The sequence below is a fragment of the Pseudomonas sp. A25(2017) genome, from assembly GCF_002001065.1.
Classification (GTDB): domain Bacteria; phylum Pseudomonadota; class Gammaproteobacteria; order Pseudomonadales; family Pseudomonadaceae; genus Aquipseudomonas; species Aquipseudomonas kilonensis.
The window spans coordinates 112,726-160,738 of the sequence record NZ_MUOA01000057.1 but is presented as its reverse complement, the minus strand read 5'-3'; the positions used below and the strand labels follow the sequence as shown (position 1 = coordinate 160,738).

The window sequence follows — 48,013 nt, the reverse complement described above, 5'->3', positions numbered from 1 at the left end:
TGGCTTGTTTGACGTCTACTTCTGCCATCACTTTCTACGGACCTTCGACGTGAATAACCCTGACTACGGCGCATAATGTGTCCACTATGTCCCCGCACAGGTGTCAACCATGTGTCCGGTCCGTACAGAAGAGCGCCAAAAGTAACCAAAAGCGCTTTGCCCCACCACTCGGCACCTCGCCCAGGCTCGGTGTGCCCTCACTCCGGCATTGCTCCGTGGGCCCGCCGCGAAGGGCCATCCATGGCCCAGCGCGGCTATCCCGGCATCCATGCCGGGATGCCCACTCCACAATGCCTGCGTTCGGCCAGCGTGGTTAACGGGGCGCCGAGATCAACGTCCACCGCGAGGCGGCCTAACAGCCGACCTGGTTCTTGCGGTCGTACACCCGTCAGCTCTGTGGGAGCAAAGCTTGCTCGCGAAGGCGGCCTTACGGCCGACCTGTTTCTCCCTGGTGAACCCAATCCCTTGTGGGAGCGAGCTTGCTCGCGAAGGGGCCGGTGCATACAACCTCAATTGAAACTGCACATCCGGGTCCCCAAACACATTTAGTTAGCCTGCTTTCTTTTATCCCCTCCTCGCGCCATGATGAAACTCTCTTACCGCTGCCCGCGAACGAGCCCTATGCCCACGCCCTCACCTGCCTCCAGCTCCCTGTCGATCACCCTGCAGATCGTCTCCATCGTTTTCTACACCTTCATCGCCTTTCTCTGCATCGGCCTGCCCATCGCCGTGCTGCCGGGTTATGTCCACGAACAACTGGGCTTCAGCGCGGTGGTGGCCGGGTTGACCATCGGTTCACAGTACCTGGCGACCCTGCTCAGCCGCCCCATGGCCGGGCGACTGTCGGACAGCGTTGGCACCAAGCGGGCAATCGTCTACGGGCTGTCGGGAATTGTGCTCAGCGGCGTGCTGACGTTGATCTCGACCTTGCTGCAAAGCTTTCCCCTGCCCAGCCTGCTGATCCTGATTGCCGGCCGTCTGCTGCTCGGCGTGGCCCAAGGGCTGATTGGCGTGGGTACCATCAGTTGGTGCATGGGCCAGGTGGGTGTGGAGCACACGGCCCGCTCGATTTCCTGGAATGGCATCGCCTCGTACGGGGCCATTGCCATTGGCGCCCCATTGGGGGTGGTGATGGTCGGTGAACTGGGTTTCGCCAGCCTGGGCGTTGCCTTGTCGTTGCTGGCGGGCGCTGCGCTGTTGATGATTCGCAACAAGCCGTCGGTGCCGGTCATTCGCGGCGAGCGCTTGCCTTTCTGGGCGGTGTTTGGGCGCATTGCGCCGTACGGAGCGGGCCTGAGCCTGGCGTCGATCGGCTACGGCACGCTCACCACGTTCATCACCTTGTTTTATGTCAGTCGCGGCTGGACCGGCGCGGCCTGGTGCCTGACGGTCTTCGGTATCTGCTTCATCCTGGCGCGGTTGTTGTTCATTTCCAGCATCGCCCGCTTCGGTGGCTTCAACTCGGCCATTGCCTGCATGAGCATCGAAACCCTCGGTCTGGTATTGCTGTGGCTGGCACCGTCCACCCCGTTCGCCCTGGTCGGTGCCGGGCTGGCCGGCTTCGGGCTGTCGCTGGTATACCCGGCGCTGGGGGTGGAGGCCATCAAGCAGGTGCCGAACACCAGTCGGGGTGCTGGTTTGAGCGCTTATGCGGTGTTCTTTGACCTGGCGCTGGCGATTGCCGGTCCGCTGATGGGGGTGGTGGCGTTGAACATGGGCTATTCGTCGATCTTCTTCTGTGCTGCCTTGTTGTCCCTCACCGGGTTGGGCCTGACTCTGCTGCTGCGTGGCCGAGCCATAAGCGCACCTTATTGATCGTAATACTGCTCACTGCCGTTTTTGTTTTGAGAAGGTCCGGTATTTACTTGTTCTGGTGTGTATATCCGTTTCTGCGGTAACGGCCGCTTAGGGTTCCGCCCTGACGGCGGGTCACTTTTGGAAGAGCGCCAAAAGTAACCAAAAGCGCTTTGCCCCACCACTTGGCACCTCGCCTAGGCTCGGTGTGCCCGAACGAAGGCATTGCTCCGTGGGCCGCCGCGAAGGGCCATCCATGGCCCAGCGCGGCTACCTCGGCATCCATGCCGAGGTGCCCACTACGCAATGCCTGCGTTCGGCCAGCGTGGTTTAACGGGGCGTTCAGATCAAGATCCAAAGCAACAGCAAGAGCAGGAGCAGGAGCAGGAGCAGGAGCAGGACATATGCCCACATTTATTTAGCTGACCCACCGCTATCGCGAGCTGGCTCGCTCCCACATGGGGTTGCGGGTGCTCACCGCATCTGCGCACGACACAAAAACCTGTGGGAGCGAGCTTGCTCGCGAAGACGTCGGCACATCCAACATTACCGTAAACTGAACCACCGCTTTCGCGAGCAAGCTCGCTCCCACAGGAGAAACGCGATCACCCAGAACCAGGTCGGCTATCAGGCCGCCTCGCGGTGGACGTTGATCTCGGGCGCCCCGTTAACCACGATGGCTGAACGCAGGCATTGGTTCGTGGGTAACCCGGCATGGATGCCGGGTTAGCCGCGCTGGGCCATGGATGGCCCTTCGCGGCGGCCCACGAACCAATGCCGGAGTGAAGGCATGCCGAGCCTAAGCGAGGCACCGAGTGGTGGGGCAGAAGCGCTTTGGTTACTTTCGCGCTTTTCGAAAGTGACCCGCCGTCAGGGCGGAACCCTAAGCAGCCCTTACCGCAGAAACGGATATACACACCATCCTTACGTAAAACCATGCCTCTCTATTGATCAGCCGTCCTCATCCCCGCCCGGGTCGGCTTGCCCAAGGCCTCGCCAAAGAAGCGACTGGCCTCGGAAATCATGGTGCGGTGGATGTCCTTGCGGTCGACCCCGTCAGCATCCGTGCAAAGCGCCGGCATCGCAGCGACCTGCTCGTCGGTACACGGCGCCATGAAGACAAAATGTCCCGCGCCGGCCAGGGTCTTGAAATCCGGTGCGGTGGGCAGCTTGCGGGCCAGAGCGGCGGCGTTCTTGTCGAAGGCAACGAGTTTGTCGCCATCGCCGCTGTACAGCAGCACCGGCACATGAACATCAGCCAGGGTATGACGGCCGAACTTCAGGCTCAATGGCGCCATCAGCAGCAACGCCCGGACCCTGGGGTCGGCCACGGGTTGCAGGTCATCGCGGTCGGCGATCAGTTCGCCTTGGGTATTGCAGGCGTCTCGGTCATCCGGTCGCTCCACGCAGTAACGGCGCAGGCGATTGAGGTCCGGCGTCGCACCCGACAGGATCAGCGCGGTTTCGCCGCCAGCCGAATAGCCGATCACCCCAACCTGCCCGGCGTTGACGAACGGCGAGAGCATCGGGTCATTGAGCGTGGCGGTGATGGCTTCGGAAATCTGGATCGGCCGCCCGTACAGGTTGCTCAGGGTGCCAAGCCGACTGTGATCCTGGTTGTTGTCGCCGGGATGAATTACCGCCACCACGACAAACCCCTTGCGCGCCAGCGAGGTGGCCAGGTCATGCAGGGCCAGCGGCGTGCCGGTATTGCCATGGGACAGCATCAATAGCGGAAAGCGTCCGATGGCGATCTTGGCGTCCGGCGCGGCATCGATCTGGTAACCACCCAGCAGGCTGGACTGTTCCCGGTCGGTGGATGGATAAAAGGCGATGGCGTGCATCGGCTGCTGATCGAGCGGATCGAGAAAGCTCAGTTCATGGAAACCAGCGCTCCAATGCGGATGCGGCCCCGGTGCGGCCTGCACTGAACCGAGACTGGCAAACAAGCAAAGCAGCAGCGCTGCACCAAAACGTGTCATCGAATCTTCCACCTTCACCAGCGTACGGGAAGGCCCCGTCGCTCGCAGTCTTGGCCGTGCATAACCTGCGCCATAAAGCCCGGCGCCGAATGCAGCAAAACCCTGCATCCCGACCATCCAATGACGACGAGAATACAGGGTTTTACGAAGGTTGCCCGATTAGCTTGGCGCCTTTACGCAAGCCTTACGCAGCGGCGAACTGCTGGCCGATCTGCAACGTGGCTTCACTCATGGCTTTGGTGCGCATGTCGTCACCGTAGGCCAGGCCTTCGGCGCGGACGAATTCGATATCGGTGATGCCGATGAAGCCGAACAGTAGCTTCAGATAGTCCTCATGACCCACGCCGCTCGGTTGGCCGGCATGCAAGCCGCCCGCCGTGGAGACGATCACCAGTTTCTTGCCGCCGCACAGGCCTTCGGGACCGGCTTCGGTGTAACGGAACGTCTGGCCGGCCACGGCAATGCGGTCGATCCAGGCCTTGAGCTGGGTCGGCACGCTGAAGTTGTACATGGGGGCTGCGATAACGACCGCATCCGCCGCTTGGAATTCGGCCATCGTGGTAGCACTCAACTCTGCCTCGTGTTGTTGGGCAGCGTCACGCAGTTCAGCGCTGGTGCCCGCGGCGATCAAGGTCTGGGCGGAAAAATGGCTGATGGCATCGGCGGCCAGGTCGCGGTAGGTCACCGTGATGCCTGGCTCGGCAGCTTTCCAGGCGTCAACCACTTCACGGCTCAATTGGCGGGAAGCGGAGTTGTCGCCGAGGATGCTCGAATCGATGTGCAGCAGTTTCATGTGAGTGCTCTCCAAGTGAGGACCGCAACCAGGCGATCAATTGGAGACAATCCTATCGATGAAGCCAATATTCGATAAGTCAGCACAAATGCGATAGTTTGTCCCACTGACAGGACAATCGAGCTGAACATGCAAGACCTCAATGACTTGTACTACTTCGCCAAAGTCGTCGAAGCCGGCGGTTTCGCGGCGGCCGGGCGGTTGCTGGGCATTCCCAAGTCACGACTGTCGCGGCGTATCGCCGAGCTGGAAGAACGCCTCGGCGCCCGGTTGCTCCAGCGCACCACCCGCCAATTGAAATTGACCGCGGTCGGCGAACGTTATCTGCGCCACTGCCAGGCCATGTTGCTGGAGGCCGAAATGGCCGACGAAGCGGTGGCGAGCATGTCCAGCGAACCCCGCGGCCGATTGCGGGTATCGAGTCCGGTGGGCCTGGCCCACCAGTTCCTGCCGGTGATAATCGAAACCTTCCTGGTGAAATACCCTTTGGTGCAACTGGACATGACCCTGCTCAATCGGCGGGTGGACCTGATCGGCGAAGGCATCGACGTGGCGTTGCGCGTGCGCGACCTGGGGGACGAGGACCCCTTGCTGATGACCCGACGTCTGCGCCAGGCGCGACTGATGATGGTCGCCAGCCCGGCCTTTGTCGAAGGGCGGCGGATCGAAACCCCGGACGATCTCAAACAGTTGCCGGTGCTCGGGGCATTGGAAGCCGATCGCCAAGTGCACCTGCACTTGGTCAGCGCCGATGGGCAGCGTGTGGAACTGAGCCTGGAAGCCCGCCTGGGCATTGACGACTTCATTGTGCGCCGGGCCTGCACCCTCGCCGGCCTGGGCTTCACTTTATTGCCGAGCATGTATTGCGAGCAGGAATTGCAGGACGGCACACTGGTGGAACTGTTGCCTGGATGGTCGTCGCCCGATGGCTGGCTCCAGGCGGTCTACCCGCATCGGCGCGGCATGCTGCCGGCGGTGCGTGCATGGATCGATCATTTGGTGGAAGCCTTCGAGGGCTGTGGAGATAGAACGCTATGAGGTTGAGCGAAGAGGATGTCGCGCAGTTTTGCCTGGGCCTGCCCGGCGCCAGGGAGGACTACAAATGGGGCGGCGTGCGCGTATTTTCCATTGCCGGGAACAAGATGTTCGCCCTGCAGGGCCTGCGAGGCGACTCGTTGGCGTTCAAGGTCGACAAGGATCTGTTCCTGGGGCACTGCGACCGGCCGGGCATCCACCCGGCGCCTTACCTGGCGCGGGCCCAGTGGGTCATCATGCAAGTGCCCTACCCGCTGGGGGCCGAAGAGCTGCGAGGCCTGCTGCAACGCTCACACCAATTGGTGGTCAGCAAATTGCCCAAGCGCACGCAGGTGGGCTTGTTGCTCTAGCCATTCAGAACAGATAGCTGCCCAGGAACAACTGGTCGATCCAGAACACCTGGTGCAGCAGCACGATGAACCAGAACACCACCTGAAACGACACTTTGCGGGTCTTGTGGCGAAACAGCTGCTGGGCCAGCAAGGCTCCGGGCCAACCGCCGGCCAGTTCCACCGCATGCAACACGTTCTCCGGGGTGCGCCAGGTGTCGGCGCGTGCCTTGCGCTTGTCGCTCCAGTACAGCAGGAACGCCACCGCGCTGACGACGCCATAAGCCACCATCGGCACCCACGACACCGCCCGTAGCCCGAATAGCAGCGAACCGAACAGCGGCAAGGCACAGAGCAGCGCAAACACCATCAGTTTGAGCCGCAGGTGCTGCACGGTGCCTTCAGCATTGCGCCCGGCACGTTTGCGCTTGCCTGATTCGTTCATGGCTTGGCAGCGGTCCAGTCCACCCAGCCAAACTGCCAGGTTGCCAGGATCAACAGGCCGAAGGCGATTCGATACCAGGCGAACACGGCGTAGCTGTGGCTGGCGATAAACCGCAGCAGGCCCTTGACCGCAATCATGGCGAAAATGAACGCCGTGACGAAGCCAATGGCGAACACCGGGAAATCCGCCGGGACGAACAACTCACGGTATTTGTAGCCCGAGTAGACCGCCGCACCGACCATGGTCGGCATCGCCAGGAAGAACGAAAACTCGGTAGCGGTTTTACGCGACAGCCCGAACAGCAGGCCACCGATGATGGTCGCACCGGAACGGGAGGTACCCGGGATCATCGCAATGCATTGGGCCAGGCCGACCTTCAGTGCATCTTTCCAGGAGATCTCGTCCACCGTTTCGGCGTGCACCTGGTGCTGGCGCTTTTCGGCCCAGAGCATCACCAGGCCGCCCACCACCAGTGCGGCGGCCACCGTGATCGGGTTGAACAGGTAGTGATGGATCCAGTCGGCAAACAGCACGCCCAAGACCACCGCGGGCAGGAAGGCGATCAGCAGGTTGGCGGTAAACCGGCGGGCGCTGGGTTGCGTCGGCAGACCCAGCACCACGTCGAAAATCTTGCGCCGGAACTCCCAGACCACCGCGAGGATCGCGCCGAGCTGGATGATGATGTTGAATGCCATCGCACGTTCGCCACCGAACTCGAGCAAGTCGGCGACGATGATCTGGTGCCCCGTGCTGGAAATCGGCAGAAACTCCGTCAAGCCTTCCACTACGCCAAGAATCAGTGCCGAAAAGGCAGTCCACAAATCCATTCATCCCCCAAAAAAGACGCTGCTCATGCAGGTCTTATCAATATTCAAGTGTCATACAGGTCCACGCAGTGGCTGCACGATAGCTGCGATCTTTCAAAAAAAACCAATGAAAAAATCAGAACAGGCTCAGGTTTTGCGCTGCGGGGCCGAAATCCTATCAGACAAGCCCTGATAACGCTGCCGCGTTGTGACTCAGGTCAATGACCGATAGCGGCTGGGCGTTACAGTGCCGGCCGTCGATATGACAAGAATAAAAAACCGGAGTGACAGCGTATGAATAGCTTGCGCAGTGTGTCGATCAGCCGACGCTTGTGGCTCATCCTGGTGGTGGCCATCGTGATGTTGTTCACGCTCGGCGCGTTTATGCTCAAGCAGATCCACACGGATCTGTATCAGGCCAAGGTGCAGAAGACCCAGCATGTGGTGCAGACCGCCAGTGGCGTGCTGAGCTACTACCATGGGCTGGAAACCGCCGGGACCCTGACCCGTGAGGCGGCGCAGAAGCAAGCCCTCAGCGCGGTGCGAGGCCTGCGTTATGACCAGAGTGACTATTTCTGGATCAACGACCTGGCGCCGGTCATGGTCATGCACCCGACCAACCCGAAACTTGAAGGCCAGAACCTCTCGGCGATCCGTGACCCGAACGGTTATGCGCTGTTCAACGAGATGGTTGCCATCGCCAAGTCCAAGGGCGCCGGCATGATCAACTACCTCTGGCCGAAGCCGGGCGCCGAGGCGCCGGTGGGCAAGACCTCCTACGTCAAACTGTTCGAACCCTGGGGTTGGATCATCGGTTCGGGCGTCTACATCGATGACGTCCAGGCCGAGTTCCAGTCCCAAGTGATCAAGGCCACGGTGGTCGGCCTGATCATCACCCTGCTCATGGGCCTGCTGTTGACCCTGATTGTGCGCAGCATCGTCGGCCCGCTGCAGGAAACGGTCAACGCCATGGCCAACATCGCCAGCGGCGAAAGTGACCTGACCCGCACCCTCGACACCCACGGCCAGGACGAAGTCACCCAACTGGCGCGGCATTTCAACGCCTTTACCGCCAAGTTGCGGCAAGTAGTGACCCAACTGCAAGCTTCGGCCAGCGCGCTGGGGCAATCCTCCAGTGAATTGGGCAACGACGCCACCCAGGCCCAGCAACGCAGCCAGCAGCAATCGCAACAAATGGAGCTGGTGGCGACCGCGATCAATGAAGTGACCTATGGCGTGCAGGACGTGGCCAAGAACGCCGAGCACGCAGCCAGCGAGATGCGCGACGCCGAATCCCAGGCCCAGCAAGGCCAGGTCAACATCGATGGCAGCTTGCAGCAGATCGACCGCCTGTCCCAGACCATCGACCAGGCGGTGGAAGTGATCCGCACCCTGGCGAGTGAAAGCACCCAGATTGGCAGCGTGCTGGAGGTGATTCGCTCCATTGCCGAGCAGACCAACCTGCTGGCCCTCAATGCCGCGATCGAAGCCGCCCGCGCCGGCGAACAAGGCCGGGGCTTTGCGGTGGTCGCCGATGAAGTGCGGCTGCTGGCCCAGCGTACACAGAAGTCCACCGCAGAGATCCAGGCGATGATCGAGCGCCTGCAAACCCATTCCGAAGCCGCCGTGAAAGTCATCAGCGACAGCAGCCGCGCCTCGCAACTGACCATCGAACAGGCCGGCCTGGCCGGTGCCAGCCTCAACGCCATCGGCCAGGCCCTGCGCAACCTCAACAGCCTGAACGCCTCCATCGCCAGTGCCACCCTGCAACAGGCCCATGTGGTGGAAGACATCAATCAGAACGTCACCCAGGCCGCCGGACTGTCCCACAGCACCGCCATGGCCGCCGAACAATCCAGCCAGGCAAGCGGTCGCCTCAAGGCACTGAGTGAAGAATTGAACGGGTTGCTCAAGCAGTTCCGGGTCTGAAGATTGATGGGCTATTTGTGGGAGCGGGCTTGCTCGCGAATGCGGTGTATCAGTCAGCAAATACCTAACTGACAGATAGCATTCGCGAGCAAGCCCGCTCCCACATTGTTCTGTGCTGGCCCCAGATTGGGTGTCCACCGCAAATCCCTTGTGGGAGCGAGCCTGCTCGCGATAGCGGCGGCACATTCAACATTGGTATTGGAGCTGCCCACGCCATAGCGTTTACAATCGCCGCCCTCTCCTATCTCCCCAAGGAACCGCCATGTCCGGGCTTGAACTGTTTGCCGCAGCCCTCGGCGTGATCGCTGTCTGGTTGACCGTCAAGCAGAACCCCTGGTGCTGGCCGATCGGCCTGGTCATGGTGTTGCTGTACAGCTGGATTTTTTTCGAGGTGAAGTTGTACTCGGACATGCTGCTGCAGGTTGTCTACGCGGTGCTGCAACTCTACGGTTGGTGGCAATGGACCCGAGCCGGGCACAATCATGATGGACGCCAGGTCAGCCGCCTCGGCGGGCCGTCGGTGTTGCTCGGCCTGGCCATCGGCGCGGCAGGCAGCCTGCTGTTGGGCGCCGCCATGGCCCACTGGACCGATGCCGCCCAGCCCTGGCTCGATGCCGCGCTCACCGGTTTCAGCCTCGTCGCCCAGTGGTGGATGGCGCAAAAACGCGTGCAATGCTGGCCGCTGTGGATCGTCCTGGACGTGATCTTCGTCGGCCTGTTCATCTACAAGGGCCTGCACCTGACCGCCGCGCTCTACGCCCTGTTCACCCTGCTGGCCGTGCAAGGCTGGCGGGAATGGCGCGCCGACCCGGCCCTGCGCGCATGAAGGTGGTGGTCCTGACTGGCCCGGAATCCAGCGGCAAGAGTTGGCTGGCGGCGCAATTGCAGGAACACTTTGGCGGCGTGCGGGTGGATGAGTACGTGCGCCACTTCATGGAACAGACCCGGCGCGATACCTGCCTTGCCGACATCACCGACATCGCCTCCGGCCAACTGGCCTGGGAAGATCAGGCCCGTGCCCGCCGTCCCGCGCTGTTGATCCTCGACACGCACCTGCTGAGCAACATCCTCTGGAGCCAGACCCTGTTCGGCGACTGCCCGGACTGGCTCGAGCCGGCCCTGCTGGCCCGTCATTATGACCTTCACCTGCTGCTGAGCCCCGAGCAGGTCGAATGGACCGGCGACGGTTTGCGTTGCCAACCCGAACTGGCAGAACGGCTGGCGTTTTTCGAGACGATCGAGGCCTGGCTGAGCGTACATCGGCAACCGTTCCAGGTCATTGAAGGCGATTGGGCGCAACGCCAGCAGCAAGTGTTCGCCGCCGTTACCCGCCTGCTTGAAGCCTGACCACAAGGGTGATCTGTTCCATTGCTGAAACACCACGGTCGCTGCAAACCCGGATCCAACGTCGCTTCACCAAATTGCCATCAAGACTGTCAAGCTTCTGAAACACCCCCCCAAAAGCCTGGATCCATGGCCCTGGGACAGTGTGTGACCGCCTGGTCACCATGCCCCTTGTCTCAGCGCTGAAACAGGTCCCTTCCCCGGCATCCCCCCATAAATCCAACTCATTGAATCCAAAGGCATTCCAAAACTCGGCACGACACCTGCTCTCCACCTTCGTAACGCTGGCTAGGGCCGCGTACCTAAGAAGGAATCGATGCCATGGGGATTTTCGATAGGGGCATGACCTGTCTGCTGTTGATCGGCTGCGCCGCCAGCGCAACGCTCAGTCTGCCAGCTCAGGCCGAGGGCAACGGCGTCATTGTGCTCAACCGTGACGTGCAGCCCATCGCAATTGGTCGCAACGGTGGCAAAGACCCCTACCCGACCACCGTCAATGCCAACCCCTCCGAACGAATCAACCAGGCGACCGCCAGCACCGAACTGAGCGATGGCGAGTTCGCCAGCGTGGCCAGCGGCTCGTCGATCCGCAACACCCTCAACCCGAACACGGGCGTGCAGGGCCTGAACGTCGTGACCAACCCCAACGGCATGCCGGGCATGAATGCCGGTCACGGTGGCGGTAGCGGCGGCGCGATCTCCGGCACCATCAACCGCTCGTTGAGTTCTGGCCTGGCCCCGTTGGGTCGGCTGGCGGGAGGTCAGTGATATGAAGCCCGCGCTGTTCCTACTCACTCTGTTCATGCTTTCCCTGCTCAGCTCTTTCACCGTATTTGCCGATTCAGGTGTTGCGGTGGTCAGTAACGCCAACCTGCAGGATTCCGGCAGCCATTACACCGGCAACTTCAACGTCAACCAGGCGGCCGGTGACCAGATCCAGCAGACCAATGCCCGGGCCATCGCCATTGGCAGCCACGCCCAGGCCAGTACCCGCGTGCAACAACGGGTCGACACGCAGGCCAACCCCTCCATGAACGCCACCGCCCGCATCGGCGGCCAATCCTTTACCAACGGCAACGGTGTGCTGGGCGTCAACCAGTCCGCCGGGGCCAACAACCAGATGGCCAATGTCATGCGGGTGGGCATCAGTGCCCAGCCGCAGAGCATTGACGACAGCGCCCTGTCTCAACAGAACGTGGCGTTGCTACCGAACTCAGGAGCAACTGGCGCCCCAACCGGCAGTCGCCAGGTCGTTACCAGCGACCAGGCCTTCACCGGCAGCCGAGGGGTAATCCAGGTGAACCAGAGCGCCGGGGTGGGAAACCGTATGGCCAACACCCTGAGCATCCGAGTCGCTGATTGACCCGGAGGCTACATAAGAAAGTACTGACACTTAACCAACGACACGCAAGGAGAAACACCATGAAACCTACAATGGCACTCAAACCATTGGTTTTCGCTCTCGCCGCTGTCATGGCAATGGCTGCACAGGCTGGAGGAAACGGCAACGGGCACGGCGATGGTCACGGCCACCATGGTCCCAAAGGCCCAACGTGGCAAGAACAGCTGTCCATCAACGCCAGCGCGATGGCTACCGTGATCGATGAGCAGAACAGCGACGGCAACGAGGTGCTCAACCAGGGCACTAAAAACACCGCCGACGCTACCGATTCCCTCAATGGCAGTAACGGGAACATGGGGGCGAACATCGCCGCTGGCGATGGTAACCAACAAGACAACGCCGCCGCGCTGGCTACCGCTGACGAAAGCTTCATCTTCGGCTCGGCTGTCGCCGCCTCAAGTGCCACGCAAACCAATACCAACAACTATGTAAAAAACAACTCGACCCACAACAACGCCTCGCTCACCAATGCAGGCAACGACGGCTCCGGCAACATCGGCATCAACGTGACCGCCGGCAACTTCAACCAACAGAAAAACAACCTGGCCATTGCCGTATCGGGTGGCCGTGTCGCACAGGCCTCTGCCGAGGCCAATCAGTCCTCCACTGGCCTGGTGGTCGACAATAAGGGTGTACGGACCTACAAAACCGACACGCTCACCAGCACCTACGCCGCTTCTGGCACCTTCAAGGCCAAAGGCACCGGCACCGTCGAAGAGGACGATCATGGTGGCTGGGGCAACAGAGGCGGTAACGGCGGTCACGATGACGACAAGTTCAAGTTCTCCGCCGTGGGGACTTTCGAACTGGCCGGCAGCAACACCCAGCAGGTGCTGACCCGCGACGGTTGGAAAAACCCTGTGATCAACAACGCCACCATGACCAACTCCATGAACGGCTTCTCCGGTAACGGCGGCGCCAACGTATCGGCAGGCGTGGGCAACCAGCAAAGCAACTCGCTGTCCATCGCGGCCGGCTGCAGGGCTTGCATGTAAAAAAGTACCGCTGTAGGGGCGGGGCTGTGGGAGCAAAGCTTGCTCGCGATGAGGTCGTTACATAAAACGCCTCTGTTGGCTGTAAACCGCTATCGCGAGCAAGCTTTGCTCCCACGGACTCGCTCCCACAGTGGGCTTTTTTCCCGGATGTCCACTAGGCGTATTGATCATGCGTGTCACTGCCGTTTCCCTGCTGCTCTGCCTGGCTTGTATGGCCGAAGCGGCGCAGATACCGGTCGCCGCCCTGCCTGGCGGCATGCTGGTCTACAAACCGGTGCAAAGCGTACGCGAGCGTAAGTTCAGCGACATCGTCGAGCAGAAAACCGATTTCAGTTGCGGCGCCGCCGCACTGGCCACGGTGTTGCGCCAGGCCTATTGGCTTGACGTCGATGAAGAGCACGTCATCAAAGGCATGCTGGTCAATGCCGACCAGGACCTGGTTCGCACCCAGGGTTTTTCCATGCTGGACATGAAGCGCTACGTGGAAAGTATCGGCATGCGTGCCCGAGGCTACCGGATACCGCCAGAGAAACTCGAAGCGGTGACGATCCCGGTGGTGGTCCTGATGGATATACGCGGCTACAAGCATTTCGTGGTGTTGCAGCGGGCCGACAAGCAATGGGTCTACATCGGCGACCCGGTGCTGGGCCACAAGCGCTACGCCCATGATGAGTTCGTCAAAGGCTGGAACGGCATCGTCTTCGCGATCGTCGGCCCGGGCTATGACAAGACCAATGCGCTACGCAGCCCTCCTCAACCCCTGACAGCCCGTAACAAGCTGGACGGTTTCAACCCGGTCAGGGATGCGGAACTGATGGATTTCGGCTTCATACAGAGCGACTTTTTTTAATCGCCGACCTACTGCCAACAATAAGTACAAAAAGGAGCAGGAAGCTCCGGGAGCAACACATGAAAACCTCACACTGGCTGTCGCTGGCCTGCCTGCTCGCGACTGCCTCGGGCTATGCCCATGCCGGCTTCAAACCCATCGAAGTCAAGGACCAGGAGCTTGCCGAGCTGCGCGGTCGTTATGTCATGCCCGGCCGAGTCATCAGCTTTGGCATCGTCATGAGCAGTACCTGGCGCAACGCCAGCGGCGACTTGATCGGCGCCACCAGCACCATGCAGATCCAGGCTGCCACCGTCAAACCCGAGTTTTATGTCTCCACCGTCAAGCAGACCGGCAACGGCAGCGTCCCGGAACAGGGCAGCGGCAACATTACCGGTGGTGCGGGCCTTGGCACGAGCCAGGGCGTGACCCAGAGCGTACGTGCCGCCGGCGACGGCAACACGGCCTACAACAACGTCAACATCAATGTGAAGGAGAGCAACCGGGCGCCAGCGCTTGTGCCCTCCCAGGGCCAACTGCTGACCAAGGGCCAGACCATCAGCGGCAGCAACGCCGCCGGCAGCGTCGCGGTCACCGCCACCGGCAGTGGCGTGCAAATGGCGATCCAGGCCAGCCACAACCAGGGCAGCAGCCTGCAACAAGTGGCCCAAGGCGGTTTGCTGCAAAACACCCGCCTGCTGGGCAACAGCAACCTGGTCAACAACATGACGCAACTCAATGTGGTGCTCAACAATAACGGCCCCAGTGCCGGCGCCTTGGACTGCAATCTGACCCAACTGCGTGGCCTGCGTAACCTCGGTTATTGAGCTACGCTGATCTCCGATCATTGGGCAAATAGGGACGACATATTTCATGTATCGATCCGTATCGTTGCGCGCTGTCATGTGTTTAAGCACGTTGTTCCCTGCGGCCGTGTTGCACGCGGCCCCGGATGCGGACATCGAGGCCCTGAAACAGGAACTTCTCGAGCTCAAGCAACGATACGAGGTCCAGCAAAGGGCCCTGGCGGTGCTCGAACAGCGGGTTCGCCAGGTGGAAGATCAACCCGCGGCGCCACCGCCCAAGCGCCTGGCCAAATCCCCGGCCGACATGAAAGGCAACCAGACCGTGGCCGGCGGTGGCGCGGCAACGGCTGGCGGCAGCGGCTACGGGCAATCCCTGGCCGATGATTCCCAACCGGCCCAGAGCGTCTCCAACCTCTATGACGAGGCCAGCGGTTTCTTCGGCGGCGGCAAATTCAGTTTCGAGACTGGCGTGACCTATTCGCGCTACGACACGCGGCAACTGATCCTCAACGGTTTCCTGGCCCTGGATTCGATTTTCCTGGGCAACATCAACCTCGACCGGATCAAGGCCGACACCTGGACGCTGGACCTCACCGGTCGCTATAACTTCGACAACCGCTGGCAGTTCGACCTCAACGTCCCGGTGATCTACCGCGAATCCACGTACCAGTCAGGCGGCGCGAACAACGGCGCAGCCGGTGTCACCAGCGAAGAGACCGTGACCCGCAACCCCACCATCGGCGACGTCAACTTCGGCATCGCCTACAAGTTCATGGATGAGTCGATCAACTCCCCGGACGCGGTGGTCACCTTGCGAGTCAAGGCCCCCACCGGCAAGGACCCGTTCGGTATCAAGCTGCGCCAATCCCAGGCCAACACCAACCTGTTCGTGCCTGACGACCTGCCCACCGGCAACGGTGTATGGTCGATCACGCCCGGGCTTTCGCTGGTCAAGACCTTCGACCCGGCGGTGCTGTTCGGCACCCTTTCCTACACCCATAACTTCGAAGAATCGTTCGATGACATCAGTTCCACGGTCAACCAGGAGGTCCCGGGCAAGGTGCGGATCGGCGACAGCTTCCAGATCGGCGCGGGCATTGCCTTTGCCTTGAACGAGAAGATGAGCATGTCATTCTCGGTCTCTGACCTGATCCAAAAGAAAAGCAAGCTCAAACAGGACGGTGGCGACTGGGAGTCGGTGACCTCCAGCGACGCCAACGCCGGCTACTTCAATATCGGCATGACCGTCGCCGCGTCCGACAACCTGACCATCGTACCCAACCTGTCCATCGGGCTGACCGACGATGCGCCGGATTTCACCTTTAGCCTGAAATTCCCGTACTACTTCTGATGAGGATGACGATTCCATATCATCCCCTGTGGGAGCGAGCCTGCTCGCGATAGCGGAGTGTCAGTCACAGCAAAATGACTGATCCACCGCTATCGCGAGCAGGCTCGCTCCCACAAGGGATTATGTGGCACCCGTTTCAGCGGATCTGGTGCTTGTGCAGCAGACGATAGAACGTCGGCCGGGACACGCCCAGTACCCGGGCGGCGACGCTCAGGTTGTCACTGTGACGGTTGAGCACATCGCTCAGGGCCTGGCGCTCGGCGCGGGTCTTGTAGTCCTCCAGCGTGCCCATCGGTGCCACGACGCCCTGGTGGCTGGCCAGGCCGAGGTCACGGGCCTCGATTTGTCGGCCTTCGGCCAGTACCAAACCGCGACGGACGCGGTTGGCCAGCTCCCGCACATTGCCGGGCCAGTCATGCATGCCCATCGCCACCAACGCATCCTCGCTGAAGCTGCGGGGACGGCGGCCGGTTTCCTGGCTGTAGAAATGGGAAAAGTGGCTGGCCAGCATCGCCAGGTCACCATGGCGTTCGCGCAACGGCGCCATCGACACTTGCAACACGTTCAAGCGGTAATACAGATCCTCGCGAAATCGCTTGTGCTCAATGGCCGCCTCAAGGTCCACATGGGTGGCGGCCAAGACCCGCACATCGACCGCAATCGGCTGACTGCCACCGACCCGCTCAATGTGTTTTTCCTGCAGAAAACGCAGCAGGTTGGCCTGCAGCTCCAACGGCAGGTCGCCAATTTCATCGAGAAACAACGTGCCACCGTGAGCCGCCTCGATCCGTCCGATCTTGCGTTGGTGAGCCCCGGTGAACGCGCCCTTCTCATGCCCGAACAATTCGGACTGGATCAGGTGCTCCGGAATCGCACCGCAGTTAATGGCGATGAACGGCTTGTTGCGCCGGTGAGACTGACAATGCAGGGTGCGCGCCACCAGTTCCTTGCCGGTGCCGCTCTCACCCCGAATCAATACCGGCGACTCGGCAGGCGCCAGCTTGCTCAACAATTTGCGCAGTTCGCGTATCGGCTTGCTGTCGCCCAGCAGTTCATGTTCGGGCTGATCAATGTGGACCGAGCCCTGCCCCCGCAGGCGCGCCATGCCAAACGCCCGGCCCAGTGTCACCTGGACCCTGGACACGTCGAACGGCAAGGTATGGAAGTCGAAAAACCATTCACAGACAAAATCACCGACGTTTTGCAGGCGCAACACTTCCTGGTTGAGCACGGCGATCCATTCGGTGCCGCTACGGCTGATCAACTCCTTGACCGCTTCCGGGCGCTCCAGGTGAAAAGGTTGTAATCGCAAAAGGCCGACGTCACACGTCCGATCGCCAGCGTGTTCAAGGGCGCAACTGTCCACATCCCAGCCAATGGTGCGCAGACCTGGCAACAGGCGATGACAATCGTCGCAGGGATCAACCACGAGCAAACGACGTGACGTACTGGCTTCGATCATGACTGATCCTTGGCGCCAAAATAAGGAAATATGATTAGAAACAGTCGTTTGGCAAACCTGCATGTAACAGTAGCAAGAAGTTGACGCCCCCTTGTATCGATTGATTATCGAGATCGCGTCAAACTGGTTATAAGCGAGCGTTTCGTTAGTTGTCGCAGGCGTATTTCTTTCATGGCGCTTTCAAACAAAAGCCAAAAAGCCTGGTCTGAAAGAAAATCGAAATTTATTTAAATAATGTGTGACCCGCCTGTGGGTTCGGGACATCAGTACAAGTAACCAGCCGCACGGTACGCCCAACCGACGGCACATCATTTGTTTGGGCACACTTAAGAGAAAACGCCATGAACGCCCCGCTCCGTATCAACGAAGCTCTTTTGATTGCCGACCGCGCATTCCGTCCTTTCCACTGCGTGGCCTGGGCTCCACAAGACGGTAACGGTGAACTTAGCCTGACCGTCGTCGACCGCACCAATACTCATATTGGCCGCACCCAGATTCCAAGCAGCGCCTATACCGACCCGGTCCAACTGGCCGACCTGTTGAAACAGGCCCGTGCCGAACTGAGCCAGGAAGGTTACACATTGCAATCGTGGTCGATGCCTGAATAACCACCGGTAACGCCTGTTATCGATTGCAGGCTTGGCTCTGGATTGTAAAGCCATTGTTATGGCACGAATCGCTGCTGTATCTGTAGAACATGACAGTTGTGCATTGTCACATTCAGGGATTGAATGTTGCCCTCATGCAGTCGTCGCCCTTCCGGGCCTTTCGACACGCAAGGAGAGGCAGGCATGCTCGATCAGTTCGCGTTTGTGCTCCCCCGGACCATGGCCCACGCCGGGCAGCTTGACTCAGGCTTTGCCGCCAACGGCAAAGCCTGGGTTCATTTCGAAGACAGCACCTCGAGCCTGACCACTGGATTGACCCTCGACCACGCAGGAAGAATCCTGGTGGCGGCCAGGATCGAGACCACCCACGGCAGCCGGTTCGGGCTGGCAAGACTCAACCATGACGGTTTAACCGACCCGGACTTCGGCACTCGCGGCTGCGTGATCGGCGCATTTGAAAACGGTTTCGACGCGACGGCAGGCAAGGTGATCGCGTTGCCCGACGGGCATATCCTGTTGTCCGGCCTGCACTACGAAAACAACGACCATACCTTTCCGGCCCTGGCGCTGTTCGATCAGCAAGGCCGCGCCGTTCAAAGCTTCGGCAACGCCGGCCGGCACATCATCAGGCTTTGCGGCAATCTCTCCCAAGGCCTGCGCGATCCCTGGCTGCCGCCCGGCGTGCCGGGACTTGAGGCTTGCGACATGCAAGTGCAGGCCGATGGCCGGATCCTTGTGCTCGCCAACCATCACTATCAATTGTCCGACCATGTCGGCGTACTGATCCGGCTCTTGCCCTGCGGGGCATTGGATACCTCATTCAACGGTCGCGGTTTCGTGATGGTCCGACGCTTGTTGAAAAATACCTGGCTCGGCTGCCTGGCGCTCCAGGCTGACGGCCATATTGTCGTCGGTGGCGCCATCGACTTGCCCCAGCATGGCTTGATTGCCCGCTATGACAGCAGCGGCAAGCTCGATGACAGCTTCGGTGAAAACGGCTTTCTGTCGATCCTGGCGCAGGATCACAGCGTGATGGTCAGCCAGATCGTCCAGGACACGAACGGTGATCTGCAGGTGTTCGGCAGCAGCCGTGATCCGATGCATAGCCTGTCCCTGAAAGTGCGCCCGGACGGCAAGCCGGACCGTCATTGCAACCAGGGTCAGTGCCAACTCATGGCGATCGGGAGCAATGCCAGTCAGTGGACCGCCGCCCAGCTTCAAGCGGACGGAAAACTGCTGACCGCTGGCGCCACCATCGGCGGTATCGAGGCCGATTTCGTGCTTGCCCGACATCTGCCAGATGCCAGCCTCGACCCGGATTTCGGCCAGGGCAAAGGCTGGGTTCGCACGCGACTCGGCTACAGCCTGGACACCGCCACCGCCCTGGCTGTGCAGACTGACGGCAGAATCCTGGTGGGCGGCTATTCGCTCCACGGTCATTATCGAGCGGTGGTTGCGCGATATTGGGCCTGAGTCGAATTGTCGCGGGTGAACGGTATTTATTCTTACGCTTGATATTCCTCATTTCTTACGGCAACTTGCGCGCTTCTAACTAAAAGGAGCAGCCGATGTCCGGCCCAATGGCTCAAGCGTTCGCGCACAACTTTCTTGGCCACTCACCGCGCTGGTACAAGGCGTGCATCATCACCTTCCTGATCCTCAATGCCGTGGTGCTGTGGACCCTGGGCCCGGTCGTCGCAGGCTGGATGCTGGTGCTGGAGTTCATCTTCACCCTCGCCATGGCCCTTAAATGCTACCCATTGATGCCTGGTGGGTTGCTGCTGGTCGAGGCCCTGGTGCTGGGCATGACCACCCCCAAGGCGCTGTACGACGAGCTGCTGCATAACTTCCCGGTCATCCTGCTGCTGATGTTCATGGTGGCCGGGATCTACTTCATGAAGGATCTGCTGTTGTTCCTGTTCTCGCGCCTGCTTTTGGGTGTGCGTTCCAAGGCGATGCTGTCCTTGATGTTCTGCTTTCTCTCGGCGTTTCTGTCGGCCTTTCTCGATGCCTTGACCGTCACGGCAGTGATCATCAGCGCCGCGGTGGGCTTTTATTCGGTGTACCACCGCGTGGCGTCGGGCAACGATCCGCGCCAGGACAGCAGCATCGATGAAGACCATGACCTGCCGACGCTGCATCATGCCGACCTGGACCAGTTCCGGGCCTTTCTGCGCAGCCTGCTGATGCATGGCGCCGTGGGCACGGCGCTGGGCGGCGTCTGCACCTTGGTGGGTGAACCACAGAACCTGCTGATCGGCCATGAAATGGGCTGGCATTTCGCCGACTTCTTCCTGAAAGTCGCGCCGGTGTCGCTGCCGGTGCTGGTAGCCGGGCTAGCGACCTGCGTGGCGCTGGAAAAGCTGCGTTGGTTCGGTTACGGCACGTTGTTGCCAGACAACGTGCGTGCCGTGCTGGCCGACTACGCCGAGCAGGACAATCGCGAACGCACCGCACGGCAACGAGCGGCGCTGATCGTTCAGGGTATCGCCGCGCTGATTCTGATCGTGGGCCTGGCGTTACACATTGCCGAAGTCGGCCTGATTGGCCTGATGGTCATCGTGTTGATTACCGCCTTCACCGGCATCACCGACGAGCACCGGCTGGGCAATGCGTTCAAGGACGCCATGCCGTTCACGGCGCTGTTGGTGGTGTTCTTTGCGGTAGTGGCGGTCATCCACGACCAGCAGTTGTTCACACCGCTGATCCAGTGGGTCCTGGCCCTGCCCGCCGACCAGCAGCCGGGCATGCTGTTCATTGCCAATGGCCTGCTCTCGGCCATCAGCGACAACGTGTTCGTGGCGACCATCTACATTACCGAGGTCAAACAGGCCTTCGTCAACGGCCACATGAGCCGCGAACAGTTCGAGACCCTGGCGGTGGCCATCAACACCGGCACCAACCTGCCGAGCGTCGCCACACCCAACGGCCAGGCCGCCTTCCTGTTTCTGCTGACCTCGGCGATTGCCCCGCTGATTCGCCTGTCCTATGGCCGGATGGTCTGGATGGCGCTGCCCTACACCGTGGTAATGGGTGGCTTGGGGTGGTATGCGGTGACTTACTGGTTGTAGAAATATTGGAACATCGATGGCAAGGGGATCCCTCTGTGGGAGCAAGGCTTGCCCGCGATGAAGGCGATGCGGTCTATCAGGAACCGAGGCGCCTGTTTCGCGAGCAAGCTTTGCTCCCACAGTAGGAATAAATTCCCCTGCCACAAAAGCCGGGGCATCCTATCGCGGCAAGATGTACCGTTCGATCGCCAGCGCCGCACCGTCATCGATAACGGCGGCGGTCACGACATCCGCTTGACGCCGGATCGCCTCCTCCGCCTGCCCCATGGCAATCGACAACCCCGCGCGGTGGAACATCGCCGGGTCGTTGCCACCGTCGCCCATGGCCGCCGTCTGTTCCAGTGGCACATCAAGGAAGGCTGCCAGGGTCGACAGTGCTTCCCCTTTGTTGGCCTTCATCGCCGTCACGTCCAGGTAGATCGGTTGCGAACGCGACACCTGGGCCTGGCCCTTGAGCAGCGGATGCAGCCGAGCTTCCAGTTCCACCAGCAGGTCGGTGTTGGCGCTGGTGGCGACGATCTTGTCGATCCGCTCCAGATACGGCTCGAAGCTTTCGACCTCTACGGGTGGGTAGCCCAGGCCACGCGTCTCCACCGGTACCATCGGACCGTTGGCGTCGCGCACCAGCCAGTCGCCATCGGCAAACACCCAGACTTCGATGCCGGGTTGATCGGCATACATGGCCAGCGTGGTCAGAGCGGCCTCGGGGGGCAGGTAATGGACGGCAAGAAAGCTGCCATCGGGATGAACCAGCGTGCCGCCATTGAACGCCGCCGTGGGCAGGTCGACGCCCAAGGCCTCGATCTGCTGCAACATGGCCCGCGGCGGTCGCCCGGTGGCGAGGCTGAACAACACACCGGCCTCACGCAATGAGCGAACCGCTTCAATGGTGCGCTGGTTGAGACTGTGATCAGGCAGCAGCAAGGTGCCGTCCATGTCACTGAGCAAGAAACGGATGGGGTACTTCAGCAGATCACTCATCCGAGGCCATGCCAGACGCGATTGTCGCGGGTCAGCAAGTCCTCGGCGGCCGCCGGGCCATCTTCGCCGGCCTTGTAGGACTGGAGTGCCGCGTCCTGCTGCCAGGCATCGAGGAACGGCTGCACGGCGCGCCAGCCGTTTTCAATGTTGTCGGCACGCTGGAACAGCGTCTGGTCACCGGTGAGGCAATCGTAGATCAGGGTTTCGTAACCTGTAGACGGCTGCATTTCGAAGAAGTCCTTGTAGGCAAAGCCCAATTCGATATTGGCCATGTCGAGTGCCGGCCCCGGCCGCTTGGCCAGCAGGTCGAACCACATGCCTTCATTGGGCTGAATCTGGATTCTCAAGTACGTAGGTTGCAGTTCGTCGACCTCGGTGTCGCGAAACTGCGCGTAAGGCGCTGGCTTGAAGCAGATGACGATCTCCGTGTCCCGCACGCTCATGCGCTTGCCGGTGCGCAGGTAAAACGGCACGCCGACCCAGCGCCAGTTGTCGATCATGACCTTGAGGGCGACGTAGGTCTCGGTGCTGCTGTCGGGCGCTACGTTGGCCTCCTGGCGATAACCGTTTACCGCCTTGCCGCCGACTTCACCGGCAGTGTACTGGCCACGGACCGAGTTGGCCCGGGCCTGCTCCACCGACCAGGGCCGGATCGCCCCGACAACCTTGGCCTTTTCCCCACGCACGGCGTCAGCACCAAACGCCGCTGGCGGCTCCATGGCCACCATCGCCAGCAGTTGGAAAAGATGATTGGGCACCATGTCTCGCAGGGCGCCGGTGTGTTCATAGAAACTGCCACGGGTTTCCACGCCGACGGTTTCGGCGGCGGTGATTTGTACGTGGTCGATGTAGTGGTTGTTCCAAAATGCCTCGAACAGGCTGTTGGAGAAACGGCTGACCAGAATGTTCTGCACCGTTTCCTTGCCCAGGTAATGGTCGATGCGATAGATCTGTTTCTCGCTCATGACCTTGAGCAGGCAGACGTTCAGCGCTTCGGCGGTAGGCAGGTCGGAGCCGAACGGCTTTTCGATCACCACCCGCCGGAAGGCGCCCTCCTGCTCCTGAAGCAGCCCGGCCGCACCGAGGCGGCTGACCACTTCACTGAAAAAGCGCGGCGCGGTCGCCAGGTAGAAAACCGCATTGCCGGTGCCGCTGGCCGCGATTTTCGCCGCCAGCGCCTGGTAGGTGCTCTCATCGAGGAAATCACCCTGGACGTAGCTGATGCCCCGGGCCAGCTTGGCCCACAGCACTGGGTCGAGCGCGCGGTTGGCATCACCGCCCTTGCTCGCCGCTTCGTTACGGATGAAATCCTCGAGTTTCTTGGCAAAATCCACATCGCTGATGGCGTTGTGGTCAACACCGATGATGCGCAGCCCATCGCCCAGCAGACCGTCGCGACTGAGGTGGTAAAGCGCCGGCATCAGCAGACGCTTGACCAGATCGCCATGGGCGCCGAACAGAAACAACGTGGTCGGCGGCGCGGGTTCTGCCTTGGATTTGCTGGCGATCGAGGTCATTTTTTCGGCGTCTCCACGTGGCCGCCAAAGCCGAAGCGCATGGCCGAAAGCATTTTGTCACCGTACGTGCTTTGCTGGCGCGAGCGGAAACGGGCGAACAGCGAACTGGACAGGACCGGAACCGGCACCGCTTGCTCAATGGCGGCCTCGATGGTCCAGCGGCCTTCTCCGCTGTCGGCGACTTCGCCGGAAAAACCGTCCAGTTTCGGGTCGCTGGCCAATGCGTCGGCGGTCAAGTCCAGCAACCAGGACGACACCACGCTGCCGCGACGCCAGACTTCGGCGATATCGGCGACGTTCAGGTCGAAACGCTGCTCAGCCGGCAGGCTTTCGCTGGATTTGGTCTTGAGGATGTCAAAACCCTCGGCGAAGGCCTGCATCATTCCGTATTCGATGCCGTTGTGGATCATCTTCACGAAATGCCCAGAACCGGCCGGGCCCGCGTGGATGTAGCCACGTTCGGCGCGGTCATCGTCGGATTTGCGATCACGGGTGCGCGGGATGTCGCCCATGCCCGGCGCCAGGCTGTCGAACAGCGGGTCCAGGCGCTTCACCACGTCGGCCTCACCGCCAATCATCATGCAGTAGCCGCGCTCCAGGCCCCAAACGCCACCGGAGGTGCCGACGTCGATGTAGCTCAGGCCTTTTTCCGACAAGGCCTGGGCGCGACGGATGTCGTCCTTGTAATACGTGTTACCGCCGTCAATGATCACATCACCCGGCTCAAGCAGTTCGCTGAGGGCGTTGATGGTGTCTTCGGTGGGTGCGCCGGCCGGCAGCATGACCCAGACCGCCCGTGGTTTTTCCAGGCCGGCGACCAGTGCCGAGAGGTCCGCGACGCCCATCGCGCCTTCCTGGTGCAGGTTTTCGACAAAAGCGGCATTGCGGTCATAGACGACGGTGGTGTGCCCATTGAGCATCAGGCGCCGCGCAATATTGCCGCCCATGCGGCCCAGTCCAATGATCCCGAGTTGCATGTGCTGATGCTCCCTACTACAAATAAAGGTAAGTCAAAGATTTAGCTCGTAAGACACGTGGAGGTTAGTCCAGAGCATTGCTGCATAGTTTCCGGGTAATTCGAGCGATCACAAGGGATAAAGCTCAAGATCCGGCCGAAGCCACAGCGACCATGAAAAATAAAAAAGTTCCAATCACAAGCAAAAGAAATCAGAATCGGCGCCGATAGTAGAGGTGTCGACCAAATACTGGCGACATCTCTATAGTTGATGTACGCCATTTGCGAGGTGAGCAATGGGCCCTGTCGTTACCGCACGTCCTCCCCAAACCCTTTATGTGACCATTCGTCGCGATGAATTGCGCCTACTCAAGGAAGAACGCGATCTACTGCTTGATGAAGTGATGCAGCTGCGCATGCAGTTGCAACACGCACAGCTGCCCCACCAAAGCCAGTCCCTGGCTCGGTAACCGCCCCAGAGGGTAGGAGCTGGCGAAGCCTGCGATCTTTTGATCTTGATCTTTCGCTTGAGACTTAACTGTCTGGGGCAAGATCGCAGCCTCGTTGCACTCGACAGCTCCTACACAGTTCCTACACAGCACCTGCAGGCAAAGGCCAGCGGGTGCAAGCTCCCTCGCCACAGCGTGGGGCGCTTCTTTGCCTGTCGTGCTACCGGCTCATCACCTTCCCTGCGTTTTGTAACCGAAAAACTCATAATTTTTTCACAACCGGCTCGCAATACTCCGCGCCTTTAGGGTTGCTCGGCGTATGCCTGCGGTCACCAATCAGGTGCCGACAGCTTCGTCGATAAGGGCTGGAGCGCTTGATGAGCTTGTTCAAACGCAGCAAAACGACAGCGAAAGGTTTCGACTGGGCCGGATTCGGCTGGCTGTTTCTGTTCTTCTGGTATTTCTCGGGCATCACCCAACTGCTCATTTTGCTGAGCGACACCTCCGGTTTCACCGGCTTTCGCCAAGCATTCGTGATGAGCGCGATATGGCTGGCACCCCTGCTGCTCTTCCCCGCCCGTACACGCTTGCTTGCCGCATTGATCGGCGTGGTGCTGTGGGCCTGCTCCATGGCTAGCCTGGGCTACTTCTTCATTTATCAGCAAGAGTTTTCCCAAAGCGTCATCTTCATCATGTTCGAATCGAACGTGCCTGAAGCCGGCGAGTATCTGACACAATATTTCGCTTGGTGGATGGTGGCGGCGTTCCTGGCCCATACCGCCGTCGGCTATTGGCTCTGGACCCGCCTGCGCCCGGTGTACCTGCCCCGAGGTCAGGCCATGGTGGTGGCAGCCGTCATCGTGCTTGCCGTGGTCGGCTACCCGTTGATCAAGCAGACCCTGCGCACCGGCAGCTTCGCCTACGGCCTGGAGGAGTTCGAAGATCGCATCGAGCCGGCGGTGCCGTGGCAGATGCTGGTGGCCTATCGTCACTACGGTGAACAGTTGGAGAACATGCAAGGCATGCTCCACAGCGCCAGCAAGATTGCGCCACTGCGCAACCTCAAGGATGCCATGGCCGACCAGCCGGCCACCCTGGTGCTGGTGATCGGTGAGTCCACCAACCGCCAGCGCATGAGCCTCTACGGTTACCCGCGGGAAACCACACCGGAGCTGGACAAGCTCAAGGACCAGTTGTCGGTGTTCGACAACGTCATCACCCCGCGCCCCTACACCATCGAAGCGCTGCAGCAGGTGCTGACGTTCGCCGACGAACAGAACCCGGACCTGTACCTGAGCACACCGTCGTTGGTGAGCATGATGAAACAGGCCGGCTACAAGACGTTCTGGATCACCAACCAACAGACCATGACCAAGCGCAACACCATGCTCACGACCTTTTCCCAGCAGGCCGACGAACAGGTGTACCTGAACAACAACCGCAACCAGAATGCCGCGCAGTATGATGGCGACGTGATCGAGCCGTTCAACAAGGCCCTGGCCGACAGCGCCCCGCGCAAGCTGATCGTGGTGCACCTGCTCGGGACCCACATGAGCTACAAGTATCGGTACCCGCCGACCTTCAACAAGTTCACCGACCGCAAGGACGTACCGGCGAGCCTGCGTGATGATCAGGTCCCGACCTACAACAGCTACGATAACGCGGTGCTTTACAACGATTTCGTCGTGTCCAGCCTGATCAAGGACTACGCCAAGACCGACCCCAACGGTTTCCTGTTGTACCTGTCGGACCATGGTGAAGACGTGTTCGACTCGCAGGGCCACGGCACGCTGGGCCGCAACGAAGGCAAGCCGACCGCACCGATGTACACCATTCCCTTCATGGCCTGGGCGTCACCCAAATGGCGCGAAAACCATGACTGGAACTTTGCCGGCGACCTGTCACGGCCCTACAGCAGCTCGCACCTGATTCACACCTGGGCGGACATGGCTGGCTTGAGCTTTGATGAGCTGGACCACAGCAAGAGCCTGGTCAGCGATGACTTCAAGGCCCGGCCGCTGCTCATCGGCAACCCGTATCAAGCCCCACGCAAGGCCCTGATCGACTTCAGCCTGATGCAGCCCAAGTCGACATTGACTAAAGTCGTGCAGAAATAACCGAAGTCGTCCAGATGCACGCTTTTACAGGGGCTTGATCCAGAACTGCATAGGCCCGTGGGCCGGGTCGAACATGCCGGCGGCAAAGCCGAACTTGGCGTAGCTGCCCTGGGCCACGGCATTGCCCTCGAGCACCTCCAGGGTGATCTTGCAGCAACCGCGCTGGCGGGCGATGTCCTCGACCTTCTGCAACATCTTCTGGCTCAACCCGAGACCGCGAAAGGCCGGCATGACCGCCACGTCATGGATGTTCACCAGGGGCCGGCAGGCAAAGGTTGAAAAACCTTCGAAGCAATTGACCAACCCCGCCGGTTCGCCGTTGACGAAGGCCAGCACGCTGAAAGCATGGGGGCGCTTGGCCAGTTCCCCGGGCAGGTGCAACAGCACCTCGGCCGGCAATGAATGCCCCCCTCCCATCGGGTCCTGCGCATAGCCATTGAGCACATGACAGATTGCTTCGGCGTGGACCGGGTTGCTGTAGCTGGCTTGCAGAACAAGAATGTCCTTGGCTTCTTCCATGACCTTCCATCTCACTTCGGTAGTACCGGCGACTCGACGCCGTCGGCGGGATACAGGTCAGACCTGCTGACCAAAACGTTGCATTTGCATTTCCTGGAGGCGACTGAGCGTACGGCGAAACGGGAATTGCAGATAGCCCTCGGTGTACAACTCATCCATCGGCACCTGGGCCGAAAGGCACAGCGGCACCTTGCGGTCATAACATTCGTCGACCAGGGCGATGAAGCGCCGTACGCCATCGTCATGGATCGACAACTGCGGCAGTTCGCGATCACCCGCCGCGACCCGTTCGACGCCGTCCTCGGTGCCACGGGCAATGCGCCCTTCGCGCTGTTCGGCGCTCAGGCACGGTACATCACTGAGCAGGATGACGCTGAAGCGGTCGCACAGCGCCATGAAATCCAACGCCGAGAACGGCTGTTCGCACAGGTCGGAGTAACGGCTCCAGAGCACGCTGTCGCTGGCCTGGACCGGTTCAAGCAGGCGATGACCGACCTCGATCGGCGCACTGTTCGACGTTTGCCCGGCGGTCAACTGGATGAAAACATTGGCCAGCGGATCAGGTTGCCCGGGATCGCGCAGCCAATAACGCTGCTGTAACTGGCCTGGGTGCTGGCGATGGTCTTGCCAGCCGTTCACCGGCACGACCTGCATATATCGATTGATCGCGGTGATAGTCGGCAGGAAACGCTCACGGTTGTGGCCGTTGGCATAGAGTTCTTCCGGCGGCAGGTTGGAGGTGCTGACCATCACCATGCCCAGTTCGAACATCACTTGGAACAGGCGCCCGAGGATGATCGCGTCGCCAATGTCGTTGACGAACAGTTCGTCGAAACACAGCACCCGTACTTCAGCGCTCAGCTCCCGGGCCAGGGCTTGCAAAGGATCCGGCGTGCCGGTGAGCTGGAACGAACGCTGATGCACCCACGCCATGAAATGATGGAAGTGTTGACGACGGGCCGGCACCTTGAGGCTTTCGTAAAAACGGTCCATCAGCCAGGTCTTGCCACGCCCCACCGGTCCCCAGAGGTAAACGCCCCGGATCGACTTGCGCCCTTCGTGCAACGCCGTGTGGCATTGCTCCAACGCCATGATGGCCAATTCCTGGGCCTCGTCCTGGACGAAGCCGTGGTGTTCGATGGCATGCTGCCAGGCGCTCAGGGGGGAATCGAAGGTCATACGGCCCGGGTCCGGAAAACGAAGGTGGGGAGTATGCCCTGTGGGAGCAAGGCTTGCCCGCGATAGTTGCGCCGCGGTCCAACAGCCAAACCGCGTTATCGTTCATCGCGGGCAAGCCTTGCTCCCACAGGCCTTGATCCCACAAGGCCTTGCTCCCACAGGCCTTGCTCCCACAGGGCATGCTTCCACAAGACCTGGGTGCAGAATGCTAAATCGAGATATCCAACCGACTGATCTTGCCCTGCTCATCGAGCCGGAAGGTATAACGCAACTCCAGCGGGCTGCCGGGGAATGTCCCGGAGATCAGGTTTTGCACCAGCACCTTGCCAGTGCGTTGCTGCACATTGAGGACTTCCACACGTGGCTGGAAGCGTCGGGCAGTGTCTTCCATCCATTGGGCGATGGCCTGGGCGCCAACACGGTGCTGGCCTTCATCGAACACGTTGGCATCCTCGGCGAAGAAACGCATCGCCGCCGAACTGTCACGGGCATTGGCGGCCGCAATGTAGCCGGCGATGGCCGGGGCCAGGGAAGAGACGGGATTGGACATGATACGGCTCCTTGTTTTATCGATCTGGCACCATGCTAGACCAGCGCTGTGTCAGTTTTTGTCAGGAGTGAAACGCCCGGTTTCGTCCAGTTTCATCAGCGCAAACCAGTCGCGCAGCAAGTCGCTGCGTCGGCCCGGATAACGCTCGCCCTGCTCGGTGGCAGAGGCAATCCGGTCGGTGCGAAAAGTTCGATAGGCGCTGCGCAATTCGCACCAGGCCACCACCACCCGCGCCTCATTGAAAAAGCCCAGGGCCAGCGGCCAGATCAAGCGCTGGCTCGGGGTCTTGTTCACGTCGGCGTAGTCGATGTGCAGCTTGGCCTGGGCGCGAATGGCTTGGCGGTAGACATTCAGTTCCACGGTGTTCTGCGGATAACCATAACCCGGCGGGCCAGGCAACACCGTGGGGTTGCGCAACGCGTCTCGCACATCGGGCGCCAGCACCGCTGCGACCTTCGCCAGCGCGTCGGCCGCCGCCTTGCCCAGCACCTCGTCGGCGCGCTGATCCACGTAGCGCAAGCCCAGCACAATGGCCTCGATTTCATCGGCGGTGAACATCAGTGGCGGCAGGAACAGGCCACTGCGCAATACATAACCAATGCCCGCCTCGCCCTGGATCGGTGCACCGAGGGCTGTGAGTTCGGCAATGTCGCGGTACAAGGTGCGCTCGGAGACGTTCAGTTCGCCCGCCAACGTCGCAGCGGTGACCGGGCAACGCTTGCCCCGCAGGACTTGCAGCAAAGTGAGCAGACGAGTGGTACGCGACACGATGGACAGTCCGCAAAGAAAAAGATGACGCAGATTAGCAGAGACTGGTGTCAGAAACTGTCAGGAGCCATGAACCTTGTTCGGATCCAGAGCAAGGTGGAATCTGCCCCGCAAGGCTGTGGGAGCAAAGCTTGCTCGCGAAACAGACACCTCGGCCCCTGAAAGACCGCATCGCCTTCATCGCGGGCAAGCCTTGCTCCCACAGGGTGGTTTGCCGTTGTCATGGGGCCGCTGTGGGTTATCGTACTCAATCGTTTCCGAGTTTTTCCCTTCCTCGAGAGTCTATCCATGCGCAGAATCCTCGGCCTTTCCGTTTTCCTGATGCTGCTCAACCTGAGCGCCTGCGCCCTCTTCCCGCACCGTGACCCGCTGAACATCAACGTGGTCGGCATCGAGCCATTGCCCAACCAGGGCCTGGAGGTGCGTTTCGCCGTGAAACTGCGCGTGCAGAACCCCAACGAAACCGCCATCGACTACAACGGCGTGGCGCTGGACCTGGAGGTCAACGGCCGTACGCTGGCGACGGGGGTCAGTGACCAGAGCGGTTCGATTCCGCGTTTTTCCGAAGCGATCCTGAGCGTGCCGGTGAGCATTTCGGCGTTTTCCGTGTTGCGCCAGACCCTGGGTCTGAGCCAGACCCAAAGCCTGGATAACCTGCCCTACGTGCTCAAGGGCAAGCTCGCCGGCGGCGTGTTCGGCACCCTGCGCTTCGTCGACCGCGGAACCCTGGACCTGCCGGGCTCCGCAGCCAACTGGTGATCAGGCGGTGAAGCGCACGCCGGGCTTGGCGCGCTCGTCCACCACCAACTCGAACACGTCCGGCCTGGCGTAATGCCCGACCACGTCATAGTCGTAGCGCGCCCGCACCAGCTCATCGGTGTCGATTTCAGCGGTCAGTAATCCGGCGGTGTCTTTCAGCGGCCCGGCCAGCACGTCGCCCATCGGGCCGACAATCGCACTGCCGCCAGCAATCAACGGCCGCTCGGCCGGCCAGTGTGCGACCTCGATGCCCAGGGCCTGCGGCGAGGCCTGGACCTGGCAGGCACTGACCACAAAACAACGACCTTCGTGGGCGATATGGCGCATGGTCACCTGCCACATCTCCCGCTCATCCACCGTTGGCGCACACCAGACTTCCACTCCTTTGGCGTACATCGCGGTGCGCAGCAGCGGCATCATGTTTTCCCAGCACACCGCCGCGCCGACCCGGCCGACCTGGCTGTCGATCACGGGCAAGGTCGACCCATCGCCCTTGCCCCAGATCAGCCGCTCGGTGCCGGTGGGCATCAACTTGCGGTGCCGGGCCACCAGGCCCGCATCGGGTTCGAAATACAGCGCGGTGCAGTACAGGGTGCTGCCGACACGCTCGATGACGCCCAGCACCAGGCTCGCCCCCGTACGCGCCGACAGCCCGGCCAGCGCGTCGGTTTCAACGCCGGGCACGTCAATGGCATTGGCAAAATAGCGGGCAAACGCCTCGCGCCCCTCCGGCAACCGGTAACCCAACTGAGTCCCGAACCCCTCGCCCTTGGGATAGCCACCCAACAGCGCTTCAGGCATCACCACCAGGCGCGCGCCAGCCTCGCGAATGGCCTCTTCGTAGGAAAGGATCTGCGCCAGGGTCTCGCCCTTGCCGCCGGGCAACGAGCCGACCTGCAGGGCAGCCACAATAGATTTGGGCATGGTTTTTCAACTCCTTGATCATCAGGTGTTGCTGATTCTCAAGCCGCGGCCGATCATGAATAAAGCCCAGAATGCTGCTAAATGATATGAGCCTTATGAATATCGCCGACATCGACCTCAATCTGCTCAAGACCTTCGAAGCCCTGCATGACGAATCCAGCGCCAGCCGCGCCGCCGTGCGCCTGGGCGTGACCCAGTCGGCCATCAGCGCGGCGCTGCGCAGGCTTCGCGCGGTGTATGACGATCAATTATTCGTGCGAACGGGCCGGGGCCTGGCGCCAACGTTGCGGGCCAATCAACTGAAGCCGGTGATCAGTGAAGCACTGGATAAATGTCGCCAGAGCCTGGCGATGGTCGACCCGGGCGCCAGCCATTACGAAGGCCGTTCGGTCATCGTTGGCCTGTCGGACGATTTCGAGATTGCCCATGGGCGTCGCCTGATCGACGAAGTGGCCCGACGCGCACCTGGCCTGCGCTTGATTTTCCGCCAGACCCACAGTCAGATCGTCGGCCGGGCCCTGATGGAGCGCGACCTTGATCTGGCGATCACGGCGGGCGGTTTCGCCCAGCGGTTGCTCAGCCGCCAGGTGTTGGGCGAAGGCGATTACGCCTGCCTCCTGGACCCGGCGAGCCTGGCGCAGGGCCAACAATCCCTCAGCCTGGAGGCGTTCGTGGCCCGCGAGCATCTGCTGGTGTCTTCGGGGGGCTTCATCGGCATCACCGATGAAGGGCTGGCCGGGCTTGGCCGGACTCGACGAGTCTGTGCCTCGACCACCCACTTTGCCGCGTTGCCGTTCCTGCTCAAGGGCAGCCAGGCCGTGGCGACGATTCCAGCCCATGCCGCCCGGGCCATCGCCGACCTCAGCGGCCTGGCCTTGCTGCCCTGCCCTCTGGCCTTGCCCCGCTACCCCATCGAACTGGGCTGGCGTACCCACACGCAAATGGATCCGGCAATGCTCAAGGTGCGCGAGGCCATTACCGCGACGTTTGCCTGAGGTTTACTTGTTGGCGGCCATCAGTCGATTGACTTCACTGCGCACCATGTTGGCGTATTCCGGCGGCGACATGCCGTCCAGTTCGGCACGCACCCACTCGGCCCACTTGCCCTTGCGCTTGGAGCGCTCGCCGAACAGGCGGGCGGCATCGCCCTTGGCCTTGCCCAGGTTGTTTTGCCACAGTTCAAAGAGTCGGGATTTTTCGTCTTCCAGCGCAGCGCGCTCGGCCAGGGGCTTGTCAGCCAGATTGAAGCTCATGGGAATTACCTGTTGCGTAAATAGGCGCCATCTTACACCTTGCAGGGAAACGTCTTAACCACGATTTGTGATGGGCTGCGCTGCCAAGGCCAAACGTTGCAACTTTTGCTCAAGTGCAGCACTCCATTGATCAATGCCATCATCAACAAGGAGCACTTCAATGGCCCGTAAAAGCACCGTGCAAGCGAATGGAGAGCAAATCAAGGATCAAGCCTTCAGCGAACTGAAGGCGTTGATCGAGGAATCGGAGAAACTGCTCAAAAGCAGTGCCTCGCTGGTGGGTGAAGAAGCTGACGACCTGCGCGGCCAGATCTCCCAGAAACTGCAACAAGCGCTTGATTCGGTCGCCAGCGCACGGGAGCGTACCCGTCCGATGGTCGATGCCACTGAGGTCTATATTGGCGGCCACCCTTGGCAGACCGTGGCGATTTCCGCCGGTTTCGGGCTGGTGGTGGGCTTGCTGCTGGGGCGGCGTTAAACATCACGACTGTGGGAGCGGGCTTGCTCGCGAAGGCGGTGTGTCAGTCGACATTATCCTTGACTGATAGACCGTCTTCGCGAGCAAGCCCGCTCCCACATGGCTTTGTGCTTAGCCCAACGTCCCCGCCCGCAGGATCGACGCATCCTCCCCGCGATACAGCGCCTCGACCTTCCCCGCCCGCCACTGCAACACCGCCCGTTGGTTGATCGAGCCCTTGTCGGTGATTTCACCGCGGTCGATGGAAGCTGGCTCATCGAGCAAGGCGATCCACTCCACGCGACTGGCGTTGCCGCTGGCTTCGCGATTCAGGCGTTGCAGCCAGTCGGCGAACCATTGACGTACCGACGGGCTGGCGAGGACCTGGGCGTCACTGGCGTCCGCGCCCAGGCCTGACAGGCGCCGGCATTCAGCAAGCCGTGGGAACACCAGCGCCCCCAGGCACTCGCGATCCGGTGCGGTGATCACCAGATCCAGCACGTAAGGCGTGCCCTCCAGCACCGCCCGGTTGCGCAACGGCCCGACGCTGACGAAGACACCGGAAGACAATTTGAAATCCTCGGCGATCCGCCCATCGAACATCAGCCCCAGTTGCGGATGGCTGGCATCGGCCAGCTTGATCGCATCCCCCGAACAGTAGAAACCGTCCTCGTCGAATACCTCGGCCGTTTGCTGCGGCGAGCGCCAGTAGCCGGGCATGATGTGCGGCCCGCGAAAACGCCCTTCGAACTTGCCGTCCACCGGCACCAGGCGCACCTCGCAGCCAGGCGCTGGAAGGCCGATGTAGCCGGCCATGGACAACGGCCCGGTGGTGAAGGTGCAGGACGGCGCCGCCTCGGTCATGCCCAGGCCCGCCATCATGCGGATACGTTCGCCGCAATGCTGTTCGGCGACCTTGTCGAGTCGGTCCCAGGTGCTTTGGGACAAGCCCGCCGCCGCAAAGAAGAACAGGCTGATGCGCTTGAAGAAACGCTCGCGCAACTCACCGTCCCGCTCCAGGGCACTGACCAGTTCCTCCCAGCCTTTGGGCACGGTCAGGTAGGCGGTCGGTGAAATTTCCTTGAGGTTGCGCAGGGTTTCGGCGAAGCCCTGGGCGGTGGGTTTGCCGTCGTCCAGGTAGAACGTGCCGCCGTTGTACAGCACGATGCCGACGTTGTGGCTGCCTCCGAACGTGTGGTTCCACGGCAACCAGTCCACCAGCACCGGCGGCACCTCGCCGAACACCGGAAAGGTCTGCAGCAGCATCTGCTGATTGGCACAAAGCATACGCTGGGTGGTGATCACCGCCTTGGGCAGCTTGGTGGAGCCTGAGGTAAACAGGAACTTGGCGATGCTGTCCGGGCCCGTGGCAGCGAACGCCTGCTCGGCCTCGACGCCGCCGGGTTGGGCCAGCAGGCTGGTGAAGCTTGTCCTCGGCCGGCCTGCCATCTCGCCACGCACCGTGATCAAGGGCACGTCCGCCGGCAATACGGCAGTGATTGCCCGCTCGAACGGCGCGGCTTCACTGACAAACACCAGCCCCGGCTGCAACAGATCGCAGACGTGGCGTAGCTTGGCGAAATCCTGGGACAGCAATGAATAGGCCGGCGAAACCGGGCAATAGGGAATACCGGCGTACATCGCGCCGAGGGCCATTTGCAGATGCTCGATGTCGTTGCCCGAGAGCAGCGCCAAGGGTTTCTCCGCCGACAAACCGTAACCTAGCAGGCTTTGGGCGATGGCCCGGACACTGTCGAGCATTTGCGCATAACTGACTCGACGCCAGTCACCGCCGGTTTCACGGGCCGCGATAAACGTCTGCTCTGGGCGCACCTTGGCCCAGTGCACCAGGCGCTCGAGCAATCGCGCCGGCAGCGGGGCCAGGGGCTCCAGGGAGCGCATGTGCAAGATGCCACGCTCTTCCCGGACTTCGACGGCAGGATGACCAATCGACACCTGGCGATACCGCCCGGCCTCGGGTCGGGAGGACGATCTGGACTCGGAACTCACGTACATTTCCTCCACCAAGGCACACTCGGGTCGCAATGCGAGCGGAGCGTGGCAGCACCAGGCTGCGGCCTTGTCATTGTTATTCTGGCCTGCATCGGGGCGATGGCCTTCAAGGCTCGATCGCCCGCGATGCGACGGGTTTCAGATCGGGTAATGCCGGGGACCGTTCTGCAAGGTCACCCAACGCAGCTGGGTGAAATGCTCGATGGACGCCTTGCCGCCAAAGCTGCCGTAACCGCTGGACTTGACCCCGCCGAAGGGCATTTGCGCCTCATCATGCACGGTCGGCCCGTTGATGTGGCAAATGCCCGACTCGACCCGTTGGGCCAAGGCTAGAGCACGACTCGTGTCGCGACTGAAGATGGCGGCCGACAGGCCGAACTCGGAATCGTTGGCCAGGCGCAGCAGCTCTTCATCGCCGTCACCGCGCAGCAACACGGCTACCGGCCCGAAGGACTCTTCGCGGTACAGGCGCATCTGCGCAGTGACGCCGTCGAGCAAAGTCGGCTGCAGGATGCTGCCTTCCAACTGCCCACCCGTGACCAGCGTTGCACCTTTGGCCAGGGCATCGTCGATCAGCCCCTTGATGCGTTGGCCGGCACTGACGTCGACCAACGAGCCCAACACCGAATCAGCGGCCGTCGGATCGCCGGCGCGCAGGGTGGCGATCTTGGCGGTCAAGCGGGCGATGAACTCATCCGCCACGCTGGCATCGACGATCAGTCGCTCGGTGGACATGCAGATCTGGCCCTGGTTGAAGTAAGCGCCGAAGGCCGCCGCTTGCACCGCCGCGTCCAGGTCGGCGTCGTCCAGCACCAGCAGCGGAGCCTTGCCACCCAGTTCCAGCAAGGCCGGCTTGAGGTGGCGCGCCGACAGTTCGCCGACGATGCGCCCGACATGGGTCGAACCGGTGAAATTGACCCGACGCACCGCCGGGTTGGCAATCAATCGCTCGACAATGGCCGGCGCATCCGCGGGGGCGTTACAGATCACGTTGACCACACCGTCACCCAACCCTGCGTCCTGCAACACCTGGCCGATCAGCCGGTGCACCGCCGGGCTTATTTCAGAAGCCTTGAGCACTACGGTGTTACCGCAAGCCAGGGGCATGGCGATGGCGCGGGTGGCGAGAATCACCGGAGCGTTCCAGGGGGCGATGCCCAGCACCACGCCGCAAGGCTGACGCAGGGCCATGGCGAAACTGCCAGGCACGTCCGAAGGAATGATTTCGCCATTGATCTGGGTCGTCATGGAAGCGGCTTCGCGCAGCATGTTCGCCGCCAAGTGCACGTTGAAACCGTACCAATTGGCCATGGCACCGGTCTCGCCGGCAGCAGCGACGAACTCACTGCTGCGGGCCTGTAACTGCTCGGCCGCACGCAACAGCCGCGTCCGGCGTTCGTTGGGCGCCAATGCGGCCCAGGCGGGAAACGCCGCTTGGGCAGCAGCTACTGCGGCGTCGGCATCTTCCAGGGTGGCGGCGGCCACGCGAGACACCACCTCACCGGTCACCGGGTTGCAGCGTTCGAAGGTCCGGCCGTCACGGGCCGGGCACGACTGGCCGCCAATCAACAGGGGCACGTCCAGCATGGTGATTCCTCTTTATTGTCTTTATCGGGAATACATCGCAGCGGTGTAACAGTAGCGCCAGGGCGACGCAGCGAACAGCGGGATGCGGCCCGCCATTCGCCGGTCGATTCAGCGCTTGTAGGTTTGCAAGCCCGGCTTGATGCTCTTGTCGTCCAGGAACTGCTTCATGCCCTGCTCGCGGCCACCTTCGGTGTCGAGCAGGCGCGACTGGTCGAGCTTGGCGTACAGGTAATCCTCGTTCTGCTCCCAGGTCAGTTCGCGGCAGCGCTTGAAACCATGCTTGGCGGCCCGCAGCACCACCGGGTTCTTTTCCAGCAGGTTGCGCGCCAGCTCCACAGTCACTTCACGCAGTTGTGCCAGGGGTACGCTTTCGTTGACCAGGCCCATCTCGGCGGCTTTCTGCCCGCCGAAGGTCTTGCCGGTCATGATGTAGTACAGCGATTGGCGATGGCCCACGGTATCGGCCATGGCCTTGCTGACCAGGTTACCCGGCGGGATGCCCCAGTTGATTTCCGAGAGCCCGAAGGTGGCTTCGTCGGCGCAGATCGCCAGGTCACACGCCACCAGCGGGCTGAAACCGCCACCAAAGCACCAGCCGTTGACCATGGCGATGGTTGGCTTGGCGTACATGCGCAGCAGCTTCCATTGCCATTGCGACGCTTCACGGCGGATTTTTTCCTGGAGGATTTCCGGCCCGGCATCCACTTCGCGGAAATATTCCTTGAGGTCCATGCCAGCGGTCCAGGCATCACCGGCCCCGGTCAGTACCAATACGCCAGCGGCCGGATCCTGCTCCAGTGTCTCGAGCACGTCGATCATCTCGCGGTTGAGGGTCGGGCTCATGGCGTTGCGTTTTTCCGGGCGATTGAGGATGACCCAGGCGATGCCCTCCTCGATTTCGACCTTGACCGTTTTCCAGCGACCTTCGTAATTGCTCATGATGCGTGCTCTCTTGTTCTTGGCTGAAGATGATCAAAAACTAAACCGGAAAATTAGTTATGTCAATTAACTATTAATCGATTTATCTGTATTTTTCCGGGCCTGGATCGAAGGTTACAAATCTCGAATATGCGCGAGCCCATAGCCAGGGCGCCGCAACCCCGGCAAACTGGATAGCCTTGTTAACCACTCCCCTTGAGGAAGCTCACTTCGATGGCCAAGTCTTCCAAGCTTGCCGAACCCGCCGAGCCCCTGGCCGCCGGTACCGACGCGCAAGCGCCGCTGGACTCCGCGCTGGACGACCTGATCGGTTACGCCCTGCGCCGCGCCCAGTTGAAACTGTTCCAGAACCTGATTGGCCGGCTCGCCGTCCACGATCTGCGCCCTGCCCAGTTCTCGGCCCTGACAATCATCGACCAGAATCCCGGCCTGATGCAGGCCGACCTGGCCAAGGCCCTGACAATCGAGCCACCGCAAGTGGTGCCGCTGCTGAACAAGTTGGAAAGCCGCGCCCTGGCCGTGCGCGTTCGGTGCAAGCCGGATAAACGCTCCTACGGGATTTTCCTGAGCAAGACTGGCGAAACGTTGCTCAAGGAGCTCAAGCAAATCGCCGCGCAGAGCGACCTCGACTCCACGGCGACCCTTTCAGGGGCTGAGCGTGAGGAGTTGCTGCGGTTGTTGAAGAAGGTTTACCAATAAAGGACACCGCTCCCCTGTGGCGAGGGAGCTTGCTCCCGCTATGTGGGAGCAAAGCTTGCTCGCGACGAAGGCACCTCGATTTCTGAAAAACCGCAGTGCGTTCATCGCGGGCAAGCCTTGCTCCCACAAGAGCTAGCCAGGCACCTCGAAACTCACCAGATCGGCACACTGTACGTCACCAGGAACCGGGTCTGGTTCTCGTCGCGAAATGCCGCCGTACCCGGGAAGTTGTTGCGATAGATCGATTTGCGTGCCAGCAGCCCGACGTTTTTCAGCGGGCCACCCTGGATCACGTACCCCAGCTCCATCTGGAACTCGCGCTCCTTGCGATCCTCGGCATTGAGGGCCGCCAGTTCGATGTGATCGCCACGCACATAACGCAGCCGACTCCGCAGGCCCGGCACGCCCACGGCCGCAAAGTCGTAGTCATGGATCGCCTGCCAGGTGCGCTCCTTGGCATTGAGGAAGTCCGAGCTCATGGTCATTTCGCTCAAGCCCATCAGCTCGGTGCCGGACACATAAGGCGTGGCCGTATCGCCACTGGCATGCATGTAGCCCAGGCTCACGCGATGCCCGCCCAGGCGATAACCGACCAGCGCCGAGACATTGCGGTTATCCACCTTTCCAGCCTTGGCCGCACCGTCTTCGTCGCTGAAAAAACTGCGCAGGTCGGTGGTCAGGACGCCTTCGCCCAAGGGCAGGTTGTGCAACAACGCCAGGGTGTTCTGTTGATACAAATCCGCCACTTCGGCGTGGTAAGCCCGCAGGCTGAGGTCTTTGTTGACCTGGTAGTCACCGCCCACGTACGCCATGTGGGAAGAAGTCGCCGCACCGTTGAAACGACGGTTGGGCGAGGCGATGCTCATCGCTTGGTAGTCGGTGGAATCGCGCCGGGCGATGCGATCGATATAACCGGTGTTCAACGTCAAACCGTCGATGTCCTTGGAACTGAGGGTCGTCCCGCGAAAGGTCTGCGGCAGCAGCCGCGACGGGCTGGCAAAGGCAAACGGCAGGAAGATCGACACATCGCCGGTCTTCACTGTGGTTTGCGCAAAACGCAGCTTGCCGGTCACGCCCAGGCGCGAATACTCATCCGCCGCGCGCTTGTCGCTGCTCGACACTGGCAACAGTTCGGTGCCGCTTCGGTCCGGCGACGAGTCGAGCTTGATGCCCAGCAATCCCCTGACGTCGAGGCCGAACCCAACCGTGCCTGGGGTAAACCCCGACTCGACGTTCATGAACACACCTTGAGCCCACTCCCTGGCCGCGGTCTTGGCGCCGTCGTCCTTGTAGTCGCGGTCCATGTAGTAATTGCGCAGGGTCAGGGTACCGTGGCTGTCGTCGATGAAGCCCTCCGCCCGCAAGGTGGGAGCCCCCAGGCTCAGCCCGAGACAGGCCAGCAGATGAACGAGCGATGAAACAGGGCGCGCCGTCAGGGCGGCCCGGGCAAGGTTTGGCATGTTCGATATCCACTTATTGTTGTTGTTTTGTTCGGCCCAGCCTTGGTGATGGGGGCCGAGGGAACCAAGAATGGAAACCGCACGGGTGCTTCGTCAATCAACAATGACCGATAATCGAACATTAATATCATTAACTAATTTATCAATTAGCCTGAAGATTCTCGCCAAACCGCTGATTTTCTTAATGATCTGGTCCGTTATTGAATTCCCTTTGGCCGCCTTCATTTTTTAGTTAGCTTTGTTAATCTTAAATGCACCCGCCGGTTTTCCTCCGAGCCGGTGTTCCCTCACAAAAACAATAAGAGGATTTGCCATGAACCAGCCGGCGCGTCGTGCGACGCTGACCATCGCCTTGTGTTTCATCGTTGCATTGATCGAGGGTTTCGACCTGCAATCAGCCGGTACCGCAGCCGCTGGGCTGCGACAGACGTTTGCCCTCGACCCTAAAATGATGGGTTGGGTATTCAGCGCCGGGATCATCGGGCTGTTGCCAGGTGCGTTCTTCGGTGGCTGGATCGCGGATCGCATCGGTCGCAAGAAAATCCTCGTCGCCGCGGTCTTGCTGTTCGGCGTGTTTTCCCTCAGCACCGCTTATGTCGAACACTTCTCCAGCCTCTTGCTGGTGCGCTTCATGACCGGCCTGGGCCTGGGCGCCGCCCTGCCCAACCTCATCGCCCTGTGCGCCGAAGCCGTGGGCGAGCAGCGCCGGGGCACGGCCATCAGCGTGATGTATGCGGGCGTGCCGTTGGGTGGTGCGTTGGCGGCAGTGGTCGCCATGTTGTTTGGCGAACACTGGCAGATGACGTTTTTCATCGGTGGGTTGGCGCCCTTGCTGGTGGTCCCGCTGATGCTCTTGTGGCTCCCCGAGTCCAGCGCCTTTCGCCAGGCGCAGGATGGTGGTTCATCGCGCGATTCCACCGCCCAGGCGCTGTTCGGTGAAGGTCGCGGCCGTACCACCATGGCGCTGTGGCTGAGTTATTTCTTCACCTTGACGGTGATGTACATGTTGCTCAACTGGCTACCGTCGTTGCTGCTGGAACAAGGCTTCAGCAAACCCCAGGCTGGCCTGGTGCAGATGCTGTTCAACATCGGCGGAGCGCTTGGCTCGTTGCTCGGCGGCCTGCTGTTGGACCGTTGCAACGGCATCAAGGTGGTGCTGTTCGTCTATGCCGGCCTGCTGAGCGCCCTGGCCGGGGTCGGGTTGTCCGTCGGCATCGTGCCGATGGCCATTGCCGGGTTCGCCGCCGGGTTGTTCGTCATGGCCGCGCAATTGGTCCTCTATGCCCTGGCACCGCCCTCCTACCCTACGGCCATCCGTGCGACGGGGGTTGGTGCAGCAGTGGCCATCGGACGCCTGGGGTCGGTGGCCGGGCCTCTGGCCGCCGGGCAGATCCTGGCGGCCGGGGGCGGGACCACGGCCGTATTGCTGGCGACGTCTCCTGGGTTGGTGGTTGCGACGCTGGCTATTCTTAGTGTGATTCGTCATTCGGCAGCGCCGCGGTTGAGTACGACGAAACCGGTAGGGGGGCATTCCTGAGCAGGCCGTCCACAAAGTCGATAGGCGCTCATCCCAGAAGATCAAAACACTGGCATCATGCCTTTTTCCTTGCACTCATGGAGTGACTGTGACGAATCTGTGTACCGCCTCTGAGTTGGCATCCGCCTCCACTTTATCGCCCTACCGCTTTTTTCCCCGACTCGGGATGTTTGCGCTTGCCACCCTGGTCGTCTTCCTGGCAGCAGTGCCCGAGTTACTTTTCGTACCCGCAGACATGCAGGCCTACCTGGCGTTCACGACAACCTCCGGTATCACCGCGCTCGTTCTCCTCGCCCTCTTCGCCTTGCAATACCGTGCCGATGCGCGCACCCAATGGCGTGGTCATTCCATACGCAACCCCCTGCGGTGGGGGGCGCTTGGCATCATTGGGGCCTACCTGCTTTTCGGGGTCGCCATATTCGTGCTGGGGTTGCCGCGAGAAGTGTTCATGGCCGAGCTCCTGGAGGGGCTCAACCGTTGGCAGGCCACGATCAAGATCGCCTCGCTGATCGTGCTGCCGCCCATCGCTGAAGAGTTGTTTTTCCGCCATTACATGCTCCGGCTGTTCCCCTACGAGAACAGCCGTGCCTGGACATGGATCGCGATCATCGTCACGTCAGCCGTGTTCGCCAGCATGCACATCCAATACGGGAATTGGATGACTGTCGCGCTGATCTTCGCCTGTGGAGGCGTATTCGCTGTTGCGAGAGTGGTCAGCGGTGGCCTGCTGGTGCCGGTGCTCCTGCATTCGCTGGCCGAAATTGTCGCACTGACCACTGACAGGTCTTTCTCGCTGATGGGGCTTTACGGTTGAATCAGGCAAAGGTGCAATACCAGACGATGATTTCGCGAACGCCAGCACCTCAAACAAGGGTAACCATGAACACTCACGCAGCGTGCCTCGGACTGCTTGCCTTGACGCTCCCCTTCCTGTGCGAGCCCGTCCAGGCCTCGACGTGGCAGATCTGCCATATGGAGCTGCGTATCGTCGAGGTCCTGAAACAACCCTACCCGCAGCTTCAGGCGCAGATCGTGAAAGCCCGGCCGAAATCCGCCTCGGTGGAGTGTCCTGCACAAGGCTCATCGCTCACCTTCACCCCGGAAACCCCGGACTACCAAGCCACGCTTCCTCGCCGACAATGGCCCCGAAAAGGGCAGTCGGTACGGGTGGACTACCGCTACCTGGATGGCGTTTGTAAAGGCGACGGTAACTCGTATGCGTGTCGTATCAAACACTACTCAGTGGTCGGTCAGTAGGTAATGACAAGGCGGGGGCATTAGCGACAATCGTCGTAATGCCTGTCGAAATGGAACATCAATACTTCAAGGAAATGCGTAGATGCTGGAAAAAATTGTGAAGTCCAAGGGGGTCGGTTTTCTGGTGGTCGACGCTGAGTTGAATCAAGACAACGCCGAGGCTTTTTTTACTATCGCTGGGGCTGGCGATGCGGGTGTGCTGGGCAAGGCACTGAAGAAATTCAAGGAAAAACACGGGGGACTTTGGGTAGGCGGGAAGATGCTGCTGACCCCGACCACGATTCACTTGAACGCCAATTGGATGAATCGAATTGCCCAAGATGGAACCCTGGATATTGAGGTCCCATTGGCATCGATCCGAAATGTCAGATTCGAAAAGAGTCTTATCACCCATATCGTCCGACTGGACACTGACGAGCAGTGCATCAAGTTTCGCTGCTTCGGGGCAAAGGAAGTCGCCGCGCTGATCGAGGAGACGATCCTGGCGCAGGCATCGGTCTCGGTGCTCTGAATGCAGCGTTCACCAACGGGGGGCTGCTACGCAGCCCAGCGAAAGCAAGCTCTCTCACCACAAGGTCTCAGGCGGCCAACAGCTCGCTGATCCACCGGACCTGCCGAGCAACCTCTTGCAGCTTATCTTCCGGCACGGCTTGCCGCGCCTTGGCGAAGCTGGTGAGGGTCTTTTGTTTCTGGCGCAGCAGGCGCTGCCACTTGGCCAGGAAGATCGGGGTGCGGGCTTGCAGCTGCAGCGGGCCGAAGTACAACTCCTCGGCGGTGTACGTCACCGGCCCGGTGCGCTCGGCGACGATGATCTCGTAGTAGAAACGGTTTTCCCGCAGCACTTCCTCGCAGAGGATGCGGTAGTCGTTCTCCATCAGCCATTGGCGCAGCGGTTGTTCACCGCCATTGGGTTGCAGGATCAGGCGCTCCTGAGCGCTCAACCGCGCTTTGCCGCTGTCCAGGATGTCGCGGATCGTCTCGCCGCCCATGCCACAGAGGCTGATCGCCGTGATCCCGTCTTCCGGCTCGATCGCCGCCAGGCCATTGGCCAGGCGCACGCTGATCTGCTGTTCCAGGCCATTCTCGCCAACGGTGCGTTCGGCGGCGCGAAACGGCGTCAGCGCCACCTCGCCAGCCACCGCCATCACGATGGCGCCACGGCGCAGCAAGGCCACCGGCAGGTAAGCGTGATCCGAGCCGATATCGGCCAGTCGCGCGCCCGCCGGCATATGCGCCGCCACGCGCTCCAGGCGCATGGACAAGGTCTGTTCGTTCAACTGCAATTCCCTGGATTAATCGTAGAACGGCTCGACCGCCGTCCGGCTGCCGACAAAAAAGCTGTCCGCGACCAACCGCAGCGGCTGCAGGTCCATGTCGCTGGTTTGCTCGGCAATCAGTTGTTGAAAATGTCGATACACCGCTGCGTACTCGCCTTCCTCGGAAACAGCCTGGCCCACGCCGTCGATGCTCAACAGTGCACCGCCGTTGTCCAGGCGCAGGACGCCTTCGGCGCAGCGAATCTCGATGTTCCAGAGCTCGTCATGACCATGGTCGAAATCAAATTCCGCACGAATATCGAGGTGGCGCGCGTCGGCCATCTTGATGCTGGCGGCAATCGGCGACTGGCAGTTGTCCGGCACGCGCAACTCGGCGGACTCCACGAACAGCGGCAACGCCAGCAGATGGGTCACTATCGACAACGCATTGATACCCGGATCGAACACACCCAAGCCGCCGGGTTGCCAGATCCATGCCTGGCCGGGGTGCCACTTGCGCACGTCTTCCTTCCAGTCGATCTGCACGCTCTGCAAGGTGCGACTCGCCAGCCAGTCACGGGCGGCTTCGATGCCCGGGGCGTAACGCGAATGCCAGGCGAACAGGCCACTGACGCCTTGCTCGCGGACCTGCTCCACCAACGCCATCGCCTCCCCCAGGGTCGCGCACGGCGGTTTTTCCACCAGCACGTGTTTGCCTGCCGCCAGCGCCTGTTGCACCAGGGCGAAGCGACCTTGTGGCGGTGTGCAAAACGCAATGGCATCGACCTGCGGACCGCTTTCGAGCAACTCGCCCAGGGACCGGAAGTTCTCCACCCCGGCGCAAGGCTGCCCTTGCGTGGCGACAGCCACCAGTTGGAACGCAGGGTTGGCGTGGATGGCAGGAACGTGTTGATCCTGGGCAATCTTGCCGTAGCCCACCAGCCCGAGACGAATCGGTTGCATCGATGACTCCTGATTTTTGTACTTGTGATCGGCCAGCAAACTAGACGCAAATCGCCCGGCGGACAATGGGGGCCGTGCAGTCTCTATACGATTGTCCTGCGCAATTGGGCAACAGCCGTGCAGCAAAGACCTCAGCTGTGCCGCGGCTCACTGGCTGCCGTCACGACGTTGGTCACCCGTCCGAAGAAAGGTTCGAGTCGCTCCCGCGGCGCATCGTGCTCGACCACCAGGGTGGCGACCTCTTCGCAGGAGGCCACCTGATAGTGGGCAACGCTGGAGAGTTTCTCATTGGTCACCGCCGCAATCACCTGCCCGCTTGCCGCGACCACCGCGCGCTTGAACTCCGCGTCATCCAGGCCGAACGCCGTGACGCCATTGTCCGGATCGATGGCGCAGGCGCCGAGGACACACACGTCGAAACTGAATTGGCGCAATTGCTGGACAGCCGTCAGCCCGATCACACCCCCCGCGTTTGGACTCAAGCGGCCACCCAGCAGAATGACCTCAGCGCGGGGCAGCTTCATCAACTGAACCGCAATCAACGGCGAATTGGTGGTGAGGGTCAACTGAAGTTGCGGATCGATGGCGCAGGCCACGGCCAGGTTGGTTGACCCGGCGTCGATGAAGACGTGCTGGCCCGCGCGCAGCAGTGCCGCGGCCGCTTGGCCGAGACTGCCCTTGCGCGCCGGGTCTTTGCGTACGCGTACGTCCAACGACCCTTCGACAGCGGGCAAGAGTATCGCGCCGCCATAAACGCGCTTGCACACCCCCGCCGCTGCCAATGCGCCCAAATCACGCCGTATCGAGTGCTCGGACACATTGAATTCGCTGGCCAAGTCGGCCGCGATCACCCGGCCATACCGGGCAAGACGCTGGCTGATCAATTGCTGGCGTTCGCCGGGGAACGCTTCGTGAGGAGAAGTCATGATGCTACAACCTGCATAAACGAGCACTAATGATCACAAACGAGCAAATAGTGCCGGTTATGCAGCGAGGCGTCAAACCCGCTTGTTCAAGCGGGCTGCCAAACGTCAGAGGTCAAGCGGCCCCAGGGACATTCGTGCCCATACCCAAGGGCAGGAAAGGTTGAATCTCATCGATTTCCTCGGCACTGAGGCGCAGCTGTGCGCCGGCAATCAGTCCATCGACCTGCCCGGGACGGCGGGCACCGACGATGGCACCGGTCACCACTGGCTTGCGCAGCACCCAGGCAATGGCCACTGCCGCCGCGCTCACCCCATGTCGTTCACCGATACCGGCCAAGACCTCGACCAGCGCCAGGTTCGCGCTCAAGCGAGGCTCCTGGAAGTCCGCGCTTCGGGCCTTGCGCCAATCGTCATCGGGCAATTGGGCGATGCGCTCGCGCGTCATGCTCCCGGAAAGCAGTCCCGATTGAAGGGTGGAATAAGCCAGGACCCCCATTCCCACCTCCTCGCAAAATGGCAGGACGTCCTTCTCGATGTCTCGCATCAGGGCGGAATAAGGCGGTTGGAGAGAGACGATCTCGGTCACTGCCTGGGCCCGCTGGAGTTGCGCGACGTCGAAATTGGAGACGCCGATAGCGCGAATTTTTCCCTGTTCGCGGGCGGTGGCCAACGCCGAAAGCGCACTCTCGATTCCTTCGCTGCTGCCGTCGGCAGGAAAGGCCGGCCAGTGGATCTGATAAAGATCGATGGTTTCGACTTGCAGCCGGCGCAAGCTTGCCTCGACCTCGGCGAGCAGCGATTGAGGCGCCAGCGAGTGCGAGATCGCTTTGGTGACCGGGTCCCAGACCAGACTGCCCTTGGTGAACACCAGCGGGCGCCGCGAAGCCGGCACCCGACGTAACAGTTGCCCGACCAGTTGCTCGGCATGGCCCAAGCCATAAACCGCCGCCGTATCGATCCAGTTCACACCGCGTTCGACGGCATATTCAAGGGCGCCCAGGCTGTCCTCGTCATCCTGCGCGCCCCAACTGTATTCCCAGCCGGTGCCAGCAATGGCCCAGGTTCCCAGGCCTATGGGTGAAATCAGGAAGTCCGATGATCCAAGACGATTCTTTTGCATAGCGAGTTCTCCACAGATGATGTGGGCAGTATCCGCGAGCAATCTCATGACGATAAGATGGGTAATCTTATTTGAACTACTGAACATCATTCATGAGTCAACACCCCGATCTGTCCGAACTGGATGCCTTTGCCGCCGTCGCTCGCCATCGCAGCTTTCGCAAGGCCGCCGACGAGCGCGGCGTTTCGGCCTCGGCACTGAGCCACGCCATGCGTGCACTGGAAGCGCGCCTGGGTGTCAGGCTGCTCAACCGCACCACGCGCAGCGTGACCCCGACCGAGGCCGGCCACCAGCTATTGGCAACGCTGGCCCCGACCCTGCAGCAGGTTGCCGATGCACTGGCGCAACTGACCTCGATGCAGGAAGTGCCCGCCGGCAAGCTTCGCCTCAACGTGGCGCGTCCGGCGGCGCGTGCGGTATTTGCGAAAGTGCTCGCGCCATTCGTGGCCAGGTATCCACGTATTCAACTGGACCTGGTCACCGATGATGGCTTGACCGACATCGTGAACGGCGGGTTTGACGCTGGCGTGCGTTTTGGCGAAAGCCTGGCCGGCGACATGATCGCCGTCCCTGTCGGCCCTCCTCAATCGTTCGTGACCGTCGCTTCACAGGCTTATCTGGCCGCAAAGGGGATGGTCCAGGCCCCACGGGACTTGCTCGACCATGCCTGTATCGCCCGACGTTTTCCCAGCGGCAAACTCTATGCCTGGGAGTATCAGGCAGAAGGGCAACCGATCCGTTTGTCCGTCACTGGCCCGCTCATTCTTGAAGACGATGCGCTGATGATCCAGGCCGCAAAAGATGGCGCAGGGATTGCCTACGTCTACGAGGAGCTGGTGCGCGATGA

At 61.2% G+C, this 48,013-nt stretch carries 48 protein-coding genes (1 of these 48 cut by a window edge); 26 read left to right on the top strand and 22 right to left on the bottom strand.

Going from position 1 to position 48,013, the window contains the following annotated elements; translation table 11 throughout:
- Nucleotides 1-621 precede the first annotated feature (621 nt).
- Nucleotides 622-1,815 (top strand): MFS transporter, encoded by a 1,194-nt coding sequence (locus B0E42_RS12175; protein WP_018601537.1) that lies wholly within the window; start codon nucleotides 622-624, stop codon nucleotides 1,813-1,815.
- 923 nt (nucleotides 1,816-2,738) lie between these two features.
- Here B0E42_RS12175 and B0E42_RS12160 read toward each other — a convergent pair.
- A complete protein-coding gene (locus B0E42_RS12160) occupies nucleotides 2,739-3,776 on the bottom strand; it encodes a hypothetical protein (protein ID WP_018601539.1) in 1,038 nt (345 codons plus the stop codon).
- 184 nt (nucleotides 3,777-3,960) lie between these two features.
- Entirely contained in the window at nucleotides 3,961-4,569 is a 609-nt protein-coding gene (locus B0E42_RS12155; protein WP_018601541.1) for an FMN-dependent NADH-azoreductase, read from the bottom strand.
- 129 nt (nucleotides 4,570-4,698) lie between these two features.
- Here B0E42_RS12155 and B0E42_RS12150 point away from each other — a divergent pair, with 129 nt between their 5' ends.
- Both B0E42_RS12150 and B0E42_RS12145 read left to right on the top strand, forming a co-directional pair.
- Nucleotides 4,699-5,607, top strand: a complete 909-nt coding sequence (locus tag B0E42_RS12150; protein ID WP_018601543.1) for a LysR substrate-binding domain-containing protein — start codon at nucleotides 4,699-4,701, stop codon at nucleotides 5,605-5,607.
- A complete protein-coding gene (locus B0E42_RS12145; protein WP_013693486.1) occupies nucleotides 5,604-5,954 on the top strand; it encodes an MmcQ/YjbR family DNA-binding protein in 351 nt (116 codons plus the stop codon). Before B0E42_RS12150 ends, B0E42_RS12145 begins: the two co-directional genes overlap by 4 nt.
- A 4-nt stretch (nucleotides 5,955-5,958) precedes the next feature.
- On the opposite strand, the gene B0E42_RS12140 is transcribed toward B0E42_RS12145, so the two are convergent.
- Both B0E42_RS12140 and B0E42_RS12135 read right to left on the bottom strand, forming a co-directional pair.
- Entirely contained in the window at nucleotides 5,959-6,378 is a 420-nt protein-coding gene (locus B0E42_RS12140; protein ID WP_018601547.1) for a DUF1294 domain-containing protein, read from the bottom strand.
- Nucleotides 6,375-7,205 carry an undecaprenyl-diphosphate phosphatase gene (locus B0E42_RS12135; protein WP_024618726.1) on the bottom strand — a complete coding sequence of 277 codons (831 nt, stop codon included), beginning with the start codon at nucleotides 7,203-7,205 and terminating at the stop codon, nucleotides 6,375-6,377. The genes B0E42_RS12140 and B0E42_RS12135 overlap by 4 nt, the downstream gene beginning before the upstream one ends.
- Nucleotides 7,206-7,478: 273 nt before the next feature.
- On the opposite strand from B0E42_RS12135, the gene B0E42_RS12130 reads away from it, so the two are divergent.
- From B0E42_RS12130 to B0E42_RS12090, 9 genes are all read left to right on the top strand, one after another.
- Entirely contained in the window at nucleotides 7,479-9,113 is a 1,635-nt protein-coding gene (locus B0E42_RS12130; RefSeq protein ID WP_018601551.1) for a methyl-accepting chemotaxis protein, read from the top strand.
- Nucleotides 9,114-9,375: 262 nt separating this feature from the next.
- Nucleotides 9,376-9,939, top strand: coding sequence for a nicotinamide riboside transporter PnuC (gene pnuC, locus B0E42_RS12125; protein ID WP_077506482.1), 564 nt, complete (start codon nucleotides 9,376-9,378; stop codon nucleotides 9,937-9,939).
- Nucleotides 9,936-10,460 (top strand): AAA family ATPase, encoded by a 525-nt coding sequence (locus B0E42_RS12120; RefSeq protein WP_033062411.1) that lies wholly within the window; start codon nucleotides 9,936-9,938, stop codon nucleotides 10,458-10,460. The genes pnuC and B0E42_RS12120 overlap by 4 nt, the downstream gene beginning before the upstream one ends.
- Before the next feature lie 318 nt (nucleotides 10,461-10,778).
- Nucleotides 10,779-11,225, top strand: a complete 447-nt coding sequence (locus B0E42_RS12115) for a hypothetical protein (RefSeq protein ID WP_053180122.1) — start codon at nucleotides 10,779-10,781, stop codon at nucleotides 11,223-11,225.
- Between the two features lies 1 nt (nucleotide 11,226).
- The gene (locus B0E42_RS12110) at nucleotides 11,227-11,820 is read left to right on the top strand and encodes a hypothetical protein (RefSeq protein ID WP_018601559.1); all 594 of its coding nucleotides are present in this window, start codon (nucleotides 11,227-11,229) and stop codon (nucleotides 11,818-11,820) included.
- Nucleotides 11,821-11,879: 59 nt separating this feature from the next.
- Nucleotides 11,880-12,854, top strand: coding sequence for a hypothetical protein (locus B0E42_RS12105; protein WP_053180124.1), 975 nt, complete (start codon nucleotides 11,880-11,882; stop codon nucleotides 12,852-12,854).
- A gap of 169 nt (nucleotides 12,855-13,023) precedes the next feature.
- The gene (locus B0E42_RS12100; RefSeq protein ID WP_024618719.1) at nucleotides 13,024-13,704 is read left to right on the top strand and encodes a C39 family peptidase; all 681 of its coding nucleotides are present in this window, start codon (nucleotides 13,024-13,026) and stop codon (nucleotides 13,702-13,704) included.
- 59 nt (nucleotides 13,705-13,763) lie between these two features.
- Nucleotides 13,764-14,510: a hypothetical protein gene (locus B0E42_RS12095; protein ID WP_018601565.1), complete on the top strand. Its 747-nt coding sequence runs from the start codon at nucleotides 13,764-13,766 to the stop codon at nucleotides 14,508-14,510.
- Between the two features lie 46 nt (nucleotides 14,511-14,556).
- Nucleotides 14,557-15,840, top strand: a complete 1,284-nt coding sequence (locus tag B0E42_RS12090; protein ID WP_018601566.1) for a transporter — start codon at nucleotides 14,557-14,559, stop codon at nucleotides 15,838-15,840.
- Nucleotides 15,841-15,976: 136 nt separating this feature from the next.
- On the opposite strand, the gene B0E42_RS12085 is transcribed toward B0E42_RS12090, so the two are convergent.
- Nucleotides 15,977-17,302 (bottom strand): sigma-54 dependent transcriptional regulator, encoded by a 1,326-nt coding sequence (locus tag B0E42_RS12085; RefSeq protein WP_024618716.1) that lies wholly within the window; start codon nucleotides 17,300-17,302, stop codon nucleotides 15,977-15,979.
- Nucleotides 17,303-17,643: 341 nt separating this feature from the next.
- Between B0E42_RS12085 and B0E42_RS12080 the strand changes: the two genes are divergently transcribed.
- From B0E42_RS12080 to nhaB, 3 genes are all read left to right on the top strand, one after another.
- Nucleotides 17,644-17,910, top strand: a complete 267-nt coding sequence (locus tag B0E42_RS12080) for a hypothetical protein (protein WP_014338145.1) — start codon at nucleotides 17,644-17,646, stop codon at nucleotides 17,908-17,910.
- Nucleotides 17,911-18,093: 183 nt separating this feature from the next.
- Nucleotides 18,094-19,383, top strand: coding sequence for a hypothetical protein (locus B0E42_RS12075; RefSeq protein WP_077506481.1), 1,290 nt, complete (start codon nucleotides 18,094-18,096; stop codon nucleotides 19,381-19,383).
- Nucleotides 19,384-19,478: 95 nt separating this feature from the next.
- Nucleotides 19,479-20,981 (top strand): sodium/proton antiporter NhaB, encoded by a 1,503-nt coding sequence (gene nhaB, locus B0E42_RS12070; protein ID WP_053180128.1) that lies wholly within the window; start codon nucleotides 19,479-19,481, stop codon nucleotides 20,979-20,981.
- A 159-nt stretch (nucleotides 20,982-21,140) separates the two neighbouring features.
- On the opposite strand, the gene B0E42_RS12065 is transcribed toward nhaB, so the two are convergent.
- Genes B0E42_RS12065 through gnd form a run of 3 tightly spaced genes read right to left on the bottom strand, consistent with a single transcriptional unit; the run spans nucleotide 21,141 to nucleotide 24,480 of the window.
- Complete coding sequence (locus B0E42_RS12065; RefSeq protein WP_077506480.1) at nucleotides 21,141-21,962, bottom strand: Cof-type HAD-IIB family hydrolase; 822 nt, start codon at nucleotides 21,960-21,962, stop codon at nucleotides 21,141-21,143.
- Nucleotides 21,959-23,479 carry a glucose-6-phosphate dehydrogenase gene (zwf, locus tag B0E42_RS12060; RefSeq protein WP_077506479.1) on the bottom strand — a complete coding sequence of 507 codons (1,521 nt, stop codon included), beginning with the start codon at nucleotides 23,477-23,479 and terminating at the stop codon, nucleotides 21,959-21,961. The genes B0E42_RS12065 and zwf overlap by 4 nt, the downstream gene beginning before the upstream one ends.
- The gene (gene gnd / locus B0E42_RS12055; protein WP_225919183.1) at nucleotides 23,476-24,480 is read right to left on the bottom strand and encodes a phosphogluconate dehydrogenase (NAD(+)-dependent, decarboxylating); all 1,005 of its coding nucleotides are present in this window, start codon (nucleotides 24,478-24,480) and stop codon (nucleotides 23,476-23,478) included. Before gnd ends, zwf begins: the two co-directional genes overlap by 4 nt.
- A 250-nt stretch (nucleotides 24,481-24,730) precedes the next feature.
- On the opposite strand from gnd, the gene B0E42_RS31090 reads away from it, so the two are divergent.
- Together B0E42_RS31090 and B0E42_RS12050 are read left to right on the top strand one after the other, a co-directional pair.
- Nucleotides 24,731-24,904, top strand: coding sequence for a DUF6026 family protein (locus B0E42_RS31090; protein WP_018601582.1), 174 nt, complete (start codon nucleotides 24,731-24,733; stop codon nucleotides 24,902-24,904).
- Between the two features lie 356 nt (nucleotides 24,905-25,260).
- The gene (locus B0E42_RS12050) at nucleotides 25,261-27,000 is read left to right on the top strand and encodes a phosphoethanolamine transferase CptA (RefSeq protein WP_077506478.1); all 1,740 of its coding nucleotides are present in this window, start codon (nucleotides 25,261-25,263) and stop codon (nucleotides 26,998-27,000) included.
- 24 nt (nucleotides 27,001-27,024) lie between these two features.
- Here B0E42_RS12050 and B0E42_RS12045 read toward each other — a convergent pair whose 3' ends face one another.
- From B0E42_RS12045 to B0E42_RS12030, 4 genes are all read right to left on the bottom strand, one after another.
- Nucleotides 27,025-27,519 (bottom strand): GNAT family N-acetyltransferase, encoded by a 495-nt coding sequence (locus tag B0E42_RS12045; RefSeq protein ID WP_053180138.1) that lies wholly within the window; start codon nucleotides 27,517-27,519, stop codon nucleotides 27,025-27,027.
- 57 nt (nucleotides 27,520-27,576) lie between these two features.
- Nucleotides 27,577-28,698 (bottom strand): cell division protein ZapE, encoded by a 1,122-nt coding sequence (zapE, locus tag B0E42_RS12040; RefSeq protein WP_053180139.1) that lies wholly within the window; start codon nucleotides 28,696-28,698, stop codon nucleotides 27,577-27,579.
- A gap of 208 nt (nucleotides 28,699-28,906) precedes the next feature.
- A complete protein-coding gene (locus B0E42_RS12035; protein WP_014338135.1) occupies nucleotides 28,907-29,248 on the bottom strand; it encodes a nuclear transport factor 2 family protein in 342 nt (113 codons plus the stop codon).
- Between the two features lie 51 nt (nucleotides 29,249-29,299).
- Complete coding sequence (locus B0E42_RS12030; RefSeq protein WP_018601589.1) at nucleotides 29,300-30,016, bottom strand: YafY family protein; 717 nt, start codon at nucleotides 30,014-30,016, stop codon at nucleotides 29,300-29,302.
- Nucleotides 30,017-30,304: 288 nt separating this feature from the next.
- Here B0E42_RS12030 and B0E42_RS12020 point away from each other — a divergent pair, with 288 nt between their 5' ends.
- Entirely contained in the window at nucleotides 30,305-30,775 is a 471-nt protein-coding gene (locus B0E42_RS12020; protein WP_077506476.1) for an LEA type 2 family protein, read from the top strand.
- Here the strand turns inward: B0E42_RS12020 and B0E42_RS12015 are convergent, their stop codons facing one another.
- Entirely contained in the window at nucleotides 30,776-31,699 is a 924-nt protein-coding gene (locus tag B0E42_RS12015) for a carbon-nitrogen hydrolase family protein (protein ID WP_077506475.1), read from the bottom strand.
- Nucleotides 31,700-31,785: 86 nt separating this feature from the next.
- Between B0E42_RS12015 and B0E42_RS12010 the strand changes: the two genes are divergently transcribed.
- Complete coding sequence (locus tag B0E42_RS12010; RefSeq protein WP_077506474.1) at nucleotides 31,786-32,694, top strand: LysR substrate-binding domain-containing protein; 909 nt, start codon at nucleotides 31,786-31,788, stop codon at nucleotides 32,692-32,694.
- A 3-nt stretch (nucleotides 32,695-32,697) separates the two neighbouring features.
- On the opposite strand, the gene B0E42_RS12005 is transcribed toward B0E42_RS12010, so the two are convergent.
- On the bottom strand, nucleotides 32,698-32,952 hold the full coding sequence (locus B0E42_RS12005) for a hypothetical protein (RefSeq protein ID WP_003181187.1): 255 nt from the start codon (nucleotides 32,950-32,952) through the stop codon (nucleotides 32,698-32,700).
- 160 nt (nucleotides 32,953-33,112) lie between these two features.
- Between B0E42_RS12005 and B0E42_RS12000 the strand changes: the two genes are divergently transcribed.
- A complete protein-coding gene (locus B0E42_RS12000) occupies nucleotides 33,113-33,430 on the top strand; it encodes a YqjD family protein (RefSeq protein WP_014338130.1) in 318 nt (105 codons plus the stop codon).
- 111 nt (nucleotides 33,431-33,541) lie between these two features.
- Here the strand turns inward: B0E42_RS12000 and B0E42_RS11995 are convergent, their stop codons facing one another.
- From B0E42_RS11995 to B0E42_RS11985, 3 genes are all read right to left on the bottom strand, one after another.
- Complete coding sequence (locus tag B0E42_RS11995) at nucleotides 33,542-35,419, bottom strand: feruloyl-CoA synthase (RefSeq protein ID WP_077506489.1); 1,878 nt, start codon at nucleotides 35,417-35,419, stop codon at nucleotides 33,542-33,544.
- Nucleotides 35,420-35,560: 141 nt separating this feature from the next.
- Complete coding sequence (locus tag B0E42_RS11990) at nucleotides 35,561-37,009, bottom strand: aldehyde dehydrogenase (protein WP_077506473.1); 1,449 nt, start codon at nucleotides 37,007-37,009, stop codon at nucleotides 35,561-35,563.
- A gap of 108 nt (nucleotides 37,010-37,117) precedes the next feature.
- Nucleotides 37,118-37,948, bottom strand: coding sequence for a p-hydroxycinnamoyl CoA hydratase/lyase (locus B0E42_RS11985; protein ID WP_018601605.1), 831 nt, complete (start codon nucleotides 37,946-37,948; stop codon nucleotides 37,118-37,120).
- Between the two features lie 213 nt (nucleotides 37,949-38,161).
- Here B0E42_RS11985 and B0E42_RS11980 point away from each other — a divergent pair, with 213 nt between their 5' ends.
- Nucleotides 38,162-38,647 carry a MarR family winged helix-turn-helix transcriptional regulator gene (locus tag B0E42_RS11980; RefSeq protein ID WP_077506472.1) on the top strand — a complete coding sequence of 162 codons (486 nt, stop codon included), beginning with the start codon at nucleotides 38,162-38,164 and terminating at the stop codon, nucleotides 38,645-38,647.
- A 152-nt stretch (nucleotides 38,648-38,799) separates the two neighbouring features.
- Here B0E42_RS11980 and B0E42_RS11970 read toward each other — a convergent pair whose 3' ends face one another.
- Complete coding sequence (locus B0E42_RS11970) at nucleotides 38,800-40,107, bottom strand: OprD family porin (RefSeq protein WP_018601609.1); 1,308 nt, start codon at nucleotides 40,105-40,107, stop codon at nucleotides 38,800-38,802.
- Between the two features lie 313 nt (nucleotides 40,108-40,420).
- Here B0E42_RS11970 and mhpT point away from each other — a divergent pair, with 313 nt between their 5' ends.
- From mhpT to B0E42_RS11950, 4 genes are all read left to right on the top strand, one after another.
- Nucleotides 40,421-41,644 (top strand): 3-(3-hydroxy-phenyl)propionate transporter MhpT, encoded by a 1,224-nt coding sequence (gene mhpT / locus B0E42_RS11965; protein WP_024617574.1) that lies wholly within the window; start codon nucleotides 40,421-40,423, stop codon nucleotides 41,642-41,644.
- Between the two features lie 88 nt (nucleotides 41,645-41,732).
- Entirely contained in the window at nucleotides 41,733-42,458 is a 726-nt protein-coding gene (locus tag B0E42_RS11960) for a CPBP family intramembrane glutamic endopeptidase (protein ID WP_168188511.1), read from the top strand.
- Between the two features lie 65 nt (nucleotides 42,459-42,523).
- Entirely contained in the window at nucleotides 42,524-42,901 is a 378-nt protein-coding gene (locus B0E42_RS11955; protein WP_077506470.1) for a hypothetical protein, read from the top strand.
- 82 nt (nucleotides 42,902-42,983) lie between these two features.
- Nucleotides 42,984-43,412 carry a hypothetical protein gene (locus B0E42_RS11950; protein WP_018601618.1) on the top strand — a complete coding sequence of 143 codons (429 nt, stop codon included), beginning with the start codon at nucleotides 42,984-42,986 and terminating at the stop codon, nucleotides 43,410-43,412.
- 67 nt (nucleotides 43,413-43,479) lie between these two features.
- On the opposite strand, the gene B0E42_RS11945 is transcribed toward B0E42_RS11950, so the two are convergent.
- The 4 genes from B0E42_RS11945 to B0E42_RS11930 form a co-directional block, all read right to left on the bottom strand.
- Nucleotides 43,480-44,178 (bottom strand): tRNA (adenine(22)-N(1))-methyltransferase TrmK, encoded by a 699-nt coding sequence (locus tag B0E42_RS11945; protein ID WP_077506469.1) that lies wholly within the window; start codon nucleotides 44,176-44,178, stop codon nucleotides 43,480-43,482.
- A gap of 15 nt (nucleotides 44,179-44,193) precedes the next feature.
- On the bottom strand, nucleotides 44,194-45,120 hold the full coding sequence (locus B0E42_RS11940; RefSeq protein ID WP_077506468.1) for a Gfo/Idh/MocA family protein: 927 nt from the start codon (nucleotides 45,118-45,120) through the stop codon (nucleotides 44,194-44,196).
- Between the two features lie 131 nt (nucleotides 45,121-45,251).
- Nucleotides 45,252-46,046, bottom strand: a complete 795-nt coding sequence (locus B0E42_RS11935) for a DeoR/GlpR family DNA-binding transcription regulator (protein WP_053188822.1) — start codon at nucleotides 46,044-46,046, stop codon at nucleotides 45,252-45,254.
- Between the two features lie 112 nt (nucleotides 46,047-46,158).
- Nucleotides 46,159-47,166: an aldo/keto reductase gene (locus tag B0E42_RS11930; RefSeq protein ID WP_077506467.1), complete on the bottom strand. Its 1,008-nt coding sequence runs from the start codon at nucleotides 47,164-47,166 to the stop codon at nucleotides 46,159-46,161.
- 92 nt (nucleotides 47,167-47,258) lie between these two features.
- Here B0E42_RS11930 and B0E42_RS11925 point away from each other — a divergent pair, with 92 nt between their 5' ends.
- Nucleotides 47,259-48,013, top strand: the 5' portion of a protein-coding gene (locus tag B0E42_RS11925; RefSeq protein ID WP_077506466.1) for a LysR family transcriptional regulator. It continues 148 nt past the right edge of the window; the window shows 755 of its 903 coding nt (coding positions 1-755); its start codon is at nucleotides 47,259-47,261; its stop codon lies beyond the right edge, outside the window.

Coding starts and splice junctions, on each gene's coding strand:
- B0E42_RS12175 (WP_018601537.1), top strand. CDS start 622: ATGCCCACGCCCTCACCTGCCTCCAGCTCCCTGTCGATCACCCTGCAG.
- B0E42_RS12160 (WP_018601539.1), bottom strand. CDS start 3,776: ATGACACGTTTTGGTGCAGCGCTGCTGCTTTGCTTGTTTGCCAGTCTC.
- B0E42_RS12155 (WP_018601541.1), bottom strand. CDS start 4,569: ATGAAACTGCTGCACATCGATTCGAGCATCCTCGGCGACAACTCCGCT.
- B0E42_RS12150 (WP_018601543.1), top strand. CDS start 4,699: ATGCAAGACCTCAATGACTTGTACTACTTCGCCAAAGTCGTCGAAGCC.
- B0E42_RS12145 (WP_013693486.1), top strand. CDS start 5,604: ATGAGGTTGAGCGAAGAGGATGTCGCGCAGTTTTGCCTGGGCCTGCCC.
- B0E42_RS12140 (WP_018601547.1), bottom strand. CDS start 6,378: ATGAACGAATCAGGCAAGCGCAAACGTGCCGGGCGCAATGCTGAAGGC.
- B0E42_RS12135 (WP_024618726.1), bottom strand. CDS start 7,205: ATGGATTTGTGGACTGCCTTTTCGGCACTGATTCTTGGCGTAGTGGAA.
- B0E42_RS12130 (WP_018601551.1), top strand. CDS start 7,479: ATGAATAGCTTGCGCAGTGTGTCGATCAGCCGACGCTTGTGGCTCATC.
- pnuC (WP_077506482.1), top strand. CDS start 9,376: ATGTCCGGGCTTGAACTGTTTGCCGCAGCCCTCGGCGTGATCGCTGTC.
- B0E42_RS12120 (WP_033062411.1), top strand. CDS start 9,936: ATGAAGGTGGTGGTCCTGACTGGCCCGGAATCCAGCGGCAAGAGTTGG.
- B0E42_RS12115 (WP_053180122.1), top strand. CDS start 10,779: ATGGGGATTTTCGATAGGGGCATGACCTGTCTGCTGTTGATCGGCTGC.
- B0E42_RS12110 (WP_018601559.1), top strand. CDS start 11,227: ATGAAGCCCGCGCTGTTCCTACTCACTCTGTTCATGCTTTCCCTGCTC.
- B0E42_RS12105 (WP_053180124.1), top strand. CDS start 11,880: ATGAAACCTACAATGGCACTCAAACCATTGGTTTTCGCTCTCGCCGCT.
- B0E42_RS12100 (WP_024618719.1), top strand. CDS start 13,024: ATGCGTGTCACTGCCGTTTCCCTGCTGCTCTGCCTGGCTTGTATGGCC.
- B0E42_RS12095 (WP_018601565.1), top strand. CDS start 13,764: ATGAAAACCTCACACTGGCTGTCGCTGGCCTGCCTGCTCGCGACTGCC.
- B0E42_RS12090 (WP_018601566.1), top strand. CDS start 14,557: ATGTATCGATCCGTATCGTTGCGCGCTGTCATGTGTTTAAGCACGTTG.
- B0E42_RS12085 (WP_024618716.1), bottom strand. CDS start 17,302: ATGATCGAAGCCAGTACGTCACGTCGTTTGCTCGTGGTTGATCCCTGC.
- B0E42_RS12080 (WP_014338145.1), top strand. CDS start 17,644: ATGAACGCCCCGCTCCGTATCAACGAAGCTCTTTTGATTGCCGACCGC.
- B0E42_RS12075 (WP_077506481.1), top strand. CDS start 18,094: ATGCTCGATCAGTTCGCGTTTGTGCTCCCCCGGACCATGGCCCACGCC.
- nhaB (WP_053180128.1), top strand. CDS start 19,479: ATGTCCGGCCCAATGGCTCAAGCGTTCGCGCACAACTTTCTTGGCCAC.
- B0E42_RS12065 (WP_077506480.1), bottom strand. CDS start 21,962: ATGAGTGATCTGCTGAAGTACCCCATCCGTTTCTTGCTCAGTGACATG.
- zwf (WP_077506479.1), bottom strand. CDS start 23,479: ATGACCTCGATCGCCAGCAAATCCAAGGCAGAACCCGCGCCGCCGACC.
- B0E42_RS31090 (WP_018601582.1), top strand. CDS start 24,731: ATGGGCCCTGTCGTTACCGCACGTCCTCCCCAAACCCTTTATGTGACC.
- B0E42_RS12050 (WP_077506478.1), top strand. CDS start 25,261: ATGAGCTTGTTCAAACGCAGCAAAACGACAGCGAAAGGTTTCGACTGG.
- B0E42_RS12045 (WP_053180138.1), bottom strand. CDS start 27,519: ATGGAAGAAGCCAAGGACATTCTTGTTCTGCAAGCCAGCTACAGCAAC.
- zapE (WP_053180139.1), bottom strand. CDS start 28,698: ATGACCTTCGATTCCCCCCTGAGCGCCTGGCAGCATGCCATCGAACAC.
- B0E42_RS12035 (WP_014338135.1), bottom strand. CDS start 29,248: ATGTCCAATCCCGTCTCTTCCCTGGCCCCGGCCATCGCCGGCTACATT.
- B0E42_RS12020 (WP_077506476.1), top strand. CDS start 30,305: ATGCGCAGAATCCTCGGCCTTTCCGTTTTCCTGATGCTGCTCAACCTG.
- B0E42_RS12015 (WP_077506475.1), bottom strand. CDS start 31,699: ATGCCCAAATCTATTGTGGCTGCCCTGCAGGTCGGCTCGTTGCCCGGC.
- B0E42_RS12010 (WP_077506474.1), top strand. CDS start 31,786: ATGAGCCTTATGAATATCGCCGACATCGACCTCAATCTGCTCAAGACC.
- B0E42_RS12005 (WP_003181187.1), bottom strand. CDS start 32,952: ATGAGCTTCAATCTGGCTGACAAGCCCCTGGCCGAGCGCGCTGCGCTG.
- B0E42_RS12000 (WP_014338130.1), top strand. CDS start 33,113: ATGGCCCGTAAAAGCACCGTGCAAGCGAATGGAGAGCAAATCAAGGAT.
- B0E42_RS11990 (WP_077506473.1), bottom strand. CDS start 37,009: ATGCTGGACGTGCCCCTGTTGATTGGCGGCCAGTCGTGCCCGGCCCGT.
- B0E42_RS11985 (WP_018601605.1), bottom strand. CDS start 37,948: ATGAGCAATTACGAAGGTCGCTGGAAAACGGTCAAGGTCGAAATCGAG.
- B0E42_RS11980 (WP_077506472.1), top strand. CDS start 38,162: ATGGCCAAGTCTTCCAAGCTTGCCGAACCCGCCGAGCCCCTGGCCGCC.
- B0E42_RS11970 (WP_018601609.1), bottom strand. CDS start 40,107: ATGCCAAACCTTGCCCGGGCCGCCCTGACGGCGCGCCCTGTTTCATCG.
- mhpT (WP_024617574.1), top strand. CDS start 40,421: ATGAACCAGCCGGCGCGTCGTGCGACGCTGACCATCGCCTTGTGTTTC.
- B0E42_RS11955 (WP_077506470.1), top strand. CDS start 42,524: ATGAACACTCACGCAGCGTGCCTCGGACTGCTTGCCTTGACGCTCCCC.
- B0E42_RS11950 (WP_018601618.1), top strand. CDS start 42,984: ATGCTGGAAAAAATTGTGAAGTCCAAGGGGGTCGGTTTTCTGGTGGTC.
- B0E42_RS11940 (WP_077506468.1), bottom strand. CDS start 45,120: ATGCAACCGATTCGTCTCGGGCTGGTGGGCTACGGCAAGATTGCCCAG.
- B0E42_RS11935 (WP_053188822.1), bottom strand. CDS start 46,046: ATGACTTCTCCTCACGAAGCGTTCCCCGGCGAACGCCAGCAATTGATC.
- B0E42_RS11930 (WP_077506467.1), bottom strand. CDS start 47,166: ATGCAAAAGAATCGTCTTGGATCATCGGACTTCCTGATTTCACCCATA.